At 60.4% G+C, this 57,671-nt stretch carries 49 protein-coding genes (1 of these 49 running past the window's edge); 25 read left to right on the forward strand and 24 right to left on the reverse strand.

All coding sequences use genetic code 11. The features are described from left to right. Window positions 1-339 precede the first annotated feature (339 nt). Both KGA81_RS00005 and KGA81_RS00010 read left to right on the forward strand, forming a co-directional pair. Window positions 340-741: a MerR family transcriptional regulator gene (locus tag KGA81_RS00005; protein ID WP_223544032.1), complete on the forward strand. Its 402-nt coding sequence runs from the start codon at window positions 340-342 to the stop codon at window positions 739-741. A 147-nt stretch (window positions 742-888) separates the two neighbouring features. Then, on the forward strand, window positions 889-1,788 hold the full coding sequence (locus KGA81_RS00010; protein WP_223544033.1) for a hydroxymethylglutaryl-CoA lyase: 900 nt from the start codon (window positions 889-891) through the stop codon (window positions 1,786-1,788). 681 nt (window positions 1,789-2,469) lie between these two features. Here KGA81_RS00010 and KGA81_RS00015 read toward each other — a convergent pair. Continuing rightward, window positions 2,470-4,167 carry an AMP-binding protein gene (locus tag KGA81_RS00015; protein WP_223544034.1) on the reverse strand — a complete coding sequence of 566 codons (1,698 nt, stop codon included), beginning with the start codon at window positions 4,165-4,167 and terminating at the stop codon, window positions 2,470-2,472. A gap of 289 nt (window positions 4,168-4,456) precedes the next feature. Between KGA81_RS00015 and KGA81_RS00020 the strand changes: the two genes are divergently transcribed. The 4 genes from KGA81_RS00020 (at window position 4,457) to KGA81_RS00035 (ending at window position 10,135) form a co-directional block, all read left to right on the forward strand. Beyond that, entirely contained in the window at window positions 4,457-5,620 is a 1,164-nt protein-coding gene (locus KGA81_RS00020) for an isovaleryl-CoA dehydrogenase (protein ID WP_223544035.1), read from the forward strand. A gap of 12 nt (window positions 5,621-5,632) precedes the next feature. Continuing rightward, complete coding sequence (locus tag KGA81_RS00025; RefSeq protein WP_223544036.1) at window positions 5,633-7,240, forward strand: carboxyl transferase domain-containing protein; 1,608 nt, start codon at window positions 5,633-5,635, stop codon at window positions 7,238-7,240. Between the two features lie 127 nt (window positions 7,241-7,367). Continuing rightward, a complete protein-coding gene (locus tag KGA81_RS00030; RefSeq protein ID WP_223544037.1) occupies window positions 7,368-8,180 on the forward strand; it encodes a gamma-carboxygeranoyl-CoA hydratase in 813 nt (270 codons plus the stop codon). After that, window positions 8,180-10,135, forward strand: a complete 1,956-nt coding sequence (locus KGA81_RS00035; RefSeq protein WP_223544038.1) for an acetyl/propionyl/methylcrotonyl-CoA carboxylase subunit alpha — start codon at window positions 8,180-8,182, stop codon at window positions 10,133-10,135. The genes KGA81_RS00030 and KGA81_RS00035 overlap by 1 nt, the downstream gene beginning before the upstream one ends. Window positions 10,136-10,174: 39 nt before the next feature. Here the strand turns inward: KGA81_RS00035 and KGA81_RS00040 are convergent, their stop codons facing one another. Next, window positions 10,175-10,822, reverse strand: coding sequence for a LexA family protein (locus KGA81_RS00040; protein ID WP_223544039.1), 648 nt, complete (start codon window positions 10,820-10,822; stop codon window positions 10,175-10,177). A gap of 129 nt (window positions 10,823-10,951) precedes the next feature. On the opposite strand from KGA81_RS00040, the gene KGA81_RS00045 reads away from it, so the two are divergent. Next, window positions 10,952-11,293, forward strand: a complete 342-nt coding sequence (locus KGA81_RS00045; RefSeq protein WP_223544040.1) for a DUF6124 family protein — start codon at window positions 10,952-10,954, stop codon at window positions 11,291-11,293. A gap of 381 nt (window positions 11,294-11,674) precedes the next feature. On the opposite strand, the gene KGA81_RS00050 is transcribed toward KGA81_RS00045, so the two are convergent. The 5 genes from KGA81_RS00050 to KGA81_RS00070 form a co-directional block, all read right to left on the reverse strand. Then, window positions 11,675-13,285 carry a gamma-glutamyltransferase family protein gene (locus tag KGA81_RS00050; RefSeq protein ID WP_223544041.1) on the reverse strand — a complete coding sequence of 537 codons (1,611 nt, stop codon included), beginning with the start codon at window positions 13,283-13,285 and terminating at the stop codon, window positions 11,675-11,677. 145 nt (window positions 13,286-13,430) lie between these two features. Continuing rightward, the gene (locus KGA81_RS00055) at window positions 13,431-14,210 is read right to left on the reverse strand and encodes an amino acid ABC transporter ATP-binding protein (RefSeq protein WP_223544042.1); all 780 of its coding nucleotides are present in this window, start codon (window positions 14,208-14,210) and stop codon (window positions 13,431-13,433) included. Window position 14,211: 1 nt separating this feature from the next. Next, a complete protein-coding gene (locus tag KGA81_RS00060) occupies window positions 14,212-14,979 on the reverse strand; it encodes an amino acid ABC transporter permease (protein ID WP_223544043.1) in 768 nt (255 codons plus the stop codon). Between the two features lie 11 nt (window positions 14,980-14,990). Continuing rightward, entirely contained in the window at window positions 14,991-15,797 is an 807-nt protein-coding gene (locus tag KGA81_RS00065) for an ABC transporter substrate-binding protein (RefSeq protein WP_223544044.1), read from the reverse strand. A gap of 133 nt (window positions 15,798-15,930) precedes the next feature. After that, on the reverse strand, window positions 15,931-16,599 hold the full coding sequence (locus tag KGA81_RS00070; protein WP_223544045.1) for a GntR family transcriptional regulator: 669 nt from the start codon (window positions 16,597-16,599) through the stop codon (window positions 15,931-15,933). A 374-nt stretch (window positions 16,600-16,973) separates the two neighbouring features. On the opposite strand from KGA81_RS00070, the gene KGA81_RS00075 reads away from it, so the two are divergent. Continuing rightward, the gene (locus tag KGA81_RS00075; protein ID WP_223544046.1) at window positions 16,974-18,119 is read left to right on the forward strand and encodes a M14-type cytosolic carboxypeptidase; all 1,146 of its coding nucleotides are present in this window, start codon (window positions 16,974-16,976) and stop codon (window positions 18,117-18,119) included. A 103-nt stretch (window positions 18,120-18,222) separates the two neighbouring features. Here the strand turns inward: KGA81_RS00075 and KGA81_RS00080 are convergent, their stop codons facing one another. After that, window positions 18,223-18,768 carry a cytochrome b gene (locus KGA81_RS00080; protein ID WP_223544047.1) on the reverse strand — a complete coding sequence of 182 codons (546 nt, stop codon included), beginning with the start codon at window positions 18,766-18,768 and terminating at the stop codon, window positions 18,223-18,225. After that, the gene (locus tag KGA81_RS00085; protein WP_223544048.1) at window positions 18,765-19,850 is read right to left on the reverse strand and encodes a catalase family peroxidase; all 1,086 of its coding nucleotides are present in this window, start codon (window positions 19,848-19,850) and stop codon (window positions 18,765-18,767) included. Before KGA81_RS00085 ends, KGA81_RS00080 begins: the two co-directional genes overlap by 4 nt. Before the next feature lie 163 nt (window positions 19,851-20,013). Between KGA81_RS00085 and KGA81_RS00090 the strand changes: the two genes are divergently transcribed. The 3 genes from KGA81_RS00090 to KGA81_RS00100 all read left to right on the forward strand — a co-directional run bounded on the left by KGA81_RS00090 (window position 20,014) and on the right by KGA81_RS00100 (window position 22,726). Then, window positions 20,014-20,520: a sigma-70 family RNA polymerase sigma factor gene (locus KGA81_RS00090; protein ID WP_223544049.1), complete on the forward strand. Its 507-nt coding sequence runs from the start codon at window positions 20,014-20,016 to the stop codon at window positions 20,518-20,520. Beyond that, the gene (locus KGA81_RS00095) at window positions 20,517-21,269 is read left to right on the forward strand and encodes an anti-sigma factor family protein (protein WP_223544050.1); all 753 of its coding nucleotides are present in this window, start codon (window positions 20,517-20,519) and stop codon (window positions 21,267-21,269) included. Before KGA81_RS00090 ends, KGA81_RS00095 begins: the two co-directional genes overlap by 4 nt. 131 nt (window positions 21,270-21,400) lie before the next feature. Then, complete coding sequence (locus KGA81_RS00100; protein WP_223544051.1) at window positions 21,401-22,726, forward strand: leucine-rich repeat-containing protein kinase family protein; 1,326 nt, start codon at window positions 21,401-21,403, stop codon at window positions 22,724-22,726. A 152-nt stretch (window positions 22,727-22,878) separates the two neighbouring features. On the opposite strand, the gene KGA81_RS00105 is transcribed toward KGA81_RS00100, so the two are convergent. Beyond that, window positions 22,879-23,583, reverse strand: coding sequence for a YebC/PmpR family DNA-binding transcriptional regulator (locus KGA81_RS00105; protein ID WP_223544052.1), 705 nt, complete (start codon window positions 23,581-23,583; stop codon window positions 22,879-22,881). 225 nt (window positions 23,584-23,808) lie between these two features. Here KGA81_RS00105 and KGA81_RS00110 point away from each other — a divergent pair, with 225 nt between their 5' ends. Beyond that, window positions 23,809-25,233, forward strand: coding sequence for a type VI secretion system Vgr family protein (locus KGA81_RS00110; protein WP_223544053.1), 1,425 nt, complete (start codon window positions 23,809-23,811; stop codon window positions 25,231-25,233). Between the two features lie 3 nt (window positions 25,234-25,236). Here the strand turns inward: KGA81_RS00110 and KGA81_RS00115 are convergent, their stop codons facing one another. Together KGA81_RS00115 and KGA81_RS00120 are read right to left on the reverse strand one after the other, a co-directional pair. After that, entirely contained in the window at window positions 25,237-26,634 is a 1,398-nt protein-coding gene (locus KGA81_RS00115; protein WP_223544054.1) for an FAD-dependent oxidoreductase, read from the reverse strand. A gap of 62 nt (window positions 26,635-26,696) precedes the next feature. After that, window positions 26,697-28,022, reverse strand: coding sequence for an MFS transporter (locus KGA81_RS00120; RefSeq protein ID WP_223544055.1), 1,326 nt, complete (start codon window positions 28,020-28,022; stop codon window positions 26,697-26,699). Window positions 28,023-28,293: 271 nt separating this feature from the next. On the opposite strand from KGA81_RS00120, the gene KGA81_RS00125 reads away from it, so the two are divergent. Further along, window positions 28,294-29,166 carry a LysR family transcriptional regulator gene (locus tag KGA81_RS00125; protein WP_223544056.1) on the forward strand — a complete coding sequence of 291 codons (873 nt, stop codon included), beginning with the start codon at window positions 28,294-28,296 and terminating at the stop codon, window positions 29,164-29,166. Window positions 29,167-29,299: 133 nt separating this feature from the next. On the opposite strand, the gene KGA81_RS00130 is transcribed toward KGA81_RS00125, so the two are convergent. Further along, window positions 29,300-30,163 carry a LysR substrate-binding domain-containing protein gene (locus tag KGA81_RS00130; RefSeq protein ID WP_223544057.1) on the reverse strand — a complete coding sequence of 288 codons (864 nt, stop codon included), beginning with the start codon at window positions 30,161-30,163 and terminating at the stop codon, window positions 29,300-29,302. Between the two features lie 109 nt (window positions 30,164-30,272). Between KGA81_RS00130 and KGA81_RS00135 the strand changes: the two genes are divergently transcribed. The 3 genes from KGA81_RS00135 (at window position 30,273) to KGA81_RS00145 (ending at window position 33,203) form a co-directional block, all read left to right on the forward strand. Further along, window positions 30,273-31,382 carry a 2-aminoethylphosphonate--pyruvate transaminase gene (locus KGA81_RS00135; protein ID WP_223544058.1) on the forward strand — a complete coding sequence of 370 codons (1,110 nt, stop codon included), beginning with the start codon at window positions 30,273-30,275 and terminating at the stop codon, window positions 31,380-31,382. 154 nt (window positions 31,383-31,536) lie between these two features. Continuing rightward, entirely contained in the window at window positions 31,537-32,364 is an 828-nt protein-coding gene (gene phnX, locus KGA81_RS00140; protein WP_223544059.1) for a phosphonoacetaldehyde hydrolase, read from the forward strand. Window positions 32,365-32,642: 278 nt separating this feature from the next. Beyond that, window positions 32,643-33,203: a cytochrome b gene (locus tag KGA81_RS00145; RefSeq protein WP_223544060.1), complete on the forward strand. Its 561-nt coding sequence runs from the start codon at window positions 32,643-32,645 to the stop codon at window positions 33,201-33,203. Window positions 33,204-33,263: 60 nt separating this feature from the next. Here KGA81_RS00145 and KGA81_RS00150 read toward each other — a convergent pair whose 3' ends face one another. From KGA81_RS00150 to ehuB, 6 genes are all read right to left on the reverse strand, one after another. Continuing rightward, on the reverse strand, window positions 33,264-34,190 hold the full coding sequence (locus KGA81_RS00150; RefSeq protein WP_223544061.1) for a 1-aminocyclopropane-1-carboxylate deaminase/D-cysteine desulfhydrase: 927 nt from the start codon (window positions 34,188-34,190) through the stop codon (window positions 33,264-33,266). 100 nt (window positions 34,191-34,290) lie between these two features. Then, the gene (locus KGA81_RS00155; RefSeq protein ID WP_223544062.1) at window positions 34,291-36,330 is read right to left on the reverse strand and encodes an FAD-dependent oxidoreductase; all 2,040 of its coding nucleotides are present in this window, start codon (window positions 36,328-36,330) and stop codon (window positions 34,291-34,293) included. A 308-nt stretch (window positions 36,331-36,638) separates the two neighbouring features. Beyond that, window positions 36,639-37,514: an ectoine/hydroxyectoine ABC transporter ATP-binding protein EhuA gene (ehuA, locus tag KGA81_RS00160; RefSeq protein ID WP_411736532.1), complete on the reverse strand. Its 876-nt coding sequence runs from the start codon at window positions 37,512-37,514 to the stop codon at window positions 36,639-36,641. After that, on the reverse strand, window positions 37,514-38,170 hold the full coding sequence (gene ehuD / locus KGA81_RS00165; protein WP_223544063.1) for an ectoine/hydroxyectoine ABC transporter permease subunit EhuD: 657 nt from the start codon (window positions 38,168-38,170) through the stop codon (window positions 37,514-37,516). Before ehuD ends, ehuA begins: the two co-directional genes overlap by 1 nt. Next, window positions 38,167-38,826, reverse strand: coding sequence for an ectoine/hydroxyectoine ABC transporter permease subunit EhuC (ehuC, locus tag KGA81_RS00170; protein ID WP_223544064.1), 660 nt, complete (start codon window positions 38,824-38,826; stop codon window positions 38,167-38,169). The genes ehuD and ehuC overlap by 4 nt, the downstream gene beginning before the upstream one ends. 69 nt (window positions 38,827-38,895) lie before the next feature. Next, window positions 38,896-39,753 carry an ectoine/hydroxyectoine ABC transporter substrate-binding protein EhuB gene (ehuB, locus tag KGA81_RS00175; RefSeq protein WP_223544065.1) on the reverse strand — a complete coding sequence of 286 codons (858 nt, stop codon included), beginning with the start codon at window positions 39,751-39,753 and terminating at the stop codon, window positions 38,896-38,898. 291 nt (window positions 39,754-40,044) lie between these two features. On the opposite strand from ehuB, the gene KGA81_RS00180 reads away from it, so the two are divergent. From KGA81_RS00180 to KGA81_RS00215, 8 genes are all read left to right on the forward strand, one after another. Beyond that, on the forward strand, window positions 40,045-41,439 hold the full coding sequence (locus KGA81_RS00180; protein ID WP_223544066.1) for a PLP-dependent aminotransferase family protein: 1,395 nt from the start codon (window positions 40,045-40,047) through the stop codon (window positions 41,437-41,439). 107 nt (window positions 41,440-41,546) lie between these two features. Beyond that, window positions 41,547-42,518, forward strand: a complete 972-nt coding sequence (gene eutB / locus KGA81_RS00185; RefSeq protein WP_223544067.1) for a hydroxyectoine utilization dehydratase EutB — start codon at window positions 41,547-41,549, stop codon at window positions 42,516-42,518. Window positions 42,519-42,554: 36 nt separating this feature from the next. Then, window positions 42,555-43,547 carry an ectoine utilization protein EutC gene (gene eutC / locus KGA81_RS00190; protein WP_223544068.1) on the forward strand — a complete coding sequence of 331 codons (993 nt, stop codon included), beginning with the start codon at window positions 42,555-42,557 and terminating at the stop codon, window positions 43,545-43,547. A 43-nt stretch (window positions 43,548-43,590) separates the two neighbouring features. Further along, on the forward strand, window positions 43,591-44,781 hold the full coding sequence (gene doeA / locus KGA81_RS00195; protein WP_223544069.1) for an ectoine hydrolase DoeA: 1,191 nt from the start codon (window positions 43,591-43,593) through the stop codon (window positions 44,779-44,781). A 3-nt stretch (window positions 44,782-44,784) separates the two neighbouring features. Next, window positions 44,785-45,786, forward strand: a complete 1,002-nt coding sequence (gene doeB / locus KGA81_RS00200; RefSeq protein ID WP_223544070.1) for a N(2)-acetyl-L-2,4-diaminobutanoate deacetylase DoeB — start codon at window positions 44,785-44,787, stop codon at window positions 45,784-45,786. Window positions 45,787-45,914: 128 nt separating this feature from the next. After that, window positions 45,915-46,394 carry an Lrp/AsnC family transcriptional regulator gene (locus KGA81_RS00205; protein WP_223544071.1) on the forward strand — a complete coding sequence of 160 codons (480 nt, stop codon included), beginning with the start codon at window positions 45,915-45,917 and terminating at the stop codon, window positions 46,392-46,394. Between the two features lie 204 nt (window positions 46,395-46,598). Further along, on the forward strand, window positions 46,599-48,071 hold the full coding sequence (locus tag KGA81_RS00210) for an NAD-dependent succinate-semialdehyde dehydrogenase (protein ID WP_223544072.1): 1,473 nt from the start codon (window positions 46,599-46,601) through the stop codon (window positions 48,069-48,071). Between the two features lie 11 nt (window positions 48,072-48,082). Then, on the forward strand, window positions 48,083-49,468 hold the full coding sequence (locus KGA81_RS00215) for an aspartate aminotransferase family protein (RefSeq protein ID WP_223544073.1): 1,386 nt from the start codon (window positions 48,083-48,085) through the stop codon (window positions 49,466-49,468). Window positions 49,469-49,536: 68 nt separating this feature from the next. On the opposite strand, the gene KGA81_RS00220 is transcribed toward KGA81_RS00215, so the two are convergent. After that, window positions 49,537-52,581: an FAD-binding and (Fe-S)-binding domain-containing protein gene (locus KGA81_RS00220; protein WP_223544074.1), complete on the reverse strand. Its 3,045-nt coding sequence runs from the start codon at window positions 52,579-52,581 to the stop codon at window positions 49,537-49,539. Between the two features lie 159 nt (window positions 52,582-52,740). Here KGA81_RS00220 and KGA81_RS00225 point away from each other — a divergent pair, with 159 nt between their 5' ends. Further along, window positions 52,741-53,625 carry a LysR substrate-binding domain-containing protein gene (locus KGA81_RS00225; protein ID WP_223544075.1) on the forward strand — a complete coding sequence of 295 codons (885 nt, stop codon included), beginning with the start codon at window positions 52,741-52,743 and terminating at the stop codon, window positions 53,623-53,625. A gap of 3 nt (window positions 53,626-53,628) precedes the next feature. On the opposite strand, the gene KGA81_RS00230 is transcribed toward KGA81_RS00225, so the two are convergent. The 4 genes from KGA81_RS00230 to KGA81_RS00245 form a co-directional block, all read right to left on the reverse strand. After that, complete coding sequence (locus KGA81_RS00230; protein ID WP_223544076.1) at window positions 53,629-53,805, reverse strand: hypothetical protein; 177 nt, start codon at window positions 53,803-53,805, stop codon at window positions 53,629-53,631. 234 nt (window positions 53,806-54,039) lie between these two features. Then, on the reverse strand, window positions 54,040-54,687 hold the full coding sequence (locus KGA81_RS00235; protein WP_223544077.1) for a hypothetical protein: 648 nt from the start codon (window positions 54,685-54,687) through the stop codon (window positions 54,040-54,042). A 607-nt stretch (window positions 54,688-55,294) separates the two neighbouring features. After that, on the reverse strand, window positions 55,295-55,999 hold the full coding sequence (locus KGA81_RS00240) for a hypothetical protein (protein ID WP_317850762.1): 705 nt from the start codon (window positions 55,997-55,999) through the stop codon (window positions 55,295-55,297). 50 nt (window positions 56,000-56,049) lie between these two features. After that, on the reverse strand, window positions 56,050-57,671 hold the 3' portion of the coding sequence (locus KGA81_RS00245) for a peroxidase family protein (RefSeq protein WP_223544078.1). The gene runs 9,007 nt beyond the window's last position; 1,622 of the gene's 10,629 nt are visible here — the last part of the coding sequence; its start codon lies off the right edge, out of view; it ends in the stop codon at window positions 56,050-56,052.

A 57,671-nucleotide genomic window follows, 5' to 3' on the forward strand; every position in this document is an offset into this window, starting at 1 on the left:
GCTCTACCTGATGCGTCTTTCGGTGACGGTTGGATTTCGTGGCTCCCAGCACACTCATCGCCCGCATCCGGCCTCGCTGCTTGTTCGTGTTCCTGCGGTCGCGCCTTTGCTACACGCTTCTTTCAGGTTGGCCTCGCGGCTTCCCCCTTGCGTTTCACTACAGTTCTCGTCACTCATTCTGGTCACCACTTTTCAGGTGACTGGTTTTGGCCCATGCCGGGCACACTGGGAGCGAGCTTGCTCGCGATGGGGCCAGTCAGAACAGCGAAAACCTCTGCCCCTTGACGTAAACGTCAACCTGCCATTAGCTTAGAGCCATGACCTTTTGCGAGCGCTTCCATGAGCAGCCAGACCTACAGCATTTCCGATCTCGCCCGCGAGCTCGACATCACCACCCGGGCCATTCGCTTTTATGAAGAGCAAGGCCTGCTCAGCCCTGAGCGTCGTGGCCAGGAACGCATTTACTCACCCCGCGACAAGGTCAGCCTGAAGCTGATCCTGCGGGGCAAGCGCATCGGTTTCTCGCTGGCTGAATGCCGCGAACTGATCGAGCTCTACGACCCGTCCAGCGGTAACACCAAGCAGTTGCACAGCATGCTGGCGAAAATCAGCGAGCGCCGGGAGCAACTTGAACAGCAGCTGCTGGACATCGAACAGATGAAGCTTGAGCTGGACACTGCCGAAGAGCGCTGCGTGCAGGCGCTGGAGCAGACGCTCAAAAACCAGGAATCGGTTCAGTAAATCCACATTATCCACTGTGGGAGCGAGCTTGCTCGCGATAGCGGAGTGTCAGTCACCAAAAATGTTGAATGTGATGCCCTCATCGCGAGCAAGCTCGCTCCCACAGGGTTCTCAGCGCATTCAGACAATCAGCACAGGTCGAACCCCATGCCCCTCCCCACCCACGTACGCATCGTCGAAGTCGGCCCACGCGATGGTCTGCAAAATGAAGCCCGGCCCATCAGTGTTACCGACAAGGTACAACTGGTCGATGCGCTGACCGCAGCCGGGCTCGGCTATATAGAAGTCGGCAGCTTCGTTTCGCCCAAGTGGGTGCCGCAGATGGCCGGCTCCGCCGAGGTCTTCGCGCAGATCCAGCGCAAGCCGGGCGTGGTCTACGGCGCACTCGCTCCCAACCTGCGCGGTTTCGAAGATGCCCTCGCCGCCGGGGTCAAGGAAGTGGCCGTGTTCGCGGCGGCATCCGAGGCGTTTTCCCAACGCAACATCAATTGCTCGATCAGCGAAAGCCTGGAGCGTTTCGCGCCGATCATGGACGCTGCCCGACAACATGGAGTGACCGTGCGCGGGTATGTGTCCTGTGTGCTGGGCTGCCCCTATGAAGGTAACGTCGCCCCGGAGCAGGTCGCCATGGTCGCTCGCGAACTCTATGCCATGGGCTGCTATGAGGTCTCGCTGGGGGACACCATCGGCACCGGCACCGCTGGTGCAACCCGCAGGATGTTTGAAGTGGTATCGAAGGATGTGCCCCGGGAAAAACTCGCCGGACACTTCCACGACACCTACGGCCAGGCCGTGGCCAACATCTACGCCAGCCTGCTGGAAGGCATCTCTGTGTTCGACAGCTCTATCGCAGGCCTGGGCGGCTGCCCCTATGCCAAGGGCGCCAGCGGTAACGTCGCGACCGAAGACGTGGTTTACCTGCTCAACGGCCTGGGCATCGACACCGGAATCGACCTCGACGCCTTGATGGTTGCCGGTCAACAGATTTGTACCGTACTGGGTCGCCCTACCGGTTCCCGCGTGGCCAAGGCCCGCAGCGCACAGTGAGTACGTTGAGTGTGTCCGGGTGTTACCGCACAGACTAAAACGTGGGCACAAGCGAGTAACACGGAAACAAAATGCAGGGTTTTGCCTGAGGCGTAAAACCCTGAAAATCCTCAAACCATTGATTTTAAAGGCTTTTAAAAAGTTGGCATGGCTCCTGCTATATCTATCGCACAACAAGAATAAAAAAATTGCGGCAAACCTAATAAAAACAAGACGTAACGACTCTGACATAACAAAAACAACACGGCAGAGACGCAGCTAACAGATTTTTTTGGAGAAGATGTGCTTTTCAGGGTGCTTTTCGGAGTTACCCGCAACCGGACAGAGAATAATAAAACTACCTTCAGGTAGCTCCCGATTCGGTTGGATCGTTCAGCGAGAAAGCAGATCAGCGCTCAAAAAAATACGTTTGCTCTTGATCCCGAATGGGGATCGCCAAAAACAGCGGTAAAGGGCAACGGTTGCCAAAAACAACAACAGACCGACCCTCAATAATAAAAAAAGAGCACGTGCAACGAAATTAAAGGGGAGCTTCGGCTCCCCTTTGTGCTGTCTGGCGTTTGTGTTTTACACCAATCCCTGTGGGAGCGAGCTTGCTCGCGATGGCGGCGGATCAGTCAGTACAAATGTTGAATGTCACACCCTCATCGCGAGCAAGCTCGCTCCCACAGGGGATTGTGGTCAACCCTGCTTGTTACGCAACTCCTCGACGCTGATCTCGCGCATCCTGAACTTCTGGATCTTGCCGGTCACCGTCATCGGAAACTCCTCGACGAACTTGAAGTATCGCGGCGTCTTGAAGTGCGCGATGCGCTCCTTGCACCAGGCTTGCAGTTCTTGCTCGGTGGCGCTGTGGCCAGGGTGGAACTTGATCCAGGCGACGATCTCTTCGCCGTAGCGCGAGCAAGGAATGCCGATCACCTGAACGTCCGCAATGGCCGGGTGAGTGAAGAAAAACTCCTCCAGCTCCCGCGGGTAAACATTCTCACCGCCGCGGATGATCATGTCCTTGTTGCGCCCGGCAATGCACACGTAGCCTTCATCGTTCATGCTCGCCAGGTCGCCGGTGTGCATCCAGCCAGCCTGATCGATGGCTTCTGCGGTGCCTTCGGGGTTGTTCCAGTAACCGAGCATCACACTGTAACCGCGGGTGCATAGCTCACCGATGGTGCCGCGCGGTACCAGGTTGCCCGCTTCATCGATGATCTTGCTTTCGAGTTGTGGCTGGGTGCGGCCGACGGTGGTCACGCGCAGTTCCAGATCGTCTGCAGGACCGGTCTGCAACGACACCGGACTGGTTTCCGTCATGCCGTAGGCAATCTGCACTTCGCTCATGTGCATTTCGCTGATGACCCGGCGCATCACTTCGATAGGACAGGTCGCGCCGGCCATGATCCCGGTGCGCAGGCTCGACAGGTCGAACCCGGCACGCTGGGGCTGATCGAGCATGGCGATGAACATGGTCGGTACGCCGTACAGCGCCGTGGCTTTTTCTTCGGCCACAGTGCCGAGGGTCAGCAACGGATCGAATGCGTCGTTTGGATAAATCATCGTGCTGCCATGGGTGATGCAACCGAGGTTGCCCATGACCATACCGAAGCAGTGATACAACGGCACCGGGATCACCAGCCGATCGGCCGCCGTCAGGCCCAGGCTTTCGCCGACCATGTAACCGTTGTTGAGAATGTTGTAGTGACTGAGGGTCGCGCCCTTGGGAAAACCGGTGGTGCCGGAGGTGTACTGGATATTCACCGGCTGATCGAAATGCAGGCTGTCCTGGCGTTCATGCAATTGCTCGACCGTGACGCTGCCGGCCATATCGGCCAGTTGCGACCATGGCAGGAACCCCGACGGTGGCTGCGCATCCAGGCTGATGACGCCACGCAACTGCGGCAACCGCTCACTGTGCAACTTGCCGATGGATTGTTCGGCCAGCTCCGGCACCAGGCCTTGCAGCATCGCGTGATAGTTCGAGGACTTGAAGGCCCCGGCGCAAACCAGCCATTGGCAGCCGGACTGCTTCAACACGTATTCGAGTTCGGAACTGCGATAGGCGGGGTTGATGTTGACCAGGATCACGCCGATTTTCGCGGTGGCAATCTGACTGATGCACCATTGCGCGCAATTGGGCGCCCAGATGCCGAGACGATCACCCGTCTGCAGACCCAACGCCAGCAGCGCTCTGGCATGCAGGTCCGCAGCCTCGGCCAATTGCCGCCAGGTGTAACGCAGCTGTTGGTGGCGCACCACCAGCGCCTCCCCGTCCGGGTACTGCGCGACCGTGTTGTCGAACGCCTGGCCGATGGTCATCGCCAGCAAGGCTTTGTCCTGGGAACCACGGGTGTAACTGCGTTGCGGGCTTGCACTGGGTTGATCCATGACGACCCCTATTGTCTTTATTTATGGGCTGCGAATGTTCCCCTGAAGGAGCTGGCTTGCCAGCGAAGAGGCCAGCACGTTCAACATCGATGTCGACGGATCCGACGCCTTCGCGGGCAAGTCGGATCGCCGCACCGCCGCTCCTACAGGATTCATTGACTCTACTCTCGCTCAAGTTGACGTTAACGTAAAGGGCGATTGACAGCCATTCGTCACAGGTTTACGTTAACGTAAAGGTGAGAACCCATTGACAGTCTCACCAACCGACAAAAAAGCCAAAAGGTGCCCCATGAGCTATCCATCCCTGAACTTTGCCCTCGGTGAAACCATCGACATGCTGCGCGATCAGGTCCAGTCCTTCGTCGCCAAGGAGATCGCCCCGCGCGCCGCTCAGATCGACATCGACAACCTGTTCCCGGCCGACCTGTGGCGCAAATTCGGCGACATGGGCCTGCTGGGCATCACCGTGCCGGAAGAGTACGGCGGCGCCGGCCTGGGTTACCTGGCCCACGTGGTGGCCATGGAAGAAATCAGCCGTGGCTCGGCCTCAGTGGCCCTGTCCTACGGCGCGCACTCCAACCTCTGCGTCAACCAGATCAACCGCAACGGCAACCACGAACAGAAAACCAAATACCTGCCAAAGCTGATCAGCGGCGAGCACATCGGCGCCCTGGCCATGAGCGAGCCGAATGCCGGTTCCGACGTGGTCTCGATGAAACTGCGCGCCGACAAGCGCGGCGACAAATACGTGCTCAACGGCAGCAAGACCTGGATCACCAACGGTCCGGACGCCAACACCTATGTGATCTACGCCAAGACCGACCTGGAAAAAGGCCCCCACGGCATCACTGCTTTCATCGTCGAGCGCGACTGGAAAGGCTTCAGCCGCAGCAACAAATTCGACAAGCTCGGCATGCGCGGTTCGAACACCTGCGAGCTGTTTTTCGATGACGTCGAAGTGCCGGAAGAGAACATCCTCGGCGTGCTCAACGGCGGCGTGAAAGTGCTGATGAGCGGCCTCGACTACGAGCGCGTTGTGCTCTCCGGTGGCCCGACCGGGATCATGCAGGCGTGCATGGATTTGATCGTGCCATACATCCACGACCGCAAGCAGTTCGGCCAAAGCATCGGCGAATTCCAGCTGATCCAGGGCAAGGTCGCCGATATGTACACCCAACTCAACGCCAGCCGCGCCTACCTGTACGCCGTGGCCCAGGCCTGCGAGCGCGGCGAAACCACGCGCAAGGACGCCGCCGGCGTGATCCTCTACAGCGCCGAACGCGCCACGCAAATGGCCCTCGACGCGATCCAGATTCTCGGTGGTAACGGCTACATCAACGAATTCCCGGCTGGTCGTCTGTTGCGTGATGCCAAGCTGTACGAAATCGGTGCCGGCACCAGTGAGATCCGTCGCATGCTGATCGGTCGCGAACTGTTCAACGAAACCCGCTAAACGGAGCTGTCCATGGCTACCCTGCACACCCAGCTCAACCCCCGTTCAGCGGAGTTCGCCACCAACAGCGCGGCGATGCTCAAGCAGGTCGACGCGTTGCACACCCTGCTCGCCCAAGTGGCGCAAGGTGGCGGCCCGAAGGCACAGGAACGCCATACTTCGCGGGGCAAACTGCTGCCCCGCGAGCGCATCAACCGCTTGCTCGATCCGGGTTCGCCGTTTCTGGAAATCAGTCAACTGGCGGCGTACGAGGTGTATGGCGAAGACGTCCCCGCCGCTGGCGTGATTGCCGGGATCGGCCGTGTGGAGGGCGTCGAGTGCATGATCGTCGCCAACGACGCCACGGTGAAAGGTGGCTCGTATTACCCGTTGACGGTGAAAAAACACCTGCGCGCCCAGACCATCGCCCAGCAGAACCGCCTGCCGTGCATCTATCTGGTGGACTCCGGCGGCGCTAACTTGCCGCGCCAGGATGAAGTGTTCCCGGACCGCGAGCACTTCGGCCGGATCTTCTTCAACCAGGCCAACATGAGCGCCATGGGCATCCCGCAGATTGCCGTGGTCATGGGCTCCTGCACCGCTGGCGGCGCGTACGTACCGGCGATGGCCGACGAAGCGATCATGGTTCGCGAACAAGCGACGATCTTCCTCGCCGGCCCGCCGCTGGTGAAGGCCGCGACCGGTGAAGTGGTCAGCGCCGAAGACCTCGGCGGGGCCGATGTGCACTGCAAGATTTCCGGGGTGGCCGACCATTATGCCGAGAGCGATGAGCACGCACTTGCGCTCGCCCGCCGCAGCGTCGCCAACCTCAACTGGCACAAGCAAGGCGAGGTTCAGCAACGCACGCCGATCGCCCCGCTGTACAGCAGTGACGAGTTGTACGGCGTAGTCCCGGCCGACGCCAAGCAACCGTTTGACGTGCGCGAAGTGATTGCGCGACTGGTGGATGGTTCGGTGTTCGACGAGTTCAAGGCGCTGTTCGGGACAACGCTGGTGTGTGGTTTTGCTTACCTGCACGGCTACCCGATCGCGATCCTCGCCAACAACGGCATCCTCTTCGCTGAAGCGGCCCAGAAAGGCGCGCACTTCATCGAACTGGCGTGCCAGCGCGGCATTCCGTTGCTGTTTTTGCAGAACATCACCGGTTTCATGGTCGGCCAGAAGTACGAAGCCGGCGGCATCGCCAAGCACGGCGCGAAACTGGTGACGGCGGTGGCCTGCGCCAAGGTGCCGAAGTTCACTGTGATCATCGGCGGCAGCTTCGGTGCCGGCAACTACGGCATGTGCGGCCGCGCCTACGATCCGCGCTTTTTGTGGATGTGGCCGAATGCGCGGATCGGCGTGATGGGCGCCGAGCAGGCGGCCGGCGTACTGGTACAGGTCAAGCGTGAGCAGGCCGAGCGCAGCGGCCAGGGTTTCAGCGCCGAGCAGGAAGCCGAAATCAAGCAGCCGATCCTCGACCAATACGAAGAACAGGGTCATCCCTACTATTCCAGCGCGCGCCTGTGGGACGACGGTGTCATCGACCCGGCCCAGACCCGCGACGTACTGGCCCTGGCCTTGTCCGCGTCGTTGAACGCGCCAATCGAACCGAGCCGCTTCGGCGTGTTCCGGATGTGATTTTTTTGTGGGTGCGGGCTTGTGTGGCGAGGGGGCTTGCCCCCGTTCGATTGCGAAGCAATCGTAAAACCGGTTATCGCGTTCGCGAGCAAGCACGCCCCTACAAGGACCGTGGAGACGGAAGAACATGAGCGACTTCAACACCCTCGAACTGCTGAGCGACCCCCGTGGTTTTGCCACCCTGTGGCTCAGCCGTGAAGAAAAGAACAACGCCTTCAACGCCGAAATGATCCGCGAACTGATCCTCGCCCTCGACAAAGTCGCGAGCGATGCCAGCCTGCGATTTCTGATCGTGCGCGGCCGCGGCAAGCATTTCAGCGCCGGTGCCGACCTGGCCTGGATGCAGCAATCGGCCGAACTCGATTACGCCACCAACCTCGATGACGCCCGGGAACTGGCGGAGTTGATGTACAACCTGGCCAAGCTGAAAGTCCCGACCCTGGCGGTGGTACAGGGCGCGGCCTTCGGTGGCGCGCTGGGCCTGATCAGTTGCTGCGACATGGCCATCGGTACCGATGACGCGCAGTTCTGCCTGTCGGAAGTGCGCATCGGCCTGGCGCCGGCAGTGATCAGCCCGTTCGTGGTGCAAGCCATTGGCGAGCGCGCTACACGTCGCTATGCCTTGACCGCTGAACGTTTCGGCGGGCAACGGGCACGGGAAATCGGTTTGTTGTCGGAGAGTTATGCAAGTGCCGAGCTGGAACAGAAAGTCGAACAGTGGATCGACAATCTGCTGCTCAACAGTCCGGCCGCGATGCGCGCCAGCAAAGACCTGTTGCGCGAAGTCGGCGACGGCTCACTGACCCCGGCATTGCGCCGCTACACCGAAAACGCCATCGCCCGCATTCGTGTCAGCCCCGAAGGCCAGGAAGGCTTGCGTGCCTTCCTGCAAAAACGTCCGCCGAGCTGGCAGGCCGAATCCACCAAGGAGCCCCGCTGATGAGCGCACCTGTCCTCACCACCCTGCTGGTGGCCAACCGTGGCGAAATCGCTTGCCGGGTGATGCGCACCGCCAAGGCGCTGGGCCTGACCACCGTGGCCGTGCACAGCGCCACCGACCGTGACGCCCGGCACAGCCGCGAAGCCGACATTCGCGTCGACCTGGGTGGCAGCAAAGCCGCCGACAGCTATCTGCAGATCGACAAACTGATTGCCGCCGCCAAGACCAGCGGTGCCCAGGCGATTCACCCCGGCTACGGCTTCTTGTCGGAGAACGCCGGGTTCGCCCGCGCCATCGAAAAAGCCGGTCTGATTTTCCTCGGCCCGCCTGCCTCGGCCATTGATGCCATGGGCAGCAAGTCCGCGGCCAAAGCCTTGATGGAAACCGCTGGCGTACCGCTGGTGCCCGGTTATCACGGCGAAGCCCAAGACCTGGAAACCTTCCGCACCGCCTGCGAACGCATCGGCTACCCGGTGTTGCTCAAGGCTACCGCAGGCGGCGGCGGCAAAGGCATGAAAGTGGTCGAGGACGTCAGCCAATTGGCCGAAGCCCTGGCCTCGGCACAACGTGAGGCGCAATCGTCGTTCGGCGACTCGCGGATGCTGGTGGAGAAGTACCTGCTTAAACCACGTCACGTGGAAATCCAGGTGTTCGCCGACCAGCACGGCAACTGCCTGTACCTCAACGAACGCGACTGCTCGATTCAGCGCCGCCACCAGAAAGTCGTCGAAGAAGCGCCAGCACCTGGCCTGAGCCCGGAGCTGCGACGCGCCATGGGCGAAGCCGCTGTGCGCTCAGCGCAGGCCATCGGTTATGTCGGTGCCGGCACCGTTGAGTTTTTGCTGGATGCGCGGGGCGAATTCTTCTTCATGGAGATGAACACCCGCCTGCAAGTGGAACACCCGGTCACCGAAGCCATCACCAGCCTCGACCTGGTGGCCTGGCAGATTCGCGTGGCACGCGGCGAAGCGTTGCCGATGACGCAAGACCAGGTGCCGCTGGTGGGGCACGCGATCGAGGTGCGGCTGTATGCCGAAGATCCGGGCAATGACTTCCTGCCGGCGACCGGTCGCCTGGAGCTGTATCGCGAATCCGCCCAAGGGCCGGGGCGTCGAGTGGACAGCGGTGTTGAAGAAGGCGATGAAATTTCGCCTTTCTACGACCCGATGCTCGGCAAGCTGATTGCCTGGGGTGAAGATCGTGAACAGGCGCGATTGCGCCTGTTGAGCATGCTCGACGAATTCGCCATCGGCGGGCTGAAGACCAACATCAATTTCCTGCGGCGCATCATCGGTCACCCGGCATTTGCCGCTGCCGAACTCGATACCGGCTTCATTCCACGCTATCAGGAACAATTGCTGCCGACGCCAGTGCAACTGGGCGATGATTTCTGGCAAGCCGCCGCCCAGGCGTTTGCCCAGAGCCAGCCGCCTGCAACCCGCGCCGATGACCCGAGTTCGCCGTGGGCGGCGCGTAATGGCCTGCGTGCCGGATTGCCGAGAGCAATCACCCTGCACCTGAGCTGTGAAGGCCAGGACCGGGCGCTGACCCTGGGCGACATCAATGCCCACAGCGCTCGGCTCAAGGGCGAGCAGTTGCTGACCGAGCAGGCGGGTGTGCGCCGTCAACACCGCGCAATACGCCGTGGCGAACAGGTGTATTTGCAATGGGATGGCGAGTTGCGCCGCATCGAGGCTTACGACCCGATCAGCGCCGTCGAAGCCAGCCACAGCCATCATGGCGGGCTGACCGCACCCATGAACGGCAGCATCGTCCGCGTGCTGGTGGAGGCCGGGCAATCGGTCGAAGCCGGGGCGCAATTGGTGGTACTGGAAGCGATGAAGATGGAGCACAGCATTCGCGCACCCCATGCCGGGGTGATCAAGGCCTTGTATTGCCAGGAAGGCGAGATGGTCAGCGAAGGCAGTGCCCTGGTCGAACTGGAACAAGCGTGAAATGAAGATCGGTCCTGCGCATCGCGAGGACCGATCTGATCAGAACCTGGCCGTTGCCTGAACCACTACACCGATGATTCGACATTCATCGGTGTACAAGGCTTTCGGATACGTCGGATTGAGCGGAACCAGATAACGCTGCCCGCCCTCTTCGATGAGCTTGCGGAATGTGGCTTCGGCGCTGTCCGGCCACTGGGCAATGACCAGTTTGCCGGGCACCGCTTCCACCGCCGGGTCCACCAGGATCAGCATGCCTTGGGCAATACTGATGCCAGTGGGTGCGGTCATCGCATCACCTGACACTCTCAACCAGAATGCCGGTCCCTGCGCGTGATAATCGGACAATTCAAAGTGCCCTTTCCCATACACCGCGCCCTCGCCATCGCGCACTTCGGCAGGTTCGCGCCAGTCACTGACCGGGTAGCGGTAGTACGGATTGTACTTCTGTGTCAGAGGGATTTCGTCGTCCGTTGATGCCTGCGGTTCCCGGATTACCAGCGCCACTTCGAGAAACTCAAGGCCCAGCGCCCGCAGGACACGGTTCATGTCTTCGATGCCGGGTTCACGACGTTTGTTGAGCCAGTGGCCAATGCCGCCCTGGGACATCCCGAGGCGCTCGGCGAGTATCTCTTGAGTGATTTTGAGTTCACTCATCTTGGCCTTGACCAATTCTATCCATTTATCCATGTGCGGCACGATACGTGGGTGACTCCGGCCATCAAAACACAAGTTGTAGTATTTAAATACTCGTCACAAATACAGTTCGTATTATGATCGATTCACGGATCTGAAACTGCCACGGAGCTTGCCATCGCCATGAACCAACCCACCAATGAACTGCCGAACATGCAAATCGACACCACCCTCACCTCGACTCTGGACTCAGAGGCGGCACAACGCGCCCTGGACTATTACTTGAAACCCGCTATCTCGGAGGAAGTGGCAGAGCCGCGCTTTTTTGATGTGAACCGCAATATCAGTTGCGAAGAAGCGTTGGTCCATGCTTCGGACTTGTTGCGCTGTGCCGCCGCCATCGCGAACGAGTCGGCCAATCATCTGCAAGGTGTAACCCGTGATCTGGCGTTTTCGACGGTACACATGATCGACATGGCCAAGGCCATGGTCGATCGATCACTGGAGGGGTATGCAAACGGCTGAGGTGAAATCGCAAAAAAAGGAGGACTGGAAAGAATTTTCCTAGAGCGCAGGCAAAATTGCTTGACTCAATGATGAGAATGATTATTATTACATCATCTGATCGCGAGATCAGTCGATGGACCAGGTGACCTTAGGTCGGTCTCCCGGACTATCTCCTCATCAGGCTAATCACGGTTTTTGACCCGGCTTTTTGCCGGGTCTTTTTTTTGGTTTTTCACGCAATCCCGGGACACACCGATAACGCAATACCTGTAGGAGCCGGCTTGCCGGCGAAGGCATCGTTGAAACTGGCGGTGCGCTTACGGCCGCCTTCGCTGGCAAGCCAGCGCCTACAGAATCGTGCGCGCACCGTGATTAACGCCTCGCCCTCTCTCGTGTTCTTCAATACACCGCTATATGTGAGTCCGTTCGTGGCTCTGTCCCGCCGCATAACACGCCGGTTTCAGGATCGCGCAAGATGATTTGCCCACGCCCGTAACTGGTGAGATCGCACGCCACCTGAACCTCATGCCCACGACGCGCCAGTGCCGCAACCATATCCCGCGAAGCGTCCTGCTCAATACCCACCTTCATGTCGCCCAACCATTGCCAACGCGGTGCGTCCAGCGCGGCTTGAGGGTTGAGTCCGAAATCCACCAGATTCATGACCATCTGCACATGCCCTTGTGGTTGCATGTAGCCGCCCATGACACCAAAGGGACCCATCGCCTCACCGTTTTTTGTAAGAAACCCTGGAATGATGGTGTGAAAGGTCTTTTTGCCAGGCGCCAGGCAATTGCAATGCCCGGGATCGAGGCTGAACTCTTCACCGCGGTTTTGCAGGGCGATACCGCTGTCGGGCAATACCACGCCGGAGCCAAAACCGTGATAGTTGCTCTGGATGAACGAAACCATGTTGCCCTCCGCATCGGCGGTGGCCAGATAGACCGTACCACTGGCGTGGGGATCACCCGGCAGGGGCGCCACGGCCTGTTCACCAATCTGCGCCCGGCGATGAGCGCAATAGTGGTCGCTGAGCAGATCGTCCACCGCCACCCGCATGTGCTCCGGATCGGTGATGTAGTGCAAACCATCGCTGTAGGCGAGTTTCATGGCTTCAAGTTGACGATGCCAGGTCTGTTGGCTGTCGCGATGATCGAAGTCAAAGCCCTCGAGTATCTTCAATGCCATCAACGCCACGAGTCCCTGACCGCTGGGAGGAATCTCCCAGACGTCGACGCCACGATAGTTGACCTTGATCGGCTCAACCCACTGGGCGCTGTAGTCCTGCAAATCACTGGCGCGCAGATAGCCGCCCGTGGCCCGCGAATGCGCATCCAGCCTCTGCGCCAGCGCGCCACGATAAAAACTTTCACACTCCGTGGCGGCCAATTCGCTCAAGGTCCGTGCCTGGGCCGGGTTACGGAACAGCTCGCCGGCGCGGGGGGCACGGCCTTCGATCAGGAAGGTCTCGAACCAGCTCTCGAGCACGTCGCTACGGTCCGGAGTGAAATCCTCCAGCGCGGCTTGCCACTGCAAGGCGACCACTGGCGAAACGGGAAATCCGTCCCGCGCCAGACTGATCGCCGGCTGCAGCAAGTCCGCAAAGGGCAGACGACCGAAACGCCGGGACAATTGCGCCCAGGCCGACGGGCAGCCAGGCACAGTGACAGGCGTCCAGCCATGCAGCGGCATTTTTTCATGACCGGCCGCTTTCACTGCCTCAATGCTCAGGGCTTGCGGGGCGGCGCCGTTGGCAGCCAGGCCGTGCAGTTTGTCCTGGGTCCAGACCAAGGCAAAAGCGTCACCGCCGATGCCACAACCGGTGGGCTCGACCACCGTCAACGCTGCGGCCGTGGCGATCGCCGCATCGATGGCATTGCCGCCGCGACGCATGATTTCAATTCCGGCTTCGGCCGCCAGCGGTTGCGAGGCGGCGACCATGCCGCGCTTGGCGAAAACGCTTTGACGTTGTGAGGTGTAGGGATACTCGTGGGCAGAAAACTTGAACATGGCAAGACTCACACAAAAGTAATGTTCATAAAAACCTGTAGGAGCGAGCTCGCTCGCGATGGACGTTACCGATGACGCGGGCTTCCTGGATAAACGCGGTGCTCTTGAGTCCATCGTCGGAACGCCGCCCGGAGCAGGCTCGCTCCTACAACACGCGACTGAGAAAGGCGCGGGTACGGGCGTGCTTCGGCTGACTGAAGATCTGCTCGGGTGGCCCCTGCTCGATCAGTTCCCCTTGATCGAGGACCACCACCCGATCGGCCACTTCGCGGGCAAAGCCCATTTCGTGGGTGACCACGACCATGGTCATGCCCTCCTCGGCCAGTTCCTTCATGACTTGCAGCACTTCACCCACCGTCTCCGGGTCAAGGGCGCTGGTGGGTTCGTCGAACAACATCGCCTGGGGTTTCATGGCCAGCGCCCGGGCGATGGCCACCCGCTGCTGCTGCCCACCGGACAGCATCGAAGGGTAGTGATCCGCCTTCTCGGTCAGCCCGACCCGCTTGAGCAACGCCCGCGCCTGTTCCACCGCTGCCGCGCGAGACACTCCGAGCACATGGATGGGCGCCTCGATGATGTTTTCCAGGGCCGTCATGTGCGGAAACAGATTGAAGCGCTGAAACACCATGCCGATGTCCCGGCGCTGACGCGCAATGTTGCGCTCCGAATCCCGGACCAGGCTGCCATCTGTACGGGTGCGGTAACCCATGGGCTGGCCGCTGACACGGATTTGCCCGGACTGAATGTCCTCAAGCAAATTGATGCAGCGAATAAAGGTGGTTTTGCCCGAACCGGAGGCGCCGATCAGCACCACGACTTCACCCCGTTTCACTTGCAGCGAAATGCCCTTGAGAATTTCCAGATTACCAAACGACTTGTGAATATCCAGCGCTTCGATGACCAGTTCTTCACTCATGTGCGCCATCTCAACGCCCTCTCAACAGTTTCATGGTGTTGCGACCGAACATGCGGCTGGCGGCCGGAGCCGGACGATCGGACTGGCCGAAGCGCGCCTCGAGCCAGCGCTGGAAAAAGCCCCAGAGCGTGGTCAATGCCAGGAAGTAAATGGCTACCACCAGATACAACTCGAACACCCGGAAGGTCGCCGAAGTCACCATTTGCGTGCTGAGCAACAACTCCTGCACGCCGATCACGCTGACCAGCGTGGTGTTTTTCAACATCACGTTGAACTCGTTGCCCAGCGGCGGAACGATGACCCGGAAGGCCTGCGGCAGGACGATACGGCGCATCAACCTGGAGAACGTCATGCCCAACGAGCGTCCCGCTTCGTATTGGCCCTTGTCCACCGCACCGATGCCGGCCCGAATGATCTCGGCCATGTACGCGCCCTCGTTGAGGCCCAGGGCGATGATCGCAGCCTGAATGTTGCCCGGCACGATGAACCAGCCGAGGTCCAGGTCTTCGAAGCGGAAAATGCCACCAGCCGCCAACGCCGTGTACAGAAACACGATCTGCACCAGCAGCGGCGTGCCGCGCATCAGCCACACATAAAAGCGCACCGGGTATTGCAACAGCGGGTTGCTCGACAGCTTCATCAACGCCGCGATCAACCCCAGTACACAGCCGAGTAACATCGCCGACACACTGATCAGGCACGTCAGCCACAACCCCGTCAGGTAGACATCACTGGGCTGTAACAAGTATTGCCAGAACACATCCCAATTGAAGTTCATCAGGTTCGTCCTCAGTCCAGTTTGTCGCTGCCGACATGCCATTTACTGAGGAGCGCTTCGTAACTTCCGTCGGCGCGCATGCCTTGCAAGACTTCGGTCAACGCGACTGTCAATTGCGGATCACTTTTGCGCACACCGAAACCGGTCAGGATGCGGTTGAAAGCGGGCACCGCCGATTGAAACAAGTCAGGGGCCAGTTGCTGGTAATGACCGGCAGACTCGACCGTGGTGCCAAAAGCGTCCACCTGGTTGATGCGCAAGGCCTGGAACGCATCGGCGTCGACGTTGTAGACCACCAGTTTCATCGGTGCCTTGCCGGCCGCTTCGAGTTTTTCGTTCTCTTTGCCCAGCAGCACGCGGATGGTTGAACCATTACTGACCGCGACCTTGAGCCCCGATAAATCTTCCAGCGTGTTCACCGATTTCGGATTGCCTTTGGGCACCACGATGGACTGGCTGGAATACATGAAGTTGACGATGTCGATCACCTCACGACGTTCGGGCTTGTCGAACAGCTGATCGACGATCATGTCGCACTGTTGCGCCAACAGCGCCGGGATCAGCCCGGCGAATGGAGAGATCCGCCATTCGACTTTTTTGTCACCCAGACGCTGGGCAATCGCCTCGCCCATATCCACCTGAAGTCCGACCGGTTTTTGCTTCAGGTCAAACGACACCAGCGGTGGCGAATCCATACCGGAGCAATAGACGATCTTCTCGCTCTTGCTTAATCGCTCGGGTAACTCGGGGGCAGCAAACGCCCATTGGGAACACAGACTCAAGGTGAACACCGCAACTAACGCGCAAGGCTTTTGCATAGCATGACTCCAGGTGACTGCAACGAATGTCCCCTGTAGGAGCTGCCGCAGGCTGCGATCTTTTGATCTTTTCAGAAGCAACATCAAAAGATCGCAGCCTGCGCCCGCTCCTACGGGAAATGTGTTTGCTCTTCTATTGATGAGCCTCAAGAAACTGAATCAGGCGCGGAATCGTTCCTTCGATGTGCTCGCACACCACCGCCGCCGCTTTATCCGGATCGCCGGAACGCAACGCGGTCACGATCGAGGCGTGTTCGTCCCGGGCACTGCGGGGCTTGTCGGCGTGTTGCAGCCACAGGCGCATGTGCGGCTCGATCACCGAATACAGCGCCGAAATTTGCCGCATCAGGCGCGGGCGCTCACTCAGGCTGCACAGGTATTCATGGAAGGCGCGATGACGGCCGACCCACTCGGCACTGTCCTCGCGGTAGTCGTCCATCTCGTCGAGCAGACGCTCCAGATGGCTGAAATGGCGCTCGGTCATTTTGCCGACAGCCACTCGGATAGCGAGCCCCTCAAGGGCACTGCGCATCTCGAACACTTCACGCATTTCGTCGATGTTCAGGCCCCGTACGATGGCGCCGCGATTGGGCCGCAACGTCACCAGGCCGTCGGCATCCAGACGGCGGAACGCTTCGCGCACCGGCATGCGGCTCATGCCGATTTCACCGGCGATGTCCTCGGCGATCAGCCGTTCGCCGGTGCGGTAACGTCCTTTGCAAATGGCCTCCAGGAGAAAGTTGTAAGCCTCCTCCTCAGCAGTGACAGGCTGGCGCTCGGTATAGGCAGGGGCGAATTTCATCAGTGCACCTTTTGTATTTTTGTATCCAATTATCCAATTATCCATAAAGCCAAAAAAGCACATTGCGTGCCAGATCCAGCGCATCGCTTGCAGGTATTTGATTGCATTGATGTATCAGCCATTACGACGACTGGTTACACCCGAGCGTATTGATCCGGAACGAGTTGAAATGCCCCACCCTGTCACCTGAAGGCCTCAAAACGGTGCTGGTGGTAACACGGATGATCGCTACGCTTGGTTGAAGGACTTCGTGGCAAACCTCAAGTCCTAAAGTGAACAGGCGCCTGGGTGGCGAGACGGTTTTTCTGCGCTCCTAAGGCCCTGCACTTGTGTGTAAAGTAGCCGCCATAAAAATCTTGATCAGGAACCCAACCGTGGCTAAATCCTCCCTCGACATCAGCGCCAACTTCGACAGCGGCAACATCCAGGTGATTGACGTCAGCGACCCGCTCAAGCCCCTGTTGGCGATCCGCCCCGATACCAAAAGCAACCATTTCCAATGGTTCCACTTCAAGGCCAGCGGCCTGCATGTTGGCCAGGAGCACTGGTTTCGCCTGATCAATGCCAGCCAATCCTCCTATAACAAGGCCTGGACCGGTTATCAGGCGGTAGCGTCCTACGATCACGTCAACTGGTTCCGCGTACCGACCATTTTCGAAGGCGACTGCCTGCGTTTCGTTCTCGAAGCCGAGCAGACCCACGCCTGGTTCGCCTACTTCGAACCCTACAGCCGTGGCCGCCACGACTGGCTGATCGAGCAGGCACTGACCAAGGCCGGCACCGAACTGCTGGCCACCGGCAAAAGTGTCGAAGGCCGCGACATCCAGTTGCTGCGCAAAGGCACCGGGGCCGAGGGCCGACGCAAGGTGTGGATGATTGCCCAGCAACATCCGGGCGAGCACATGGCCGAGTGGTTCATGGAAGGCGTGATCGAGCGTCTGGAAAAACACGACGACCCGGTGCTGAATAAACTGCTGGCCGGCGCTGATCTGTACCTGGTACCGAACATGAACCCGGACGGTGCTTTCCACGGCAACCTGCGCACCAACGCCATGGGCCAGGACCTCAACCGAGCCTGGCAGAGCGCCAGCCAGGAATTCAGCCCGGAAGTCCTGTTCGTTCAGCAGCAGATGGAAAAGTACGGCGTCGACATGTTCCTCGACATCCATGGTGACGAGGAAATCCCTCACGTATTCACCGCCGGTTGCGAAGGCAACCCCGGTTACACGCCGCGGATCGAAAAGCTCGAGGAGCACTTCCGCAGTCATCTGAAGCACACCACCAAGGACTTCCAGACCAAGTACGGCTACACCCGCGACGAACCGGGCAAGGCCAACATGACGCTGGCCTGCAACAGCGTCGGGCAGAAGTACGACTGCCTGTCGCTGACCCTGGAAATGCCGTTCAAGGATCACGACGATCATCCGAACCCGTTGACGGGCTGGTCGGGCAAGCGGTCGAAGCAGTTGGGCAAGGATGTACTCACCACCATTGCGGACATGGTCGACACCTTGCGTTGATTGCCCTTCAAGATCAAAAGATCGCAGCCTGCGGCAGCTCCTGCATTGGAATGCATTTCCCTGTAGGAGCTGCCGCAGGCTGCGATCTTTTTTTGCCGAGCTATTATCCGCGATCCTTGCCCCGCAACATGCTGTCCAGCACCTCATCTCGCCGCACCCAGCCGTGAAACAACGCGGCCGCCAGATGCAGCAACACCGTCAGGAACAACAGATACGCCAGATACCCGTGTGCCTTGCGCAAAAACGCAAACACCTGCGCATTCGCCGGCACAATCGACGGTAGTTGCAATGAACTGCTGAGCATGACCGGCTCGCCCGACGCCGAAATCATCGCCCAGCCCAGCAGCGGCAGAACCAGCATCAATGCATACAACAAGACATGCGAGGCCTTGGCCGCGAGTACTTGCACACCCGGCATGTCCGCAGGCAGCGGTGGCTGCGTGGTGGAAAAGCGCACCACCAGCCGCACGATCACCAGCAGCAAAATCGCGATGCCCAAGGGTTTGTGCAGATGAATCAGCCATTCATGCCGCTCGGACACCGAGGCGACCATGCCGGCGCCGATAAACAGCATCGCGATGATCATCAGCGCCATCAGCCAGTGCAGCAGGCGCGCCAGCGGGGCGAAGTGGTTCGGTTGGTTGCTCATTGCTGGGCCTCCTGTTTGGCGGCGGGCAACTGGCTGACTTCGCTGGTGCGACGCAGGTAGGAATTGGCGTAAGCGGCTGAACGGGTGGCGAGCAACGGGTCGTCGGAACCTTCGATCCCGGCAGGCAACACCAGCGGATCGTAGTTGATATCACGGCATTCACCGTTGAGTTGCGGTTGAGCCTTTTCAAGCACCAGGGTGCCAGCGTTCAACACCTTGCGCCCTTCGGGCCAGGCCTTGCTGGCGTCGTTGACCGGATCGCCGGGGTTGGCCAAGGTGATGTTCAACTGCCAGCGCAACGGGCCGGCGGCGATTCGCTCAATCAGGTCTTTCTCCAGGAAATCATTACCCTCCGGTACCGTGCCCCCGGGTGCGTCCTGAACCAGTGGCACCATGTTCCAGCGCACGGCCTGGCGTTGGCCGGCCGCGTTGACCAGGTAGAACGCATTCACGCTGTTGTAGTTTTCGGTCACGTAACTGGCCGACGGCTTGGCGGTCTTGATCCAGGCCAGGAACGGTGCGGCTTGCGGGTGCGAAGCAAAAAACGCCGATACCGCCTTGGGGTCCGGTTTGCCGGTGGCCGGGTCTGGCGACTGGGCTTTTTGCAATTGATAGAACGCCTCGGGCGTGTCCACCGGGAACACCGGCATGCTGTTCATCCCGGTGCGCCACTGCTGGCCGTTAGCCTGAGTGAAACGCAAGGCCATGCTGCGGATCGGCGCGGCACTGTCCGGCGCGTTTGGGTTACCGGACCCCAAGGCGAAACGCCCCACCACCGGTGTCCGTGCTTCGTTGAACACTTGAGCGGTGGAATAGCTGCGCGCCTCAAGGCTGCTCTCGAAATGCCCGATCACGCACACGCCTTTGGAATGGTTGCGACGGAAACCCGGATGCACGCCGTTGTTGGCCTCCAGCACGTTGATCAGTTTTTTCGGGGTCAGGCGCTGTGGGTCCAGGGTGCCGTTGACGTAGGCAAAAGCCCCAGCCACTGCGGCAACGACCACGGCAATGCCAGCCAGACGCAATGTCAGGCTCGCCGCACTCAAAGGTGGCCGGGGTGGCGGTGATGATCGATCTACCATGAAAGACTCCAGGGCCATCGGCCACAAGTGAGAAGAATCAAGCAGACGAACCGCACGCAGGTTTATTCCCACATGCGGTGTTTATTTTTTCTGACGTGGAATAACCTCGAATGCCGGGCGTCTTCCTGGTCCACAGTCAAGCGTAGTGACTAGCCAGAACTTCATGAACGATATCGACGAACAACTGAGGGAAATCATTCCAAGATTGCGACGGTTTGCCGTGTCGTTGACGCGCAACACCAGCAGCGCTGACGATCTGGTGCAGGCGAGTCTGGAGCGGGCATTGTCGAGTTGGAGCGACAAACGCGCCGAGGGCGACTTGCGCGCCTGGCTGTTCTCGATTGTCTATCGGCAGTTTCTCGATGCGCACCGCCGCTCCCGGCGCTATGCACGCATGCTCGAATTCTTCATCGGGCGTGACGATGCCCAGCCCTCGGTGGAGCGCACCGTTATCGCTCAATCGACCCTCAGCGCTTTCGACCGACTGCCCACCGAGCAACGCGCGCTGCTGCTCTGGGTGTCGGTGGAAGGCCTGAGCTACAAAGAGGTCGCCGGGATTCTCGACGTCCCCATCGGCACCGTGATGTCCCGCCTGTCCCGGGCTCGCCAGGCCCTGCGCCAACTCAGCGATGGCGAGATCAACCGCCCTTCCCTGCGGAGACTCAAATGATCAGCATGCCCCCCAGCGAGCGTGACCTGCACGCCTACGTTGACCACCAACTGAGCGACACCGACCGACGCCTGGTGGAGACTTTTCTGGCCACTGACCCACAGGTGGCCGCGCAAGTGCGCGCCTGGCAGCAGGATGCCCAGAGACTGCGCGCATCCCTGAGCGGAGCCTTGCAACAACCCTCGAACCCGGACCTTGATCCGGCCGTGATACGCCAGCGCCTCAAACGCCAATCCCGTCGACACCTGGCCAGTGCCGCGGTGTTGCTCATCGCCGTCAGCGTGGGCGGTTTCAGCGGTTGGCAAGCGCGGGAGATGACACTGGCGAGCCCCCAGCTCCCGATGACCGATGCCCTGCAGGCCTATCGCCTGATTGCCCAGCAAGGCATCCTGCCGGCCGATTACAAGGTCGGCGCGGACGGCGATATGCAAGGCTGGCTGGACCGCTATTTCACTCAGGCCAATCGCCTGCCCGACCTTTCCGATGCCGGCTTCAAACCGGTCAGCGGGCGTCTGCTGAGCACCGAGCAAGGCCCTGCGGCAATGGTGGTCTACGAGAATCAGGGCGGACAGAAAATCAGTTTCTATGTGCGCCCGCCAGGGCCGAAAAACTTCCTGCTGCCCAGGGGTAGTCGCAGTGATGGCGAGTTGCAGGCCGAATACTGGTCGGGAAGTGGCTACAACTATGCGATGGTCAGCCCCGCGGATACAGCGGCGGCGCAGATGCTCAAGCAGACCACTCAGTTCTGACAGAAGTCAGCGAACCGGCCTGATCGGCGTTTGCCAGCTGCACGGCCTGACAGATCAGCCCTCTTTGCCGCTATCATGTCGCGCATTTGCGGGGCCCTGCGCCCTCCCCTTGGTTAATGGCGAATCTGTTCATGCATACCCTTGCTCAATTGCGTGCCGGCGAGTTGTCAGGCATCACGCGGCTGGATCTGGTCGACGGCCTGACCGAATTCCCTCGGGAGATCTTCGATCTGGCGGACTCGCTGGAAGTGCTCAATCTCAGCGGCAATGCCTTGAGCGCCCTGCCGGAGGACTTGCATCGCCTGACCCGTTTGCGCGTGCTGTTCTGTTCCGATAACCGCTTTACCGAGTTGCCGGCCTGCCTGGGCCAATGCACCGCACTGACGATGATCGGCTTCAAGGCCAACCGCATCGCCCACGTGCCCGCAGCGGCGCTCCCACCGCTGCTGCGCTGGTTGATCCTGACCGACAACTGCATCGAAACCTTGCCGACCGAACTGGGACAGCGCCCGTTCCTGCAAAAGCTCATGCTCGCCGGCAATCGATTGCAAGCGCTGCCGGAGTCATTGCGTCAGTGTCATCGGCTGGAACTGATCCGCATCGCCGCCAACCGGTTGACCAGGTTGCCGCAATGGCTGCTGGAGCTGCCGAGCCTGACCTGGCTGGCCTATGCCGGTAACCCGCTGGAAACCGAAGCCGATGCCGCGGCCCTCGACGCCACTTCGCGCATTGACTGGTCGGCGCTGCGTCTGGAGAAGAAACTCGGCGAAGGGGCGTCCGGGGTGATTCATCAGGCCGCCTGGCAACCCGCCGGGCAGCCACCCATGGCCGTTGCGGTGAAGCTCTACAAAGGCGAAATGACCAGCGACGGTTCGCCATTGCACGAGATGAACGCCTGCATCACCGCTGGTGTGCACCCGAATCTGATCCGCGTCGAAGGGCGGATTGTCGATCACCCGCAGCAAACCGCCGGGCTGGTGATGCAACTGATCGCACCGAGCTTTCGCAACCTCGCCGCGCTGCCGAGTCTGGCGTCGTGCAGCCGCGACATTTACCCCGACGATTTGCGTTTCAGTGCCGCGGTGGCGCTGCGCATTGCCTCGGGCATTGCCTCGGTGGCCGAGCACCTGCACGGTCATGGCATCACCCACGGCGACCTTTACGGGCACAATATTCTGTGGAATGAGCAGGGTGATTGCTTGCTGGGAGACTTTGGCGCGGCGTCGTTCCACGGGATTTCCGACAGCCTTGAAAGCCGTGCCTTGCAGCGGATCGAGGTGCGGGCGTTCGGGGTATTGCTGGGGGAGTTGCTGGCGCGGGTTGATTCGGGGTTGAGCGATGAACTGCGTGGGGTGCTGGAGGATCTGGAGCGGCGCTGCTGTCAGCCGCAGGTGCTGGAGCGGCCGGGGTTTGATGAAGTTGTTCAGACGTTAGCTGCGTTTAATTCAATAAACTAGCAGCCAGTACAAAACCCTGTGGCGAGGGAGCTTGCTCCCGCTGGGTCGCGAAGCTGCCCCAAGGAACTGCGTCTGCTTCGCAGCCGAGCGGGAGCAAGCTCCCTCGCCACAGGCAAGCCCCCTCGCCACAGGTCAGATCAAGGCCAGTTCGATCAACCCGCCAACCCGACAAACATATCCTGCACGTCATCATGGTTATCGAGGCCTTCGAGGAACGCTTCGACTTCCGCCATCTGCTCATCGCTCAGGCCGCTGACCGGGTTTTTCGGCTGGTAGCCCAGTTTGGCCGATAGCACGGTGAAGCCTTGTTCCGGCAGGGCTTTCTGTACTGCGTCGAGGTCGGTCGGTTCGGTAATGAACAGGGTTGCACCCTCTTCACCCGGCTCGAAATCCTGTGCACCGGCTTCGATGGCGGCCATTTCCGGATCGGCGTCCGGGGTGTCCGGCGACGCTTCGATCATGCCGACATGGTTGAAGTCCCAGGCCACGGAGCCGGAAGCGCCCAACTGGCCCTTGCGGAACGCCACGCGGATCTCGGCCACGGTGCGGTTGATGTTGTCGGTCACGCATTCAACGATCAACGGCACCTGATGCGGGGCGAACCCTTCATAAGTCACGCGATGGTATTGCACGGTCTCGCCCAACAAGCCCGCGCCCTTCTTGATGGCGCGATCCAGTGTTTCCTTGGGCATCGAAGCTTTCTTGGCCTGTTCAACCACCAGGCGCAAGTGCGCGTTGGTAGCAACATCAGCGCCGTTACGCGCAGCAATGGTGATTTCTTTCACCAGTTTGCCGAAGATCTTGCCCTTGGCATTGGCTGCTGCTTCTTTGTGTTTAACCTTCCACTGTGCGCCCATTTCTCACTCTCTTATCTGTGGCATCTGTGGCGCCGAGACATCTATTGGCCGACGCTTTGCGCAAGTTTATACGGCCTAAAGTTGGCAATCGACCAAAAAATCCCGACTTGCATCGACATATTCACCAGCGGTTGTAGGGCGATTCGGAAATGTCGCTTTAACGTGCCCGCAATGCGCTGAGGTTTCGTAGGCTTTGCACCCTATTCCACAGCAGCAGCGTGTTCGATGCACAACGACAAGGAAAGCCCCCCCACCCTGACGCTTCTGGACGATGACCTGCGTTTCCAGGTGATCCGGTTCAGCGGTCATGAAGCACTCAATCAACCCTATCGATTCGATATCGAGGTTATCGGGCTGGCACCGGCCCTGAGCCTCGAACGATTGCTGCAGCAACCGGCGTTCCTCGAACTTGGCCACGACCAGGGCATTCATGGTGTGCTGCACAGCGCCAGTTGTGAACATCGAAGCGGGCACCGGGTCGCTTACAGGCTGGTGCTGGTGTCCCGCGTCCAAGTGCTGGAGCAGCAACGACGCCGACGGGTTTTCCAGCGTGCCAGTGTGCCCATGATCCTGCGCCAATTGCTCGAGGAACATGGGCTGCCCGCCGGCAGCTATCGCTTTGAACTGGCAACCGGGCACTATCCCCTGCGACCTTTTTGCATTCAGTACGATGAAACCGACCTGGCGTTGCTGCAACGACTGTGCGAGGAAGAAGGCATCCACTACCACTTCGAGCATCAACGCGACGGCCATGTGCTGGTGCTGGCCGATGACAGTCTGAGTTTCCCCCAGGAGCCGCTGCTCATGCGGATGCGCCGTGACGCCCTCGACGAACATCGGGAACCGGTGATCAGCGAACTGTTCCAGCGCCATGACACCACGCTCTCCCCCGTACGCCCGGGTGCCGGCAACCCTGGTACAGCGGACACCAGCGACGGCGCAGCCAATCACCCGTTCGCCACGACGAGACACTTTCCTGCCCGCGAACAACAACAACATCGCGATCAGCTCAGCCGTCGACAACTGGAACGCCTGCGATGCCGCCACGTGCAGATCCACGGCCAAAGTAACCAGGGTGCATTACGCAGCGGCCGGATCGTTCAGGTGGCCGAGCATCCGCTGGCGAATTTCAATGATCAATGGCTGGTCACCGAGATCCGCCATCAGGGGCGTCATTCATCGATTCTGTTCGACGACTCACCGGACATCGCCCCGGGCTACTGCAATCAATTCAGTGCCATCCCCTGGTCGACGGTGTTCAGGCCAGCGCTCAAACAACCCAGGCCGAGCATCCCCGGGTATCAACCCGGCCAGGTGTGCGGCCCGATCGGGCAACCGGCGACAGTGGACGAAGATGGCCGGGTTCAGGTGAAACTCTGGCCCGTCACCCAATCAGTCGCAGAGGCGTCCGATGGCCTGTGGCTGCCACTGGCGCTGACCACCGCCGAGGACTGGATCGATCCGTCCCGCCTGCCCCTGGCCGGCAGCGAGGTACTGGTGATTTTCCTCGACAGTGACCCGGATCGCCCGGTGCTCTGTACGGCCATGGGCCCTCGGCCACAACCTCGCGGTCCTCGCCCGCGTGAACCCCGTGGCGATACCCGCCTGCTGTTCGACTGGCTGCTCAGCCGCTCGGACCTTGCGCCCTGACACTCAGCCCTTGTCAGCCTTGCCGGCCGCTGCGGCGAACTTCGCCAGACGCACGTCCAGATGCCGCGGCCGACGCCCGTGATCCTCCGCGCGCTCCTTGCGGCGGATGGCGTTGCGCACCATCAGTGAGCCGATGTAGCGAATCGGCTCCGGCGGGAAAAAACCCAGCGGTCCGTTGACCAGTGGCGAACGGGTCCAGGGGTTGTCCAGGCCCAGGACCATCGACGCCAGAATCTGCCCGCCCATATGGCAGGGCCCGACACCGCTGCCGGAGTAGCCAAAACCGTAGAACACATTGCCACTGGCACTCATCTGCCCGAAAAACGGCAGCCCGGTCACCGAACGGTCCGACGGACCATTCCAGGTCGCTTCGACCTTGACGTCGGCAAACGCCGGGAAAAAATCCGCCAGGCTGTTCTGCAACAAACCGGCGTAAGGCGAAGGTTGATCGAACACCGGCAGCATGCGCCCGCCATAAGCGAAGGTATTGCCACCCTTGCCAAGCATGATCCGGCCGTCCGGGGTGTTGTGGTAGTAGTGCACGAAAATCCGTGAATCGAGCACTGTGACGCCGCTGGTCAAGCCGATTTCGTCGAGCAAATCCGGGCGTGGCTCGGTGATCAGCATGTCGCTGGAAACGATCGCCACGCTGCGTTCGAACTGCGGAAATGCCCGGGCCATCCAGGCGTTCATCGCCAGTACCACGCGATCGGCGCGAATGGTGCCGTCAGGCGTTTGAATGCCCACCGGCTTGCCCTCTTCCAGCCCGGTCATCGCAGTGTTTTCATGAATTCTCACCCCCAATTGCAGAGCGACCCGGCGCAAGCCACGCACCAGTTTACCTGGCTGCACACTGGCCGCGGCCGGGGAAAACCAACCCTCCAGGTGCTTGCTGGAACCGGCCATGCGCTGCACATCGGCTACCGGCCGCTGGGTGAACGAGTTGATGCCCTGGCGCTCCAATGCGGCGATGACCGCATCGGTCGAGCCGCATTGGGCACGGTTGGTGGCGGTGTAGAGCGTACCGTCGAGGCGGTAATCGGCGTCCACCGCATACTGTTGGCAGAAGGCGCCAATGGCATGGATGCTGCGCTCGGACTCCTTGACCAGTCGCACCGCCTCTTCGACGCCAAACAAACGCTCAAGGGTGAAATATTTGGCCGACCACGACAGTGCACAGCCACCGTTACGCCCACTGGCACCGGCACCGCAGATATCCGCTTCGATCAGCAACACGTCCAGCTCGGGGTTCTGTTCCTTGAGCATGATCGCGGTCCACAACCCGGTATAACCGCCGCCGACGATGCACACGTCGGCTCGGCTGTCGCCTTGCAGTGGCGGACAGGTTTCGGATGCATCAGCCTTCAAGGCCTGGTCCAGCCAAAAGGGTCTCATGGGCAATCTCCAGTCAATGGCCCACACGCCAGCCTGCCGCAGACGCAGCAGGCGACGAGGGACAGGATTCAGGTGCGCAGGGGTTTGATGTTCATCGCCCGATTGGGCACGAACGGGTAGTTGGTTTTCAGGCCGCCCGGGCGGCTGTTCCAGTGCGGGATCAGCACCAGCGCCGAAAACATGGCGCAGCCGGCGAAGACAATGAACACGGTAACGGTGTCGAAGTAGCCTGGCAGCAGGCCACCGAGAATCGCCCCGACCGAGCCACAGCCGTTGACGAAACCGGCGGCGGTGGCGCCGGCCTTGGCGGTGCCGAAGTCGATGGCCGCCGCGCCGCTGATCATCGAGTCCGGCCCATAGAGGGTCAGGCCCATGACGAACAGCAGCGCCACCACCAGCAGCACGCTACCGGTATGCAGGGCGCCCATGAAAAACGCCAGGGACACCGTTAGCGCCAACAGACTGATCACGCAGGCCGGCATGCGTCGGGCACCGAACAGTTTGTCCGAGGCCAGGCCAATCAGAATCGGCCCGAGCAATCCGGCCAGCTCGAACGAGGTCGGAATGATTGCTGCGCCGACCTTACCCACCGAAGGCATCTGTTCGAAGACGATCACCGGTCCCCACAGCAGAATCGCGTAGCGCGCCGGCTTGAGCATGAAGTACGCCAGCCCGAGCACCAGCACCGTGCGGTTGCGCAAGATTTCCTTCAACGGCTCCCACATGCTGATTTTGCTTTGCGCCTCGGCTTGTTCGGCGCTCAGCTCAGGTTCCGGCTCTACCGCCGGCAAGCCGACGTCTTCCGGTTTGTTGCGTTGGAAAATAAAAAACAGCACGGCGACCAGCCCAACCACCGCCGCACTGGAAACAAACGCCGCATGCCAGGTGCCGATGAGCGTATACGCCCACCAACCGGCAAACGGCGACGCCACGAGACCGCCAAAGGCGTAGCAGGAACTCCACAGGCCCAGTACCCGCCCGCGTTGCTCCGAGGGAAAGAAGCTGCCGAGGTTCTTGCACAACCCCGACCAACCGGTGGACTGCGCCAGGCCCTGGATCAGCATGCAGGTAGCGAAAATCGGTAAGGTTGCAAAGTTGCCCATCACCAGCGCCGCACAGGCGGAAATCAGCAACCCGCCCAGCACCACCACTCGCGGCCCGAAGCGGTCTGCGAGGATGCCCCAGGTGAACTGACCGACGGCGTAGGCCGTCAGGTAGATGGCGTCGAGGTTGGCCATGGCCATTTTGTCGAGCATGAAGGTCGGGTCTTCGGCGATGCCGAGCTTGGCCACCGAGAAGGCTTTGCGGGTGAAGTAGAACGCGGCGTAGGCCAGCCAGGTGATCGCGAAGATCTGCATGCGCCAACGCTTGATGGTGCCGATATGCTTGTTCATTGTGGTTCTGACCTCAGGGTGTGAGTGTGCCGGCAGAATTGGAAGAAAACGCCTGTTTTTTTATTGTTGAGCACTGCGATATCGCCCTGTCCCTACGGCGGATACCGGTCAGATGAGTCCTGTTTTTTTTGCACGCCCAGGCTCATGGCACCCGCTGCTGTTCGACCGACCCGTCAGCGGGGCTGAGCTGGATAAAAACAATTACTGATTAATAAGTGAAATCGATTTATCGTATTTCACAAATAAGCTCAGCTTGTTACTGGAGATTTCCATGTCGGTGTCCCACGCCCAGCTCAAAGCCTTCCATGCCGTGGCGCTCCATGGAAGCTTTACCAAGGCCGCCGAGCGGCTTTTTCTGACGCAGCCGGCGATTTCCGACCAGGTGCGCAAACTCGAGGAGCGCTACGGCGTCTTGCTGTTTCACCGCAACAAACGCTCAGTGCGCCTGACCGATCTGGGCGAGCGCCTGCTGAGCGTTACCCAGCGGCTTTTTGTGATTGAGGCCGAAGCCCAGGAGCTGTTGCAGGAGTCCCAGGCCTTGCAGACCGGCAGCCTGATTCTGGCGGTGGATGCACCGGTGCATGTGCTGCCGCAGATTGCCCGCTTCTGCGAACGCTACCCCGGGATCAGCGTAAAGATCGAAACCGGTAACACCGATGAGTCGCTGTTTCGACTGTTCAACTATCAGGCCGACCTGGCGTTGCTGGGCCGTGACGTCAGCGATGAACGCCTGATCTGCCTGGCCCTGCGTAACGACCCGATGGTCGCGTTTGTGTCGCGCAATCACCCTTGGGCCGATCGCGAATCCATCACCCTCGCGGATCTCGACGACACGCCACTGGTGTTGCGGGAAATCGGTTCGGTGACCCGGCAGACCCTGGAAGAAGAAATGCAACGCGCCGGCTTGCGCATTCGCCCGGCGATTCAGGTCGAAGGTCGGGAGGCAGCGCGCGAAGCGGTAGTGGTCGGGATCGGGGTGGGCGTGGTATCGGCCGCCGAGTTTGGCGCGGACTCCAGGGTTTGTGCACTGCCGATTACCGATTGCAAACGACGGTTGACTGAAACGCTGGTTTGCCTGCGCGAGCAGAGTTCACGGCGGGTGGTGGCGACGTTTCTTGAGATGGTTCGCGAAAGTCTTGTGTAGGCAGGTCCGACGCCATCGTCGGATCGCCGCCCGGAGCAAGCTCGCTCCCACAGAGATCAAGGGTGGACACACGTTTTGTGCACGACGCAAAACACTGTGGGAGCGAGCTTGCTCGCGATGCAGGCGACTCGGTCTACCTGCCTGGCGCCAAACCGAAAAACGCCTGTATCAACCGCAAATCCCGGCGCCGCTCCATGCACCCGATCATGTGCCGATTCACCAACCCCTCGCCAATGATCGGCACCGCCGCCACTCGCGGGTCGTGGCTGACTTCCACCGACGACACCACCCCCACCCCCAGTTCGGCGGCCACCGCCTCGGTTACCGCTTCGCGGCTGTCCAGTTCCAGCAACACCCGCGGACTGACCCTGGCCTGGGCGCAAGCCTCGTCGAAGGTGCGCCGGGTAATCGAATCCGGTTCGCGCAGCACCATGATCACCTGATCCAGCTCCCTGAGCTGCACGCCTTTGGTCTTCTGCGCCCAAGGATGCCCGGCGGGCACCAGCGCGCAAATCCGTGATTCGTTCAGCGCCTGCAGATGCAAGCCCTTGCGCGGCTCGACTTCGGTCAACACCGCCACGTCGGCATGTTCGGACAGCAGCGCCGCCAGGGTTTCCTGGGCGTTGCCCAGGCGCAGGTTCACGGTGATCCCCGGATAGCGCGCGCGCAGGCTGGCAAGCATCGGCATGACCATGTGCGGGCCGTCCGCCGCCACCTCCAGACGCCCGGTCAACAGTTGCCGGTTGGCTTCGAGCATCACCTGCGCCTCTTCGGCCAGGCCGAACATCGCCCGGGTGATGGCCGCCAGTTTGGTGCCCTCCTCCGTCAGCTCCACTCGCCGGGCGGTGCGGCGCAACAGGGTGATCTGGTAGTGCTCCTCCAGGGCCTTGATGTGCCCGGTAACCGCCGGCTGGCTGATGAACAGCCGCGCCGCCGCCCGGGTAAAGCTGCCTTCACGCGCTACGGCATCGAAGGCGCGCAGCTGAAACAGGTTCATGAATAACTCTCACTGATGGCTGGCATAACAACAAACAATTTGATTGATAACACGGCAAATTGCAATTTAGGCACCGAGGCTTCATCCCATCGATTGCGAGGACACGAGAATGAGTACTGCCGAACCCATCCTGCTCACCCCCGGCCCGTTGACCACGTCGCCCCGCACCCGTCAGGCGATGATGATCGACTGGGGTTCATGGGATGACCGCTTCAATCAACTGACCGCCAGCCTCTGCGAGCAACTGTTGGCCATCATCAACGGCGCCGCCACCCACCACTGCGTGCCTTTGCAAGGCAGCGGCACTTTCGCGGTCGAAGCGGCGATCGGCACGCTGGTGCCTCGGGATGGCAAGGTGCTGGTGCTGATCAATGGTGCCTACGGCAAACGCCTGGCGAAAATCTGCGAAGTGCTGGGCCGCTCCTTCAGCACCTTCGAAACCGCCGAAGACGAGCCGACCACTGCCGCCGATGTCGACCGCTTGCTGCGCGCCGACAGCGGCATCACCCACGTCGCCCTGATTCACTGCGAAACCAGCACCGGCATCCTCAATCCGCTGCCGCAGATCGCCCAGGTCGTCGCAGAACACGGCAAGCGCCTGATCGTCGACGCCATGAGCTCCTTCGGTGCCCTGCCGGTGGATGCGCAGCAAGTGCCGTTCGACGCACTGATCGCTGCCTCGGGCAAATGCCTGGAAGGTGTTCCGGGCATGGGTTTTGTCTTCGCTCGCAAAGAGTCCCTGGCCAACGCCACCGGTCATTCGCATTCGCTGGCCATGGACCTGCAGGACCAGCACGCCTACATGGCCAAGACCGGCCAGTGGCGCTTCACCCCGCCGACCCATGTAGTCGCGGCGCTGCACGAAGCCCTGCTGCAATACAACGAGGAAGGTGGCTTGCCGGCTCGACACGAACGCTACGCCGCCAACTGCCAGGCGTTGATGGAAGAGATGGGCAAACTGGGGCTGCGCAGCTTCCTGCCGGCGGCCATTCAGGCGCCGATCATCGCCACCTTTCATGCCCCGAAAGATCCTCGCTACCAGTTCAAAGAGTTCTACGAACGGGTCAAGGCCAAGGGTTACATCCTCTACCCCGGCAAACTGACCCAGGTCGAAACCTTCCGCGTCGGCTGCATTGGCCATGTCAACCCGGCGCAAATGCGCGAAGCGGTGGCCGCGATTGGCGAAGTGCTGCGCGAGATGGAAGTGCTGGAAATCTAAACAACACCACCTTCCCCTGTGGGAGCGAGCTTGCTCGCGATGGGGCCCGGTCAGTCAGCACATAGGTTGAATAGAAGACCGTCATCGCGAGCAAGCTCGCTCCCACAGTAAAAGCTGCTCTCCAATAGCCAGTTATTACAGGACTCAGATCACCATGAACTACACCAATCCAACCAAACTACAAGCCGCCATCCTCGACTGGGCCGGCACCGTGGTCGACTTCGGCTCCTTCGCCCCGACGCAGATTTTCGTCGAGGCGTTCGCCGAATTCGACGTCCAGGTGTCCATCGAAGAAGCCCGTGGTCCGATGGGCATGGGCAAGTGGGACCACATCCGCACCCTGTGCAATCTGCCGGAAGTTGCCGAGCGTTATCGCAAAGTGTTCGGCCGCACGCCGAGCGACGATGACGTCACTGCGATTTACCAACGCTTCATGCCGCTGCAAATCGAAAAAATCGCCGAACACTCGGCGCTGATTCCGGGGGCGCTGGAGACCATTGCCAACCTGCGCCAGCAAGGGATCAGGATCGGCTCCTGCTCCGGCTACCCGAAACAGGTCATGGACAAAGTGGTCGAACTGGCCGCCACCAACGGCTACGTCGCCGATCACGTGGTCGCCACCGACGAAGTCCCGAACGGCCGCCCATGGCCCGCCCAGGCACTGGCCAACGTCATCGCCCTGGGCATTGACGATGTCGCCGCGTGCGTAAAGATCGATGACACAGTGCCGGGCATTCTCGAAGGCCGCCGCGCCGGCATGTGGACCGTGGCGCTGATCTGCTCGGGCAACGCCCTGGGTCTGGACTACGAAGGTTATCGCGCGCTGGGCAGCGACCATCTGGACAGCGAGCGCAAGCGCATCCACGCCATGTTCGAAGGTTCGCGCCCGCACTACATGATCGACACCATCACCGATCTGCCGGAGGTGATCGCCGACATCAACCAGCGCCTGGCCAACGGCGAAATGCCGCAGTCGAGCTAAAAAACGCAACTCCCCCCCCTGTAGGAGCGAGCTTGCTCGCGATGGTCGCCAACGATGACGCATACCCACTGGGTAACCGCGGCATTCTTGAGACCATCGTCGGAACGCCGCCCGGAGCAAGCTCGCTCCTACAGGGGAATGTGTTTTTCTGTCTGTTACCCGAACCAGAGCGTCCCGCGACTGATCGCCACAGACAAATCCGGTGAAACAGGATTACAGTTAACGCTCACCGTCGGACATGAACGGTGGCTTTAAACCGGACCTCTGAGGAACACCGTATGCCGTGGAAAAACTCCGAATCGCGCTACAGCACCGTATCGATCGCGCTGCATTGGTTGATGCTGGTCCTGCTGGCGCTGGTTTACGCCTGTATCGAGTTTCGCGGGATCTTTCCCAAGGGCAGTGGCGGGCGCACGCTGATGGTTGAATTACACTTCATGCTCGGCCTGACCGTTTTCGTTCTGGTCTGGGTGCGATTGTTGGCGCGCAGTCTCGGCCGGGCCCCGGAGATCTTCCCGGCCTCGCCACACTGGCAAACGACACTGGCCAGGCTGATGCACTGGGCGTTGTACATTTTCATGATCTTCACACCGATTCTCGGGTGGCTGGTCACCAGCGCCAAAGGCAATCAGGTGATGTTCTACGGTGTCGATCTGCCGATGCCGATAGCGGAAAACAAGGACCTGGCCAAACAACTCCAGGGCTGGCACGAGCTCGGCGCTACGATCGGCTATTGGCTGATTGGCCTGCATGCCGTGGCGGCGCTGTATCACCATTATGTGGTGGGCGATAACACCTTGTTGCGGATGATGCCCAAAGGCGTGAACCGCGACACCTGAACTTGACGGCAACCCCCAATGTGGGAGCGAGCTTGCTCCCGCATTGGTTTTCGGTGACTTTCAGGTTTGTGAATTGAACCCCCTTTGTCCCTGCAAGCCGCCGGTATGGACGAAGATCAGCCGCGATCCTCGAGCGAACTTGCCCGCTTCGACTTGCTGCTTGAGCGCCAGCAATGCCTTACCGGTGTACAACGGCTCAAGGGGAATGCCGCTGGCCCGTTCAGTCTTTTCGATGAAGTCGATCAGCAGCGGATCGACCCTGGCAAAGCCACCGCGGCTGGCATCGATCAGTTCATACACGGCATCGATCAGACCCGCTTGCTGCACGATCCGCTCGACCTGCTGCGCCACCCCATGATCGCCTGGTACCGCCAGCGCACCGTAGACCGGGTGCTCCCCCGCTTCGGCCAGTACCAGGCCAGCCAGGGTCGTGCCGGTCCCGCAGGCCAGCCACCAGGCGTCGTAGTCGCTCCAGCCCAAGGCATTCAGCTGTTGGCAGGCCAGTGCTTTCAACTGCATGCAGCCCTTTGCCCCCTGCAAACCACCGCCGCCCTCCGGCACCGGAAACAAATCGGGATACTGCGCCTGCCATGGCTCCCAAAAGCCCGCTTCATACCGCGCCCGATAACCGCCATAACCGAGCCAGTGCAGTTGCATGCCAAACGCCTGCAAGTCTTTCACCGTAGGCGTTTGCTGAGGGTGCCCGCGCAGTAAGCCGACCGTTGCGAAACCGAAACGCTTGCCCGCAGCGGCCAACGCGTGGAGGTGATTGGAGTGCGCGCCACCCAGGCTGATGATGCCTTCGGCGCCAACGCGGTCGGCGGTCTTCAGGTGTTCGATGAGCTTGAACCATTTGTTGCCGCTGATCAGCGGGTCGATCTGGTCCAGACGCAGGATTGCCACTTCGATACCGGAGTGGGCGAGCCAGTCGAGGTGGAGGAGTTCGAGGGGGGCTTTAGCAAGCCAGTTGTCTGGAAGAGAAAGCATGATGCCGGATCTTTGGAAAGACCCGGCATCTTAGCAGCTGACTAGTGGTGAGGAGGCAAGCAGCTCAGCACAGATTTTGTGAACAGCCTGATTACCCGGATTACAACTGCGCCGCCAATCGCGAACCCTGATTGATCGCCCGCTTGGCATCCAGCTCTGCCGCGACATCCGCGCCGCCGATCAGGTGCACGCTCTGCCCCGCCGACACCAGACCGTCATGCAATTCGCGCAGCGGATCCTGCCCGGCGCAAATCACGATGTTGTCCACTGGCAGCACCTGCGGCTCTGCGGTTTCACCGACGCGGATGTGCAGGCCTTCGTCGTCGATCTTCAGGTATTCAACACTGTTGAGCATTTGCACCTTTTTGTTCTTAAGGCCCGTGCGATGAATCCAGCCGGTGGTCTTGCCCAGGCCGTCACCGACCTTGGATTTCTTGCGTTGCAGCAGGAACACCTCGCGGGCCGGCGCATGGGGCGCGGCCTTGATACCGGCAACACCACCGCGTGCCTCCAGGTGCGTATCGATGCCCCATTCCTTCCAGAACGCGGCACGATCCTGACTGGTCGCGACGCCTTCATGCACCAGGAACTCGCAGACGTCGAAACCGATACCACCGGCACCTATTACCGCGACACGCTTGCCGACCGGTTTACGCTCCAGGATCACGTCCAGATAGCTCAGTACCTTGGCGTTTTCCACCCCCGCAATCGCCGGCACGCGCGGCGCAATGCCGGTGGCCAGAATGATCTCGTCGTAGCCGCCTTCGACCAGTCTGGCCACATCGACGCGGGTGTTCAGGCATACCTCGACGTTGGTGGTCTGCAGTTTGCGATTGAAGTAGCGAATGGTCTCAAAGAACTCTTCCTTGCCCGGAACGCGCTTGGCGATGTTGAACTGACCGCCGATTTCGCTGGCCGAATCGAACAGCGTTACCTGATGACCACGCTCGGCGGCCACGGTCGCGGCGGACAAACCGGCCGGTCCGGCACCGACCACGGCAATTTTTTTCAGTTGCTGCACCGGCAGATAGTTGAGTTCGGTTTCGTGGCAGGCACGCGGGTTGACCAGGCAACTGGTCAGCTTGCCGCCGAAGGTGTGATCGAGGCAGGCCTGGTTGCAACCGATGCAGGTGTTGATTTCATCGGCGCGACCTGCAGCGGCCTTGTTGACGAAATCCGGGTCGGCGAGGAATGGTCGCGCCATGGACACCATGTCGGCATCGCCGTCAGCCAGAATCTGTTCGGCCACTTGCGGCGTGTTGATGCGGTTGGTGGTGATCAGCGGAATATTGACCGAACCCCGCAGTTTGGCCGTGACCTTGCTGAAGGCCGCGCGCGGCACTTTGGTGGCGATGGTTGGAATCCGCGCTTCGTGCCAGCCGATACCGGTGTTGATGATGGTCGCACCGGCCTGCTCGATGGCCTTGGCCAGTTGAACGATCTCCTCCCAGGTGCTGCCGCCTTCGACCAGGTCGAGCATCGACAGACGGAAAATAATGATGAAGTTCGGGCCGACCGCTTCACGCACGCGACGGACGATTTCCACCGGCAGGCGCATGCGGTTTTCATAGCTGCCGCCCCAGCGATCGGTACGGTGGTTGGTGTGGGCGGCGAGGAACTGGTTGATGAAGTAGCCTTCCGATCCCATGATTTCCACGCCGTCGTACTCGGCGGTTTGTGCCAGTACCGAACAGGTGACGAAATCGCCGATTTGCTTCTCGATGCCCTCCTCGTCCAGCTCCCTGGGCTTGAACGGGTTGATCGGCGCCTGGATCGCGCTCGGCGCAACCTGTTTCGGGCTGTAGGCATAACGACCGGCGTGGAGGATCTGCATGCAGATCTTGCCGCCTGCGTCGTGCACGGCACGGGTAACGATACGGTGCTTGAGCGCCTCTTCTTCGGTGGTCAGCCTGGCCGCGCCGGAATACACGCCACCCTCTTCGTTCGGGCCGATACCGCCGGTGACCATCAGGCCGACACCGCCACGGGCACGTTCGGCAAAATATGCCGCCATGCGCTCAAAACCACCCGGTTTTTCTTCAAGGCCAGTGTGCATCGACCCCATCAGGGTGCGATTGCGCAGTGTGGTGAAACCCAGGTCCAGCGGAGCCAACAGGTGCGGGTATTGAGCGGCGGTCATCGGTAACTCCACATCGAGCGATCACGGAAAGTGCAGGAGCTCTATGGCCCCCATCAGTCATGTTCGACAGACTAAGAGTCGCGCCGCCGGTGCTCAATGACCGTAACTGACAACTTATTGATCGAAATGAGCAGGAGTATTGGGCAAACGGGAATGACTCAACACAAAAACGACCTTGCGGTGCCATGCGTAACGGCACAGCGTCTGGCAGCGTGCACCCATCTCATCGGAAGTTCGTGTGGATACTCACAATCAATAACGCTTGGGGGCACTGTGCATGGCACAGCCCCCCAGAGCCTGGTTTTCGGTCAGTTGGCTTCTTTCACTGCACTGAGAAACGCACACGTTCGCTCCTGTTGCGGGTGTTCAAAGATCTGGGCAGGCGTGCCCTGTTCGTGAATCTGCCCCTTGTAGAAGAAGCACACACGATCGGCGAATTCCCGGGCGAACCCCATCTGGTGGGTGACCATCAGCATCGTCAGGTTGTGCTCGGCGCCGAGTTTGCGGATCACGTTGAGTACTTCGCCGCACAGTTCCGGGTCGAGTGCCGAGGTCACTTCGTCAAACAACATGACTTTGGGCCGCATGGCCAGAGCCCGGGCGATCGCCACCCGCTGTTGCTGGCCGCCGGACAGCTGCGAAGGGTAATGGCCAAGCTTGCTGCCCAGCCCTACCAGCTCCAGCAAATCCGCCGCCCGTTCGCATGCTTCGGCGCGTTTCATGCCAAGGACTTGCACCGGCGCTTCGATGACGTTTTGCAACGCAGTCATGTGCGGGAACAGGTTGAAGCTCTGGAATACCATGCCGATCTTGCCGCGCACCCGGCGGATATGCCGATCATTGGCTGGCACCAGCACGCCGTTGCGATTGGGCATGTGGGTCAGCAAGTCATCCTCGACGCGGATCAGCCCGTCATCGATGCCTTCGAGGGTCATCAGTACCCGCAGCAGCGTGGATTTTCCCGAGCCGCTGGGGCCGATGATCGCGACTTTCTCACCCGGTGCAACATCCAGGTTCAAGTGGTCGAGCACTGTGAAATTGCCATAGCTTTTGGTGACGTCCTGAAAGCTGACAATCGGCTTGACCGGTTTCGATTCATGCATGGCGGTGGCCTCTTGCGGCAGCAGCGGTGTCAGGTTACCGCGCCGGGAAAGGTCGTTGGATGTCGAGAGTGGAGAAGTCATTAGCGTAGCTCCAGGCGCAGTTCGAGGCGCCGTACCAGATAAGCCAGGGCGATGCTCAGGGCGAGGAAAAACAGGCCGACCATGGTGATCGGTTCCAGGTAGCGAAAGTTCTCGGAGCCAATGTTCTTGGCCTGCTGCATGATCTCGACCACGGTAATGGCCGACAGCACCGGTGTATCCTTGAGCATCGCCACCAGGTAGTTGCCCAAAGGCGGCAGGATCGGCCGCAGGGCCTGGGGCAGGATAATGTTGCGGTAAGCGCTGTACGGGGCGATGTTCAGTGCTGTGACGGCTTCCCATTGCGCCCGTGGTACCGCGTCCAGACCGCCGCGATAAACCTCGGCGATGTAGCAGGCATAGTGTACGCCGATACCAATAATCCCCACTTGCATGGCGGTCATGCTCACCCCGAAGTTGGGCAGCACGTAGTAGAGGAAATACACCTGGATCAGCAGTGGCGTGCTGCGGATGAATTCGATCACCCCGGCGATCGGCCACGACAGCCAGCTCCGGCGGCTGCGTCGGCCGATGGCCAGAAACAACCCCAGCACAATGGCGATCAGGAAACCGATCAGAGTAATGCCCATGGTGTTGAGCGAAGCGCGCAGCAAATCAGGGAGAATTTGCCAGGCGTAAGTCCAGTCGAACAGGGTCATGACAGACCTCCACGCATTCTGCCGCGCGCCAGACGACGCTCAACGCTGCGCATGCCCAGGTTGATCGCTTGCGCCAGAACGAAATACATCACCAGCGCAAGGCTGAAAATTTCCAGGGTCTGGAACGTGGCCTGATCCAGTTGCCGAGCCCGGAAGCTCAGGTCGGACAAGGTGATCAGCGATACCAGTGAGGTGTTTTTCAGCAACTCGATCAGCAGGTTGGTGCCCGGCGCAATGGCCGCCAGCAGCGCCTGGGGCAGAATGATTCTCCGAAAACGCTTGTAGCCGCTGAAGTTCAGTGCCGTAGCCGCTTCGTACTGACCCTTGGCCACGGAGCTGATCGCTCCGCGCATCACTTCCGCGCCATAAGCGCCGATGTGCAACCCAAGGCCGACGATGGCCACGCTGTAGGGGCTTAGCTCCAGATTGAACGGTGGCAGCGGCAGAACGAAAAACAGCCAGAACAGTTGCACCAGCAACGATGTGCCGCGAAACACTTCAATGTAAGCGATGGAGAACCAGCTCAGCGCTCGCCAGGGCGACATGCGCCCCAACGCCGCCGGAATGGCTACGACAATCGCCAGCAGCGAGCCGAAAAATGTCACCTGGAGCGTGACCCAGGCGCCTTGTATCAATAGCGGTAGTAATTCACCCATGGTTAAAACCTGACCATCCGGATTAAGCAGGGAAATCGGCATCGCGCCTTCGCGCCATGCCTGTTTCGACTATTGAGCGCAGAGCTCGGCAGCCGTTTTGCTTGTAACGTTGGATTGGTCGAAACCGAACGGGGCGACCGTCTTGAGGTGCTCTGGGGAACCCAGCCACTTTTTCAGTTCGGCGTTGACCGCATCCCGCAGGTCCTTGTCTTCCGGGCGGAAGGCAAGCGCGCCGTAACCGGTATGCGACGGATCATCCTTGAACTCGGTGACCGCCTGGACCTTTTCACCGCCCTTGGCGGCCAGGCCTTTCATGGTCAATTGGGTGCCCACGGCCGCATCGGCACGACCGGCGCGTACGGCTTGCAACTGGGCGGTGGTGTCCGGCACCTGGAGGATTTGCGCATCCTTCACGCCGGTATCCCGTGCATATTTCAGGTTTACCGTACCGGCCATAATCGCCAGTTTCACATCCGGATTCCTGGCAATGTCTTCATAGCTGTGCAGGTTCTTCGGGTTGCCCTTGGCGGTTAGCAAAGCATCCGGCAACTGGTATTGCGGATCGGTAAACAACACCTGTTTGCAGCGCTCCGGGGTGATGTACATGCCAGCGGCAATCACATCGAAGCGACCGGCGCGCAGGCCAGGGATCAGCGAGCCCCACTCGGTCAGGACGCCATCGACTTCTTTGATGCCCATCTTGGCAAAGATGGCTTTGGCGATTTCCGGCGATTCACCGGTGACCCGGCCATCGGTTTCGGTAAAGGCAAACGGTGTTTCGTTGGCATAACCAATACGGATACTGCTGTTCTTTGTGATGGTTTCCAGCGTCGTAGCGGCATGGGCGCTGGCGGCCAGGCCGAACATCGCGCAAGCCACTAACAGGTGGCGCAAACCATGGGTAGTGCCGGGAAGGGAATTGCTCATCGATAAAATCTCCTGTTTCTTGTGGACCCGTCGTTGACGGCTCTGTGGTAGGAGGCAGTGTGACAAGAGCAAAGCGTACAAAAACCGTTTTCCTGTTGAGCCGAAGCTCAGGGGCACAGTTGCGGTACAGATCGATTGGTTGTTGTTGGCAGCTGGTTGAGTAGCCTGTGCATCGACCTTGGACCAAGCATACAAAAGCCCTGCACAACATTGCATTGCACTAGGACAATTGCTTTGCATGGATTCTCGCGGGATGCTGTCGACACTGGCAAGCACGTGGGTTCAGCGCCGATGGACAAGTGGAAGGCAGCATTGGAAATCGCCCGCAGCGGCGAGTCGAAATACAAGATCCTGGTACAAGCGATTGCCGACGATATCGAACAGGGTGTGTTGGCCAACGATCAGCGCCTGCCACCACAACGTCAGGTCGCGGATGCCATGGGCATAAGCGTGCAGACGGTCACCAACGCCTATAAGGAGCTGGAACGTCAGGGGCTGGTGCGTTGCGAAGTGGGGCGCGGCAGCTTTGTCTCGCGGCGCATGAGCGATCGAGTCGCCACTTATATTCTCGACAGCCCTGAACGGGCGCTGGTGGATTTTTCCATTGCGCGGATCCTGCACACCCGCGAACACGACCAGTTCTGGCGTGACACTTGCCGCGAGTTGAGCACCGAAGAGGATCAGCCGTGGATTCACGCCTTTCGTCCGATCGCCGGTTTCGAATCGCACCGCGAAGCGGCCATGCACTGGATCGGACGCCAGGGGCTGCGGGTCGAGCGCGACGACATCCTGATCACCAACGGCGCAGCCCACGGCATTTTCCTCGCCCTCGCCTCTCTGGCCGGCCCAGATGATGTGGTGCTCTGCGAGGGGATCACCGATCACGGCGTCATCGGCAATTCCCAGGTACTGGGGTTTACCCTCAAAGGCCTGGAGATGGATCGATACGGGATTGACCCGGAGCACTTCGAAGACATGTGCAGCAACGAGCGCATTACGGCGTTGGTGTGCACACCGAACCTGAACAATCCCACGACCAGCCTGATGCCGGACAGTCGCCGCCGCGAAATCGCCGAGATCGCCCGGCGCTTTGGTGTGCACATCATCGAGGACGATGTGTACGGGCCATTGCTGGACGAGCGCCGCGCCCCTCCGATCAGCCATTACCTGCCGGAGTTGTCGTTCTATTGCACCAGCATGACCAAGTCGGTGCTGACCGGCCTGCGCATCGGTTATCTGGTCGTGCCCAAGCGCCTGGCGTTGCGCACCGAAAGCATTTTGCGGGTCAACAGCTGGATGGCCACGCCGATGGTGGCGGAGATTGCAACACGCTGGATTCGCGACAACCGCGCCGACACGCTGGTGCAGTTGCAACGCGGGTTATTGGCCGGGCGTCAGGCGATGGTCAGTGAATATCTGGGCGAGTACTTGCTCGGCCAGCATCCGAATGCTCTGAATGCCTGGGTAGGCATTCCCGAACATTGGGAGGTCGATAGCCTGGTGCGAGCACTGCGCCATCGGCATATTGCGGTCACGTCCCCAGACCCTTTCACGGTGCGCGGCACACCGCGGGCACGGGCGGTGCGGATGTGTGTCGGCGCCGAATGCGGCGATGACGAAATGCGCGATGCGTTGATCGGGATGCGCGAAATCTTCGGCCAGTACCCGCAGATCCATGATTTTTGACCGGGAAATCCGTGCAATTAAGTTTGTCGACTAAATTGCCCTAGTACATTCATCGTGACAATCCTGCCCTCTTAGACTGTGCCCAATACTTCATTCGGGACGCGGTCATGTCAGTGCTGCAGTTAAACGATGTTTTCCTCGCCCGCCAGCGTATCGAATCACTGGTGCGGCGCACGCCCATGGAACATTCGCCCAGCCTGTCCCGGCTGTCGGGCGTGCCGGTCTACCTCAAGCTTGAATCCCAGCAGATCACCGGCAGCTTCAAGCTGCGCGGCGCGAGCAATGCGGTGGCACAGCTAAGCGCCGAGCAAAAGGCTCGTGGTGTGGTAGCCGCGTCCACCGGCAATCACGGCCGCGCTTTAGCGTATGCCGCGTCCCGGCAGGGAGTGAAGGCCACCATTTGTCTGTCACACCTGGTGCCGGGGAACAAGGTGCAGGCCATTCGTGATCTGGGTGCCGATGTTTGCATCGTCGGCCGCTCGCAAGACGATGCTCAACGCGAAGCCGAACGCATTGCCCGCGAGCACGGCGCGACACTGCTGCCGCCGTTCGACCACCCGGCGATCATCGCCGGGCAGGGCACGCTGGGGTTGGAAATACTCGAACAGCAGCCGGATGTCGCCCAGGTGCTGGTGCCATTGTCCGGCGGCGGGCTGTTTGCCGGTGTGGCGCTGGCGCTCAAACGTGCCAATCCACAGATCGTCACCCACGGCATCAGCATGCAGCGTGGTGCGGCGATGCACGCCAGCCTCGCAGCCGGGCACCCGGTGGAAGTCGAAGAGCTGCCGACCCTGGCCGACTCTCTTGGCGGCGGCATCGGCCTGGACAATTGCTACACCTTCAACATGACCCGCGACACCTGTGATCACCTGCACCTGCTCAGCGAAGCCTCCATTGCCAATGCCATTCGCCATGCCTATCGCGAAGAACGCCTGGTGGTGGAAGGCGCGGCAGCGGTAGGTATTGCCGCGCTGCTCGATGGCTTGATCGAGCAGCGCGGGCCGATCGTGGTGGTGGTTAGCGGGTGCAATGTCGATATCGATCAGCATTTGCGTGTGCTTGCCGGCGCGGATGCGTGAACCAAAACAATAAAATCAAACTGGAGCGCCACGTTGATGAGTGAAGTCACCTTGTTGAGCGAAGCCGATCTGCGCACCTGTGTCGCGCTGGACCTGCCAAGCATCGAAGCCATCCAGCAAGCCTTTGTGTTGCTGGCTACCGCCGCTGTAGCGATGCCGCCGATCCTGCGTCTGGACATCCCTGAGCACAACGGCGAAGTGGACGTGAAGACCGCGTATCTTCCGGGCCTGGAACGCTTTGCGATCAAAGTCAGCCCAGGCTTTTTCGACAACCCGAAACTCGGCCTGCCAAGCCTCAACGGCATGATGATGCTGTTGTCGGCGCGCACCGGTCTGCTGGATGCTTTGCTGCTGGATAACGGTTACCTGACTGCCGTGCGTACGGCGGCAGCGGGAGCAGTGGCGGCGCGTGCACTGTCGCGAGAGGACAGCCGCAGTGTGGCGCTGATCGGTGCCGGCGAGCAGGCCGCGTTGCAGCTACAGGCATTGCGTCTGGTGCGACCGATCGACAGCGTGCGGGTCTGGGCTCGCGACCGCGCCAAGGCCGAAGCCTTCAGCGTCGAACTGGCGCGTGACAGCGGCCTGGCGGTCAAACCGTGCGCGAGCATCGACGAGGCCATGGCCGACGTCGACATCGCAATCACCTGCACGCCGAGTCGGGAGCCGCTCATCGAAGCACGTCACTTGCATCCTGGCCTGCACATCACGGCCATGGGCTCGGACGCCGAGCACAAAAACGAAATTGCCCCTCAGGCACTGGTGCAGGTCGACCGCTACGTGGCCGATCGCTTGAGCCAGACCCGTATCCTGGGCGAGCTGCATCACGCCCTCGCGGCCGGCTTCGTCAGCGACGAATCGGGCTTCGCCGAATTGGGTCAGGTTCTGGCGGGCCAGCGCCCCGGTCGCACCGATGCGGCGCAGATCACCTTGTGCGACCTGACCGGTACCGGCGCCCAGGACACCGCCATGGCCAATCTGGCCTTCGAGCGCGCGCGTTCGGCCGGTAAGGGTTTTCAGTTCGGCAGCTAATCCACTTTTTTCATCCGTGTGTCATTTATCAGAGGGCATGTGTATGTCTCAGATAGTCGTTAATCTCCCCTTCCAACGGGAGGAATACGCCCAGCGTCTGACCAAGGTGCGAACGGCCATGCAGGCGCAGGGCATCGAGCTGTTGCTGGTCACCGATCCGTCGAACATGGCCTGGCTGACCGGCTATGACGGTTGGTCGTTTTATGTTCACCAATGCGTGCTGTTGGCCCTCGATGGCGAGCCGGTGTGGTTCGGTCGCGGGCAGGACGCCAACGGTGCCAGGCGCACGGTGTTCATGCAGCAGGAAAACATCGTCGGTTACCCGGACATCTACGTGCAGTCCCGGGAGCGTCATCCCATGGATTACCTGTCCCGGGAAGTCATCAGCGCCCGCGGCTGGGATGCGCTGACCATCGGAGTGGAAATGGATAACTATTACTTCAGCGCCGCGGCCTATCTGTCGTTGCAGAAAAACCTGCCGAAGGCCAGGTTGATTGACGCGGTCGGGTTGGTGAACTGGCAGCGTGCGGTCAAGTCGCCGCAGGAAATTGCCTATATGCGCATTGCTGCGCGCATCGTGGAAAACATGCATGGGAGGATCCTCGAACGGATCGAGCCGGGCATGCGTAAAAACGAACTGGTGGCCGAGATCTACAGCAGCGGCATCCTCGGTGCCGACGGCCATGGCGGTGATTACCCGGCCATCGTGCCGCTATTGCCGACCGGTGCCGACGCCAGCGCGCCGCACCTGACCTGGGACGATTCGCCATTCGAAAAAGGCGCCGGCACCTTCTTTGAAATCGCCGGTTGCTACAAGCGTTACCACTGTCCATTGTCGCGAACCATCTACCTGGGCAAGCCGCCACAACATTTCCTCGACGGCGAAAAAGCCGTGGTCGAAGGCATCGCCGCCGGCCTGGAAGCCGCCAAACCGGGCAACACCACCGGTGACATCGCTGTCGCCTTTTTCAAGGTGCTGGAGAAGTTCGGCATTCACAAGGACAGCCGTTGCGGCTACCCGATCGGGATCAGTTACCCGCCGGATTGGGGCGAGCGCACCATGAGCCTGCGTCCCGGCGACACCAGCGTGTTGCAACCGGGCATGACGTTCCACTTCATGCCGGGTCTGTGGATGGACGACTGGGGGCTGGAAATCACCGAAAGCATTTTGATCACCGAAACCGGCGTCGAAACCTTGTGCAATGTGCCACGCCAACTGTTCGTGAAGGATTGAGTCATGAGCCAATTGCCTGCCAACCCAATCAGCGCCACAGTGGATTTCAGCCGTGAAGGCGTGCAGCACGGTTTTCTCAAGCTGCCATATTCCCGGGACGATTCGGCCTGGGGCGCGGTGATGATTCCGGTCACGGTGATTCAGCGCGGTCAGGGCCCGACCGCGCTGCTCACCGGCGGTAACCACGGTGACGAATACGAAGGCCCGGTAGCACTGAGCAAATTGGCACAGCGGCTGACGGCTGCCGAAGTGACTGGCCGGGTGATTATCGTGCCGTTCATGAACACTCCGGCTTTCCATGCCGGACGGCGCACCTCGCCAATCGACAAGGGCAATCTCAATCGCAGTTTTCCCGGTAAGCCGGACGGCACGCCGACCGAGAAAATAGCCGATTACTTCACCCGCACCTTACTGCCCCTGGCCGACATCGTGCTGGACATTCACTCTGGCGGCCGCACCCTGGATTTCCTGCCGTTTGCAGCGTGTCATGTGTTGCCGGACAAACAGCAGCAGGCGCAATGCGAGGCGGGAATGCGCGCCTTCAATGCGCCGTACAGCATGCGCATGCTGGAACTCGATGCCGGGGCAATGTACGACACCGCCGCCGAGTCTCAGGGTAAAGTCTTCGTCACCACCGAACTGGGCGGTGGCGGTTCGTCCACGGCGCGTAGTGTGGCGATCGCCGAGCGCGGCGTGCGCAATCTGCTGGTGCATGCCGGGATTCTCCAAGGCGAAGTGCAGACGTCATCGTCGATCATGCTCGACATGCCCGACGGGGATTGCTTCATCGCCAGCGAGCACGATGGCTTGCTGGAAATGTGTCGTGACCTGGGGGACAACGTTACGCAAGGTGAAGTGATTGCCCGTGTCTACGATGTCACCCGCAGTGGTGTGGCGCCGAAGGAATACCGTGCGGCCCGCAGCGGCCTGCTGGCGGCGCGGCATTTTCCCGGGCTGGTGCGTGGTGGTGACACTGTGGCAGTGATCGCCGATGTGTTGAACTGACCCCCCCTGTGGGAGCGAGCTTGCTCGCGATTGCGATGTATCAGTCACATCAGGGTTGGATGTGCCGCCGTCATCGCGAGCAAGCTCGCTCCCACAGGGTCTCCTAGATATTCACGAGATCGTCACCCATGCACAAACTCGATCGCTACGACCTGAAAATCCTGCGAATCCTCGCCGAAGACGGGCGTATCACCAAGTCGAGCCTGGCCGAGGCGATCAACCTGTCGGTGACCCCGGCGTGGGAGCGGGTACGCAAGCTCGAAAGCCTGGGCTTGATCAAGGGCTACCGGGCGCAGATCGATTGGAACGCGGTGTTCAAAAGCCAGCAGGTGCTGGTGGAAATCACCTTGGCCCGACACACCGCCCAGGACATGCGGCGTTTCGAACAGCGCATGAACGAGGCTGCCGAAGTGGCGTTCTGTTACGCCACCGGTGGCGGCGTCGATTACATGGCGATGATCCAGGCGCCGGATATCGACCATTACCAGCGCTTTATCGATCAACTGTTGCTCGAAGATCTGGGCATCGAACGCTACTTCACCTACATCGTCACCAAGACCATCAAGACCGGCGGTGCCCTGCCCGCTGAGCTGTCGCAAGAATCCTGAAACCACCGCAACCCTGTGGGAGCGAGCTTGCTCGCTCCCACAATGGATTTGCTTCGATTCGAGGCCCGTATTCACACCGCAAAAACCTGCTATTCACCCCCGCTCGATCAGAAAAAACCACCTGCCGAACCCCGTTCAAACGCCAAATCCCCGAGGTCGTGTTGCCCTAGCATGGTTCCACGCACACGGATTGGAGTGAACGCCATGACCTACAAACATCCACTGCTGTTCAAGGCACTTTGCTACGTTGATGGCCATTGGGTCCACAGCGACAGCGGCCACAGTATCGCCGTACATAACCCGGCCGATCAAAAACTGATCGGCCATGTGCCGATGCTCGACCAACCGCAAATTGTCGCGGCCATCGACGCCGCGCACCGCGCGTTTGCCGACTGGCGCGAACAAAGCCTGGAGGTTCGCGGCGCGATCCTGCGGCGCTGGGCGGCGCTGATCCTGGAGCACCAGGAAGACCTGGCGCGGATTCTCAGCCTGGAGCAGGGCAAGTCCCTGGCCGAGTCCCGCGGCGAAATCGCCTACGCCGCCAGCTTCATTCCCTGGTTCGCCGAAGAGGCCCGGCGCCTCTATGGGCAAAACATTCCCAGCCATATCCCCGGCGCACACCTGGGTACGGTCAAGGAACCGGTCGGCGTCTGCGCGCTGCTGACCCCGTGGAATTTCCCCTCGGCCATGATTACTCGCAAAGCCGCGGCCGCCCTGGCCGCCGGTTGCACCGTGGTGATCAAGCCGGCCCATGAGACGCCATACTCGGCGTTCGCTTTGGCGCAACTGGCCGAAGAAGCGGGTTTCCCGGCTGGCGTGTTCAATGTGGTGCTGGGCGAACCGCAGATGGCCATGCAAACCCTGGTGCAGGATAGTCGCGTGCGCTCGGTGAGCTTCACCGGCTCGACCCGCGTCGGTAAGTTGGTCCTGCAAGCGGCGGCTCAGGATGTGAAAAAGGTTTCGCTGGAGTTGGGCGGCAACGCGCCGTTCATTGTCTGCGCCGACGCCGATCTGGAGCTGGCGGTCAAAGTCGCGGTCGCCGCCAAGTTCCAGACCTCCGGTCAGGATTGCTGCGCCGCCAACCGCATCATGGTCGATCGCGCCATTTACCCGGCGTTCCTTAGCCGCTTTGCCACGGCTGTGCGCCAATTGCAGGTTGGTCCGGCCATGGTCGGTGACAAAGAGCAGAACGTCGATATCGGCCCGTTGATGCATCAGGCCGCCTTCGATGTCACCGCCGAGCGCGTGGCCGATGCCCTGCAAAAAGGGGCGCAACGGTTGGTGGGCGGCGAGGCCCATGCCCTCGGCGGCCTGTTCTATCAGCCGACTGTGCTGGCCGACGTCACCCCGCAAATGCGCATCTACCGTGAAGAAAACTTCGCACCGATTGCCGGGGTGATGCCGTTCGACACCCTCGACCAGGCCGTCGAGATGGCCAACGACACCGAATACGGTCTGGCCGCCTACATTAGTTCCAATCGTCTGGACCTGATTTACCCGCTGATTCGTCGTCTCGACCACGCCATGGTTGCGGTCAACGGCGTCAAGTTCACCGGCCATCCGATCCCGTTCGGTGGCATGAAAGCCTCGGGGCTGGGCCGTGAAGGCGGCACCGAGGGCTTCGAAGCCTTTGTCGAAACCAAATACTTCTGCCTGCACCATCAAGGCCAGTTCTGAGGAGATCTACCATGAGCCAAGAATTCGATACGCTGTTCGAACAAGACCGTGCGCACTTCATGCACCCTTCGACCCACGCCCATGACCACGCCAGCGGCGCGCTCAAGGGGCGCATTATCAAGGGCGCCTCGGGTATCCGCATCCGCGACCACGAAGGCCGCGAACTGATCGACGCCTTTGCCGGCCTGTACTGCGTGAACATCGGCTACGGCCGTACCGAAGTCGCCGACGCGATCTACAAGCAGGCCAAGGAGCTGGCCTATTACCACACCTATGTCGGGCACTCGACCGAAGCGATCATCGAGCTGTCGAGCCGCATCATCGACTGGGCGCCTGAAGGCATGAAGAAGGTCTATTACGGCCTCTCCGGATCCGATGCCAACGAAACCCAGATCAAACTGGTGCGCTACTACAACAACGTACTGGGTCGCCCGCAGAAGAAGAAAATCATCTCCCGCGACCGTGGCTATCACGGCTCGGGGATCATGACCGGCAGCCTGACCGGCCTGCCGAGCTTCCATCAGCACTTCGACCTGCCGGCCGAAGGTATCAAGCACACCGTGTGTCCGCACTGGTATCGCAAGGCGCCGACCGGCATGGATGAGGCTGCGTTCGTGCGTTACTGCGCCGACGAGCTGGAGAAGATGATCCTGGCCGAAGGCCCGGACACCGTCGCCGCGTTCATCGGCGAACCGCTGATGGGCACCGGCGGCATCATCGTTCCGCCGGCCGGTTACTGGGCGGCGATCCAGGCGGTACTGAACAAATACGACGTGCTGCTGATCGCCGACGAAGTGGTCTGCGCCTTCGGTCGCCTGGGCTCGAAGATGGGCAGCCAGCGTTATGGCATGCGCCCGGACCTGATCACCACCGCCAAGGGCCTGACCAGCGCCTATGCGCCATTGTCGGCGGTGATTGTCGGTGAAAAGGTCTGGGACGTGATTGAGAAAGCCTCAGAATCCCAAGGTGCCATGGGCCATGGCTGGACCTATTCCGGGCATCCGCTTTGTGCGGCGGCGGCCTTGGCCAACCTCGACATCCTGGAACGGGAAAACCTCACGGCCAACGCCGAGAAGGTCGGCGCTTATCTCAACCGGCGGATGCGCGAAACCCTCGAAGGTCATCCGCTGGTGGGTGAAGTGCGTGGTGATGGCATGCTCGCCGCCGTCGAATTCATGGCTGATCGTGAACAGCGCACACCCTTTGATGCCGCCTTGAAGGTCGGCCCGAAAGTGTCGGCGGCGTGCCTGGAGCGCGGCATGATTGCCCGGGCAATGCCTCACGGCGACATTCTTGGCTTTGCCCCTCCGTTGATCTTGACTGTGGAAGAGGCCGACCTGATCGTCGAGATCACCAAAAGCGCGGTCGACCAAGTGGCCAATGAGGTGCTGGGCTGATTCCATCAGGCCTGAGCATTAGACCAGCATCGAGCAGGAGGCGGCTTCACAGCCGCCGTCCTCTCACGCTACCGTACGTACGGTTGCGCATACGGCGACTCAGCGTACTCCAACAGCACTTCCAGCGGATGACGCAGTTGCCTGTCGGCTAAGCGCTTCACCTGGCTGCGGCAGGAATAACCCGTCGCCAGCGCTTCGCCCTTTTTATCCAGGTTGCCAGCCCATGACTGCTCGAAAATGCTCCGTGAGTTGCCCTGGTTACGTGCTTCATGGCCGAAGGTTCCAGACATGCCGCAGCAGCCGGTCGCCTCAGTCGTCAGCTTGAGCCCGAGCCGGGCAAAAACGGCTTCCCATTGCGAAGTGCTGGCCGGAACATTGGTTTTCTCGGTGCAGTGCGCCAACAAACGGAAGGTCCCGGTCGCGGGATGCGGGTTTTCCGGCAACGCATTGAACAGCCATTCCTGAGGCAGCAAGACCTTCGGGCAATCGTTGAGCCCTGGTACTTTTTGATATTCCTGGCGGTAGACCAGCGTCATCGCCGGGTCCAGCCCCACCAGCGGTACGCCGCAGTCGGCGAGCGCCTTGAGCTGATTGCCGTTGCGGATCGCTGCCTTGGCGAAGGCGCCGAGAAAACCCTGCACATGCAAAGGTTTGCCGTTGGCGCTATAGGGCGCCAGAAACACCCGATATCCCAACTGGTGCGCCAACTGGATAAAGCTCGCCAGCAATGGCGTTTCGAAGTAACGGGTGAAGGCGTCCTGCACCAACACCACGCTGCGCTCACGTTGTGCCGCCGTCAGTTCGCGCAGGGCTGGCACACTGGCGACCGCGACCTTGCAACGGGTCAACGTGGCCTGCAAGTCATGGCGGTGGATCAGCGGGCTGTCGAGCATGCCGACCTGCCGCTCAAGCAGGCGGCTCACCCATTTCGAGCCCATCACTGCGTTGTACAGGCCCGGCGCATAAGCCATGTAGGGAATGGTGAACTCCAGCGAGCCGATCAGGTAGTCACGCAACGGTCGTTGATAGCGACCGTGGTACAGCTCCAGAAAACGCGAACGGAACTCCGGGACATTGACCTTGACCGGACATTGTCCCGCGCAGGATTTACAAGCCAGGCAGCCCGCCATCGCGTCATAGACTTCATGGGAGAAGTCCGCCTCGCCACGCGAACGCGCCAGGTTATTGCGTAACCGCGCCGGCAACCCGCTCAACCACGACAACTTGCCGCGGGCTGCCTGCAATACATCAATGTTGGCCGCGCCTTGCAGACGCAACCATTCGCGAATCAACGACGCCCTGCCCTTCGGCGAATGCTGGCGCTCACGGGTGGCTTTCCACGACGGACACATTGCATCATTGGGGTCGTAGTTGTAGCAGGCGCCATTACCGTTGCAGTGCATGGCGGTGCCGAAGCTTTGCCAGACGCGCTCGTCGATCTGCCGATCCAGATCACCGCGCAGCGTCACTTCGTCGACCTTGAGCAAGCCTTGGGCAGCCTCCGGTGGCGTGCAGATTTTCCCGGGGTTGAGCTGATTGTGTGGGTCGAACGCCCCCTTGAGCGATTGCAAAGCCGGGTACAACTCGCCAAAAAACTCAGGGACGTATTGCGAACGCAAACCCTTGCCGTGCTCGCCCCATAGCAACCCGCCGTAACGCCGGGTCAGTTCGGCCACGGCGTCGGAAATGGGCTTGACCAGCGCGGCCTGGGCCGGGTCTTTCATGTCCAGTGCCGGGCGCACGTGCAACACACCGGCATCGACGTGACCGAACATGCCGTAGCTCAGGCCATAACCATCGAGCAATGCACGAAACTCGGCGATGTAGTCGGCCAGCTTCTCCGGCGGCACGGCGGTGTCCTCAACGAAAGGCTGCGGACGAACCTCGCCTTCGACATTGCCCAGCAGGCCGACCGAGCGTTTGCGCATGGCGTAGACACGGCTCACGGCTTCGGCACCTTCGGCGAGGGTGTGGCCCAGGCGCTCGATAGACGTATCGGTCTGCAGATGTTGCACAAACGACGTCACGCGAGCGCTCACTTGCGCCATGTCTTCGCCGCTGAACTCCATCAGATTGATGCCCAGCGTCGGACGTTCGGCGTCCGTCGGGAAATACTCGGCGACGCTGTGCCAGACGATGTCTTTCATCGCCAGCAGCAACACCCTGGAGTCCACGGTTTCGATGGACAACGGCTTGTGCGCCAGTAACGCATTGGCGTCACGCAGCGCATCCATGAAGCTGCCGTAACGCACGTTCACCAGCACCGAATATTTGGGAATCGGCAGCACGTTGAGCTTGGCTTCGACAACGTAGCCCAATGACCCTTCCGCACCACACAGCACGCTGTTGAGATTGAAACGCCCCTGCTCGTCGCGCAGGTGTGCCAGGTCGTAACCGGTCAGGCAACGGTTGAGTTTGGGGAATACCGACTCGATCAGCTCGGCCTGGGTCTCCTGGATATTGCGCGCCACCCGGTACACTTCGCCGATACGGCCGGGCTGCGCGCAAGCCGCCTCCAGCGCCGCATCGGACAGCGCAAGGCTGTGCAGGCGCTCACCGCCGAGCAGCACACTGTGCAATTCCAGAACGTGATCACGGGTCTTGCCATAGGTGCAACTGCCCTGGCCGCTGGCGTCGGTATTGATCATGCCGCCGACGGTGGCACGGTTGGACGTCGACAGCTCCGGCGCGAAGAACAGCCCGTGAGGTTTGAGCGCGGCATTGAGCTGGTCCTTGACCACGCCCGCCTGCACCCGCACCCAACGCTCGGCGACGTTGATCTCGAGGATAGTGTTCATGTGCCGCGACAGGTCGACCACGATGCCATCGGTCAATGACTGCCCGTTGGTGCCGGTGCCACCACCGCGCGGGGTCAGCTTGATCTGGCGAAAGCGTGGCTCGGCCATCAAGGTCGCGATACGGGCGATGTCGTCCGCGTCCAAGGGGAACACCGCCGCTTGCGGCAGGCGCTGGTAAATCGAGTTGTCCGTCGCCAGCACCGTGCGGGTCGCGTAGTCGGTGCTGAGCTGACCGCGAAAGCCGCTGGCGCGCAGGGCTTGCAGAAACTCCGGGTACTGGGCCGCGGGTGCAACGGTGGGCAACTGGGCGATCATCGCAGACTGTTCTCTTGTCGGTGTATTCACGGAAAAACTCAAAACACTTGTCGCCTGAGCATTAATGGGTCAGCCTCAGGTCGTCGGCTGCACCAATGATCCCGCAGGCCCTGGCACCGGACAAACGGATAATCCTGCCGCTATCGATGACTTTTACGAATGAATTACCGTCACCTCACCCCTTCGATGTCGTTGCTGCTGGCCTTTGAAGCCGCCGCCCGCCATGAAAGCTATACCCGCGCCGCGATGGAACTGTCACTGACCCAGAGCGCCGTGAGCCGGCAGGTCCAGGCGCTGGAACAGCAACTGGGCCTGACGCTGTTCCGCCGTGAAGGCCGGCAAGTGCAGTTGACCGATGTCGGTCGTCTTTATCAGCGGGAAATGAGCGAAGCGCTCGGACGCATCCGCAGCGCCACGTTGCAGGCCATGGCTTATCAATCGGGCAGCGGCACGTTGCGCCTGGCCACCTTGCCGACCTTCGGCTCGAAGTGGTTATTGCCGCGCCTGCATGACTTCTACAAAACCCATCCCGGCATGCTGGTGCACATCAATTCCCGGATCGATGCCATTGACTTTGAAACCAGCGGGATCGATGCCGCGATCATGGTCGGCAGCGCCAACCTGCCGGGCCTGATCAGCCATCGCCTGCACACCGAAGAACTGATGGTGATCATTTCGCCAGAAGCGGCCGAAATCCATGACGCCTGGACCCCTGACCGAATTGCTGGCCAGACGCTGCTCAACGTCGCGAGCAACGCCAACGTCTGGGGCGAGTGGTTCAGCCACCACGGCCTGCCCCATCGGATGATGCGGCTGGGACCGAGTTTCGAACTCACCTCGCACTTGATCCAGGCCGTCAGGGCCGGCATCGGCATCGGTCTGGTGCCACGTATCCTGGTGACCGACGAGTTGGCCAACAACGAACTGGTCAGTCTCGATCAGCCCTTTGCCAGCCAGCGCAGTTACTACCTGGCCTATCCGCCGCGCAACGAAATGCTACCTTCACTCGTCGCGTTTCGTACCTGGTTGCTGGAACAGATCTGACGGTTACCGCCCAAGGAACGCGTAGCCGAAACCCACCACCTTGGCGTCTTCGCCGTAGCCGCCCAGGAACGAAACACCCACCGGCAGGTTGCCCTCGATGATGCCTGCCGGAACGGTGATCTCGGGAAATCCTGTGGCCGAGGCAATGTACGACGACGCGTAGGGCAGCGAACCGGCCACTCAGCGCCGGTCTTGCGACGTATAAAAATGAACGTGACTGTCTATTCTTTTGATCAACGGCAGCACCGCCGCCGAATTGACCCGGCTGCCGGGATGTCACTGACTCAGTCTGTCTCCTTGCGAACCAGGTTAAGCGAAAATTCATGGGTGCAGGTCCGGGTTGAAACCTGCACCATGAAGGTCGCCATCTTTCGGACTCGGGACGAGCCCGCAGGATTTACGCAAATAACCGGCTCAGCATGCGCTTGCAACTGTCCGCTGAGGCGCAACGTAGTCGTCCTGTTTTTTCGCTCGCTGAGTCAGCACCAGCATCGTCAGGAACCCGAGCACAATCAGTACCGGATAAGCCATCAACAGTTCGGAAAGGGAAAACTTCCAGGCCAAAGGGCGCCCGACTCCCAGCATGGCGGCATACATCCAGGACACTGCCGACAACGAGCCGCAGGCCAACGCCAGCATCCGTGCACTGAATCCGAGGTTGAGCAAGGAGCCTGCCTTTTGCAGGGCCGGCAGTACCAGGCGATGCAACAAGACGCCGTTGTAACTCAGCAACGCCACAATAATGACTTTGGCTTGAAGCTTTGGATTCATGAAGTAATCGAGACCTTTGTCCAGGTAATCAATACCGACGACAGCGATACCCGTTACCCACAGTGCTATCAGTGCAACGACGACAGACTTTTGTAGACTTTCCATGTGAGCATTATCATGTTCAGTGACCACGTTGCGCCTTAAAAGGTCTTTGACCATAGCGACATCACTGGTCAACACCAAACCAATGGCTACACAACACGCCACTAAATGAACGTAAATAACACCCAGACGTAAAAACTCCAGGAATTCTTTATTTTCCATAAGACTTATAATTGTATTTATAGCCACGGTATTTTCTCCACCTTATTCGACAGTACAGGTCGACTGCTTGACAGGTTTTTTAATTATTAAAAATCCTGTGCGACCTTACTTCTAAAAGATAAGCCAAATCATGGACTCGGCACTGTTAACCTCATTGACTCGCTCGGCAAATCAATGACCGGCTGGTTTATTACTCCCCTGAGTTTCAGATAAAAATCCCCCAGTTTGCATTCACTGCATTTGAGATAAACTTCCACTTCTTTTTTGCGATTGCAGGGGCAGGTCATGACTGACGTGCTTAGGAGTCAGAGGGCACAGACGCTCCAATGTTCATTTCTCGAGCAACCCACCGACAAACGGTGCGTAGCGCAAGTGCGCCTGAAGCGATAGTAACAAGACAACTTTCACGCTATGCCCCACCACAACTGGTCTGCCTGACTGGATGCACTTCGACAGCCGCTTATTGGATCCACTAGTTGTTATACATCCCATAACATGCGCAATAGCGAGCAACTCTCATTCAGCGCAAACTCCGACTACGAATTCCACGGTGATTCAGCCACCCTTTCAGGCACATGGCGACGCAGGATTAACTTAAACAATAAGGGTGTAAATCAAGTCTCTGCACTCATGCTCAAAACCCGAAGTAAACAAATGCCGTAGCTGCCGCTATACCCCATGCGGCCAACGCCATGACTGTTGAATTGTACGGTAATCGGGATTCGCTCAATCGCTGCAAGCCTGGCTTCGAAAACCCGGTTTGGTCATAACGGCAATCCATGATTGCGCGGTAGGTATATCGCAAGCCGACTAACAGAAACAGGGTGATCAGGCCGAGGACAAGTCCACGCCTGACAGGTGGTTTAACCAATGGAGCAAGGTGATCCCGTTCGCAGGCAATGCTATCGACTTGCGCAACGGAAACGAGTTGATAATCCGTCGAAGAGCGCTTTTGGCCAATCTGGGTCGCCGCCTCTAGATCCAACACCTGATACTTCCAGAGCGTTGACGAGCCATTGCGGCAGAAGGTAAACGCTGCAGGACTTGAGACGGCGATAATAAAAGCGTCGTTGATGTCCAGTTTTTTCAGCGTTTCTGTGGCTGACCTGGTGAAGCCCAGGTCGAAGATCGAAGTGATCCCGGTAGCAGAAGCCGCGACCGCAACCAATAGGCTGCTCAAGAGGCAGATGACTGAAATGTTCAAGGCCGGGTTTCCTTTTTCCATTATTTCTTTGATTTCGCAGTTCGGTTCCAACCTGCCTTGATGAGCTCCAGTACGCTGCTGGCACTCCGATAGCTGATGGGCAATTGAATCGAAGGAGAAAGGGAGGGCATCCATTGCCCTCCCCTCTACTGTTCCGCCCTCCTGCGACGGTACTGACCTGGGCCTCAAGTGGCCAGAATGAAGTCCGTCTGATCAACGGTCGCGCTGTTGACACCCACCAGGTGAATGGTGTCCGCCCCGATCCCTACCACCGTGTCCGCCCCGTTAGCCGTTATGCTCACGTTGGCCGCGAACGTCGCGCTGTTGATCCCCAGCGCCGTGATATTGAGCAAGTCCTGCCCGGCCGGATTGGCTCCGAAGTTCAGGATCGTATCGTTGCCGAAACCGGCGGCTGCAAACACGAACGTATCGTTGCCGGCCACGCCGCCACTCATCACGTCGTTACCGCCACCACCGGCGAGAACGTCGTTACCTGCACCACCCACGAGCGTGTTGCCGAGCGCGTTGCCGGTGCCCGCGAAGTTGCCGCTGCCGCCGAAAAACAGATTCTCGGTGTCAGCACCCAGGGTGTAACTCGCGAGCGAGGTCCAGACCGTGTCGTTGCCGCCACCGGCGTTCTCGCCTACCACGTCCCCAAGGTCGGTGACTTCGTAGACATCGTTGCCAGCACCGCCGACCATCGTGTCGGCACCTGCGCCACCGATGAGGACGTCGTTACCCGCACCACCCACGAGCGTGTTGGCCAGCTCGTTGCCGGAGCCCGCAAAGTTGCCGCTGCCGCCGAAAAACAGATTCTCGACGTTGGCACCCAGGCTGTAGCTCGCGAGCGAGGTCCAGACCGTGTCGCTGCCGGCACCGGCGAGCTCGATCACCACGTCCCCAAGGTCAGTGGCTTCGTAGACATCGCTGCCAGCACCGCCGGCCATCGTGTCGGCACCTCCGGCACCGATGAGGATGTCGTTACCCGCACCGCCCGCGATCGTATTGCCGAGCACGTTACCGGTGCCCGCGAAGTTGCCGCTGCCGCCGAAAAACAGGTTTTCGACGTTGGCACCCAGGGTGTAGCTTGCGAGCGAGGTCCAGACCGTGTCGCTGCCGGCACCGGCGAGCTCGCTTACCACGTCCCCAAGGTCGGTGACTTCGTAGACATCGCTGCCGCCACCGCCAGCCATCGTGTCGGCACCTGCGCCACCGATCAGGACGTCGTTACCCGCACCGCCCACGAGCGTGTTGCCGAGCGCGTTGCCGGTGCCCGCAAAGTCGCCGCTGCCGCCGAAAAACAGATTCTCGACGTTGGCACTCAGCGTGTAGCTCGCGAGCGAGGTCCACACCGTGTCGCTGCCGGCACCGCCGAGCTCGGTCACCACGTCCCCGAGGTCGGTGACTTCGTAGATATCGTCGCCCACACCGCCGGCCATGGTATCGGCACCCGCCCCCCCGATGAGCATGTCATTGCCCGCGTCACCATTGAGGATGTCGTTGCCGCCCATGCCGCTCAGGATGTCGTTGCCAGCACCTCCGCTGGCCACGTCGTCGCCTGCCGTGCCGGTCCATATGTCGGCATCGGCGGTACCGACAAACACATCACCGGCGGCCACCGGGGCCGTGGCGTCGGACGCAACACTTTCGGCCGTACCTAAGTCATCCACGTAACTGACTACCACGCGCACCTGATCGCCAACCTGAGCCTGGCCAAGCGCGAACGTGCTGGCGGTGGCTCCGGCGATGTCGACGAAAGTGACCCCATTGGTTTCCTGCCACTGGAAGGTGAACTGCGGATTGCTGA

The organism is Pseudomonas sp. A-B-19, from assembly GCF_019947515.1.
Taxonomy (GTDB): domain Bacteria; phylum Pseudomonadota; class Gammaproteobacteria; order Pseudomonadales; family Pseudomonadaceae; genus Aquipseudomonas.

Bases quoted from the DNA above. Each gene is read 5' to 3' on its own strand.
- KGA81_RS00210 (WP_223544072.1), top strand. From the start codon at position 46,599: ATGACCTACAAACATCCACTGCTGTTCAAGGCACTTTGCTACGTTGAT.
- KGA81_RS00010 (WP_223544033.1), top strand. From the start codon at position 889: ATGCCCCTCCCCACCCACGTACGCATCGTCGAAGTCGGCCCACGCGAT.
- eutB (WP_223544067.1), top strand. From the start codon at position 41,547: ATGTCAGTGCTGCAGTTAAACGATGTTTTCCTCGCCCGCCAGCGTATC.
- KGA81_RS00055 (WP_223544042.1), bottom strand. From the start codon at position 14,210: ATGGCGCACATGAGTGAAGAACTGGTCATCGAAGCGCTGGATATTCAC.
- KGA81_RS00220 (WP_223544074.1), bottom strand. From the start codon at position 52,581: ATGATCGCCCAGTTGCCCACCGTTGCACCCGCGGCCCAGTACCCGGAG.
- KGA81_RS00120 (WP_223544055.1), bottom strand. From the start codon at position 28,022: ATGAACAAGCATATCGGCACCATCAAGCGTTGGCGCATGCAGATCTTC.
- KGA81_RS00100 (WP_223544051.1), top strand. From the start codon at position 21,401: ATGCATACCCTTGCTCAATTGCGTGCCGGCGAGTTGTCAGGCATCACG.
- KGA81_RS00180 (WP_223544066.1), top strand. From the start codon at position 40,045: ATGGACAAGTGGAAGGCAGCATTGGAAATCGCCCGCAGCGGCGAGTCG.
- doeB (WP_223544070.1), top strand. From the start codon at position 44,785: ATGAGCCAATTGCCTGCCAACCCAATCAGCGCCACAGTGGATTTCAGC.
- KGA81_RS00080 (WP_223544047.1), bottom strand. From the start codon at position 18,768: ATGAGCAACCAACCGAACCACTTCGCCCCGCTGGCGCGCCTGCTGCAC.
- KGA81_RS00005 (WP_223544032.1), top strand. From the start codon at position 340: ATGAGCAGCCAGACCTACAGCATTTCCGATCTCGCCCGCGAGCTCGAC.
- KGA81_RS00090 (WP_223544049.1), top strand. From the start codon at position 20,014: ATGAACGATATCGACGAACAACTGAGGGAAATCATTCCAAGATTGCGA.
- KGA81_RS00070 (WP_223544045.1), bottom strand. From the start codon at position 16,599: ATGAAATTCGCCCCTGCCTATACCGAGCGCCAGCCTGTCACTGCTGAG.
- ehuB (WP_223544065.1), bottom strand. From the start codon at position 39,753: ATGAGCAATTCCCTTCCCGGCACTACCCATGGTTTGCGCCACCTGTTA.
- KGA81_RS00225 (WP_223544075.1), top strand. From the start codon at position 52,741: ATGAATTACCGTCACCTCACCCCTTCGATGTCGTTGCTGCTGGCCTTT.
- KGA81_RS00040 (WP_223544039.1), bottom strand. From the start codon at position 10,822: ATGGATAAATGGATAGAATTGGTCAAGGCCAAGATGAGTGAACTCAAA.
- KGA81_RS00205 (WP_223544071.1), top strand. From the start codon at position 45,915: ATGCACAAACTCGATCGCTACGACCTGAAAATCCTGCGAATCCTCGCC.
- ehuD (WP_223544063.1), bottom strand. From the start codon at position 38,170: ATGACCCTGTTCGACTGGACTTACGCCTGGCAAATTCTCCCTGATTTG.
- KGA81_RS00240 (WP_317850762.1), bottom strand. From the start codon at position 55,999: ATGGATGCCCTCCCTTTCTCCTTCGATTCAATTGCCCATCAGCTATCG.
- KGA81_RS00015 (WP_223544034.1), bottom strand. From the start codon at position 4,167: ATGGATCAACCCAGTGCAAGCCCGCAACGCAGTTACACCCGTGGTTCC.
- KGA81_RS00155 (WP_223544062.1), bottom strand. From the start codon at position 36,330: ATGACCGCCGCTCAATACCCGCACCTGTTGGCTCCGCTGGACCTGGGT.
- KGA81_RS00065 (WP_223544044.1), bottom strand. From the start codon at position 15,797: ATGCAAAAGCCTTGCGCGTTAGTTGCGGTGTTCACCTTGAGTCTGTGT.
- ehuC (WP_223544064.1), bottom strand. From the start codon at position 38,826: ATGGGTGAATTACTACCGCTATTGATACAAGGCGCCTGGGTCACGCTC.
- KGA81_RS00020 (WP_223544035.1), top strand. From the start codon at position 4,457: ATGAGCTATCCATCCCTGAACTTTGCCCTCGGTGAAACCATCGACATG.
- ehuA (WP_411736532.1), bottom strand. From the start codon at position 37,514: ATGACTTCTCCACTCTCGACATCCAACGACCTTTCCCGGCGCGGTAAC.
- KGA81_RS00105 (WP_223544052.1), bottom strand. From the start codon at position 23,583: ATGGGCGCACAGTGGAAGGTTAAACACAAAGAAGCAGCAGCCAATGCC.
- KGA81_RS00085 (WP_223544048.1), bottom strand. From the start codon at position 19,850: ATGGTAGATCGATCATCACCGCCACCCCGGCCACCTTTGAGTGCGGCG.
- KGA81_RS00060 (WP_223544043.1), bottom strand. From the start codon at position 14,979: ATGAACTTCAATTGGGATGTGTTCTGGCAATACTTGTTACAGCCCAGT.
- phnX (WP_223544059.1), top strand. From the start codon at position 31,537: ATGAACTACACCAATCCAACCAAACTACAAGCCGCCATCCTCGACTGG.
- KGA81_RS00050 (WP_223544041.1), bottom strand. From the start codon at position 13,285: ATGTTCAAGTTTTCTGCCCACGAGTATCCCTACACCTCACAACGTCAA.
- KGA81_RS00130 (WP_223544057.1), bottom strand. From the start codon at position 30,163: ATGAACCTGTTTCAGCTGCGCGCCTTCGATGCCGTAGCGCGTGAAGGC.
- KGA81_RS00135 (WP_223544058.1), top strand. From the start codon at position 30,273: ATGAGTACTGCCGAACCCATCCTGCTCACCCCCGGCCCGTTGACCACG.
- eutC (WP_223544068.1), top strand. From the start codon at position 42,555: ATGAGTGAAGTCACCTTGTTGAGCGAAGCCGATCTGCGCACCTGTGTC.
- KGA81_RS00030 (WP_223544037.1), top strand. From the start codon at position 7,368: ATGAGCGACTTCAACACCCTCGAACTGCTGAGCGACCCCCGTGGTTTT.
- KGA81_RS00025 (WP_223544036.1), top strand. From the start codon at position 5,633: ATGGCTACCCTGCACACCCAGCTCAACCCCCGTTCAGCGGAGTTCGCC.
- doeA (WP_223544069.1), top strand. From the start codon at position 43,591: ATGTCTCAGATAGTCGTTAATCTCCCCTTCCAACGGGAGGAATACGCC.
- KGA81_RS00150 (WP_223544061.1), bottom strand. From the start codon at position 34,190: ATGCTTTCTCTTCCAGACAACTGGCTTGCTAAAGCCCCCCTCGAACTC.
- KGA81_RS00145 (WP_223544060.1), top strand. From the start codon at position 32,643: ATGCCGTGGAAAAACTCCGAATCGCGCTACAGCACCGTATCGATCGCG.
- KGA81_RS00045 (WP_223544040.1), top strand. From the start codon at position 10,952: ATGAACCAACCCACCAATGAACTGCCGAACATGCAAATCGACACCACC.
- KGA81_RS00215 (WP_223544073.1), top strand. From the start codon at position 48,083: ATGAGCCAAGAATTCGATACGCTGTTCGAACAAGACCGTGCGCACTTC.
- KGA81_RS00035 (WP_223544038.1), top strand. From the start codon at position 8,180: ATGAGCGCACCTGTCCTCACCACCCTGCTGGTGGCCAACCGTGGCGAA.
- KGA81_RS00110 (WP_223544053.1), top strand. From the start codon at position 23,809: ATGCACAACGACAAGGAAAGCCCCCCCACCCTGACGCTTCTGGACGAT.
- KGA81_RS00095 (WP_223544050.1), top strand. From the start codon at position 20,517: ATGATCAGCATGCCCCCCAGCGAGCGTGACCTGCACGCCTACGTTGAC.
- KGA81_RS00125 (WP_223544056.1), top strand. From the start codon at position 28,294: ATGTCGGTGTCCCACGCCCAGCTCAAAGCCTTCCATGCCGTGGCGCTC.